This window comes from Vibrio sp. E150_018 (assembly GCF_053544035.1).
The window spans coordinates 1-57,671 of record NZ_JBHGNY010000001.1 but is presented as its reverse complement, the minus strand read 5'-3'; the positions used below and the strand labels follow the sequence as shown (position 1 = coordinate 57,671).

General features: G+C 41.7%; 51 protein-coding genes and 1 pseudogene (1 of these 52 running past the window's edge). 31 read left to right on the top strand and 21 right to left on the bottom strand.

The window, feature by feature from the left end:
• A protein-coding gene (cra, locus tag ACE3G9_RS00260; protein ID WP_417880966.1) for a catabolite repressor/activator crosses the window boundary here: on the bottom strand, window positions 1–815 show its 5' portion. Its footprint begins 181 nt before the window's first position; 815 of the gene's 996 nt are visible here — the first part of the coding sequence; the start codon lies at window positions 813–815; its stop codon lies beyond the left edge, outside the window.
• A gap of 310 nt (window positions 816–1,125) precedes the next feature.
• Here cra and fruB point away from each other — a divergent pair, with 310 nt between their 5' ends.
• From fruB to fruA, 3 genes are read left to right on the top strand one after another with little or no spacing between them, the layout of a single operon-like run.
• Window positions 1,126–2,259 (top strand): fused PTS fructose transporter subunit IIA/HPr protein, encoded by a 1,134-nt coding sequence (fruB, locus tag ACE3G9_RS00255; protein ID WP_449218103.1) that lies wholly within the window; start codon window positions 1,126–1,128, stop codon window positions 2,257–2,259.
• 10 nt (window positions 2,260–2,269) lie between these two features.
• Window positions 2,270–3,253, top strand: coding sequence for a 1-phosphofructokinase (gene pfkB / locus ACE3G9_RS00250; RefSeq protein WP_449218102.1), 984 nt, complete (start codon window positions 2,270–2,272; stop codon window positions 3,251–3,253).
• A gap of 18 nt (window positions 3,254–3,271) precedes the next feature.
• Window positions 3,272–5,002: a PTS fructose transporter subunit IIBC gene (gene fruA / locus ACE3G9_RS00245; protein ID WP_417880969.1), complete on the top strand. Its 1,731-nt coding sequence runs from the start codon at window positions 3,272–3,274 to the stop codon at window positions 5,000–5,002.
• A gap of 172 nt (window positions 5,003–5,174) precedes the next feature.
• Here the strand turns inward: fruA and ACE3G9_RS00240 are convergent.
• Both ACE3G9_RS00240 and ACE3G9_RS00235 read right to left on the bottom strand, forming a co-directional pair.
• Window positions 5,175–5,524: pseudogene (locus ACE3G9_RS00240) on the bottom strand (transposase); the annotation flags it as partial.
• A 48-nt stretch (window positions 5,525–5,572) separates the two neighbouring features.
• Window positions 5,573–6,586, bottom strand: a complete 1,014-nt coding sequence (locus ACE3G9_RS00235; protein ID WP_417880970.1) for an alpha/beta hydrolase family protein — start codon at window positions 6,584–6,586, stop codon at window positions 5,573–5,575.
• Window positions 6,587–7,066: 480 nt separating this feature from the next.
• On the opposite strand from ACE3G9_RS00235, the gene ACE3G9_RS00230 reads away from it, so the two are divergent.
• Window positions 7,067–8,761: a pseudouridine synthase gene (locus ACE3G9_RS00230; protein WP_449218101.1), complete on the top strand. Its 1,695-nt coding sequence runs from the start codon at window positions 7,067–7,069 to the stop codon at window positions 8,759–8,761.
• A gap of 10 nt (window positions 8,762–8,771) precedes the next feature.
• Here ACE3G9_RS00230 and gcvT read toward each other — a convergent pair whose 3' ends face one another.
• The 3 genes from gcvT to ACE3G9_RS00215 form a co-directional block, all read right to left on the bottom strand.
• The gene (gcvT, locus tag ACE3G9_RS00225; protein ID WP_417880972.1) at window positions 8,772–9,905 is read right to left on the bottom strand and encodes a glycine cleavage system aminomethyltransferase GcvT; all 1,134 of its coding nucleotides are present in this window, start codon (window positions 9,903–9,905) and stop codon (window positions 8,772–8,774) included.
• A gap of 40 nt (window positions 9,906–9,945) precedes the next feature.
• Window positions 9,946–11,304 (bottom strand): alanine/glycine:cation symporter family protein, encoded by a 1,359-nt coding sequence (locus ACE3G9_RS00220; RefSeq protein WP_417880973.1) that lies wholly within the window; start codon window positions 11,302–11,304, stop codon window positions 9,946–9,948.
• A gap of 217 nt (window positions 11,305–11,521) precedes the next feature.
• Entirely contained in the window at window positions 11,522–12,112 is a 591-nt protein-coding gene (locus ACE3G9_RS00215; RefSeq protein WP_417881012.1) for a helix-turn-helix domain-containing protein, read from the bottom strand.
• A 447-nt stretch (window positions 12,113–12,559) separates the two neighbouring features.
• On the opposite strand from ACE3G9_RS00215, the gene gcvH reads away from it, so the two are divergent.
• On the top strand, window positions 12,560–12,940 hold the full coding sequence (gene gcvH, locus ACE3G9_RS00210) for a glycine cleavage system protein GcvH (RefSeq protein ID WP_417880974.1): 381 nt from the start codon (window positions 12,560–12,562) through the stop codon (window positions 12,938–12,940).
• 167 nt (window positions 12,941–13,107) lie between these two features.
• Window positions 13,108–15,987 carry an aminomethyl-transferring glycine dehydrogenase gene (gcvP, locus tag ACE3G9_RS00205; RefSeq protein ID WP_449218100.1) on the top strand — a complete coding sequence of 960 codons (2,880 nt, stop codon included), beginning with the start codon at window positions 13,108–13,110 and terminating at the stop codon, window positions 15,985–15,987.
• A 110-nt stretch (window positions 15,988–16,097) separates the two neighbouring features.
• Here the strand turns inward: gcvP and ACE3G9_RS00200 are convergent, their stop codons facing one another.
• From ACE3G9_RS00200 to ACE3G9_RS00190, 3 genes are all read right to left on the bottom strand, one after another.
• Window positions 16,098–17,129 carry a cytosolic protein gene (locus ACE3G9_RS00200; protein WP_449218099.1) on the bottom strand — a complete coding sequence of 344 codons (1,032 nt, stop codon included), beginning with the start codon at window positions 17,127–17,129 and terminating at the stop codon, window positions 16,098–16,100.
• Between the two features lie 72 nt (window positions 17,130–17,201).
• Window positions 17,202–17,975 carry a cytosolic protein gene (locus ACE3G9_RS00195; RefSeq protein WP_449218098.1) on the bottom strand — a complete coding sequence of 258 codons (774 nt, stop codon included), beginning with the start codon at window positions 17,973–17,975 and terminating at the stop codon, window positions 17,202–17,204.
• A gap of 154 nt (window positions 17,976–18,129) precedes the next feature.
• A complete protein-coding gene (locus ACE3G9_RS00190; protein ID WP_417880978.1) occupies window positions 18,130–18,786 on the bottom strand; it encodes an NAD(P)H-dependent oxidoreductase in 657 nt (218 codons plus the stop codon).
• 207 nt (window positions 18,787–18,993) lie between these two features.
• Between ACE3G9_RS00190 and ACE3G9_RS00185 the strand changes: the two genes are divergently transcribed.
• Window positions 18,994–19,791 carry an SDR family NAD(P)-dependent oxidoreductase gene (locus ACE3G9_RS00185; protein WP_449218097.1) on the top strand — a complete coding sequence of 266 codons (798 nt, stop codon included), beginning with the start codon at window positions 18,994–18,996 and terminating at the stop codon, window positions 19,789–19,791.
• Here the strand turns inward: ACE3G9_RS00185 and ACE3G9_RS00180 are convergent.
• Window positions 19,779–20,669, bottom strand: a complete 891-nt coding sequence (locus tag ACE3G9_RS00180; protein WP_449218096.1) for a LysR family transcriptional regulator — start codon at window positions 20,667–20,669, stop codon at window positions 19,779–19,781. The two genes, ACE3G9_RS00185 and ACE3G9_RS00180, sit on opposite strands and share 13 nt — an antisense overlap.
• A gap of 142 nt (window positions 20,670–20,811) precedes the next feature.
• Window positions 20,812–21,621 carry a MetQ/NlpA family ABC transporter substrate-binding protein gene (locus ACE3G9_RS00175; protein ID WP_449218095.1) on the bottom strand — a complete coding sequence of 270 codons (810 nt, stop codon included), beginning with the start codon at window positions 21,619–21,621 and terminating at the stop codon, window positions 20,812–20,814.
• A 192-nt stretch (window positions 21,622–21,813) separates the two neighbouring features.
• On the opposite strand from ACE3G9_RS00175, the gene ACE3G9_RS00170 reads away from it, so the two are divergent.
• The 4 genes from ACE3G9_RS00170 (at window position 21,814) to ACE3G9_RS00155 (ending at window position 25,610) form a co-directional block, all read left to right on the top strand.
• Window positions 21,814–22,089 carry a hypothetical protein gene (locus tag ACE3G9_RS00170; RefSeq protein ID WP_449218094.1) on the top strand — a complete coding sequence of 92 codons (276 nt, stop codon included), beginning with the start codon at window positions 21,814–21,816 and terminating at the stop codon, window positions 22,087–22,089.
• A gap of 531 nt (window positions 22,090–22,620) precedes the next feature.
• A complete protein-coding gene (locus ACE3G9_RS00165) occupies window positions 22,621–23,640 on the top strand; it encodes a TRAP transporter substrate-binding protein (RefSeq protein WP_449218093.1) in 1,020 nt (339 codons plus the stop codon).
• A 95-nt stretch (window positions 23,641–23,735) separates the two neighbouring features.
• Window positions 23,736–24,311 (top strand): TRAP transporter small permease, encoded by a 576-nt coding sequence (locus ACE3G9_RS00160; RefSeq protein ID WP_417880984.1) that lies wholly within the window; start codon window positions 23,736–23,738, stop codon window positions 24,309–24,311.
• Between the two features lie 12 nt (window positions 24,312–24,323).
• A complete protein-coding gene (locus ACE3G9_RS00155; protein WP_417880985.1) occupies window positions 24,324–25,610 on the top strand; it encodes a TRAP transporter large permease in 1,287 nt (428 codons plus the stop codon).
• 115 nt (window positions 25,611–25,725) lie between these two features.
• Here the strand turns inward: ACE3G9_RS00155 and ACE3G9_RS00150 are convergent, their stop codons facing one another.
• The gene (locus tag ACE3G9_RS00150) at window positions 25,726–26,154 is read right to left on the bottom strand and encodes an organic hydroperoxide resistance protein (RefSeq protein WP_417880987.1); all 429 of its coding nucleotides are present in this window, start codon (window positions 26,152–26,154) and stop codon (window positions 25,726–25,728) included.
• Between the two features lie 121 nt (window positions 26,155–26,275).
• Between ACE3G9_RS00150 and ACE3G9_RS00145 the strand changes: the two genes are divergently transcribed.
• The 5 genes from ACE3G9_RS00145 to vctC all read left to right on the top strand — a co-directional run bounded on the left by ACE3G9_RS00145 (window position 26,276) and on the right by vctC (window position 30,541).
• A complete protein-coding gene (locus ACE3G9_RS00145; RefSeq protein ID WP_417880988.1) occupies window positions 26,276–26,707 on the top strand; it encodes a MarR family winged helix-turn-helix transcriptional regulator in 432 nt (143 codons plus the stop codon).
• Between the two features lie 159 nt (window positions 26,708–26,866).
• On the top strand, window positions 26,867–27,808 hold the full coding sequence (locus ACE3G9_RS00140; RefSeq protein ID WP_449218092.1) for a siderophore ABC transporter substrate-binding protein: 942 nt from the start codon (window positions 26,867–26,869) through the stop codon (window positions 27,806–27,808).
• An 18-nt stretch (window positions 27,809–27,826) separates the two neighbouring features.
• Complete coding sequence (vctD, locus tag ACE3G9_RS00135) at window positions 27,827–28,765, top strand: iron chelate uptake ABC transporter permease subunit VctD (protein WP_417880990.1); 939 nt, start codon at window positions 27,827–27,829, stop codon at window positions 28,763–28,765.
• Between the two features lie 49 nt (window positions 28,766–28,814).
• Window positions 28,815–29,777 carry an iron chelate uptake ABC transporter family permease subunit gene (locus tag ACE3G9_RS00130; protein WP_449218399.1) on the top strand — a complete coding sequence of 321 codons (963 nt, stop codon included), beginning with the start codon at window positions 28,815–28,817 and terminating at the stop codon, window positions 29,775–29,777.
• Between the two features lie 5 nt (window positions 29,778–29,782).
• Window positions 29,783–30,541 carry an iron chelate ABC transporter ATP-binding protein VctC gene (vctC, locus tag ACE3G9_RS00125; RefSeq protein WP_449218091.1) on the top strand — a complete coding sequence of 253 codons (759 nt, stop codon included), beginning with the start codon at window positions 29,783–29,785 and terminating at the stop codon, window positions 30,539–30,541.
• Here the strand turns inward: vctC and ACE3G9_RS00120 are convergent.
• On the bottom strand, window positions 30,478–31,482 hold the full coding sequence (locus ACE3G9_RS00120; protein WP_449218090.1) for a LysR family transcriptional regulator: 1,005 nt from the start codon (window positions 31,480–31,482) through the stop codon (window positions 30,478–30,480). The two genes, vctC and ACE3G9_RS00120, sit on opposite strands and share 64 nt — an antisense overlap.
• 123 nt (window positions 31,483–31,605) lie before the next feature.
• Here ACE3G9_RS00120 and ACE3G9_RS00115 point away from each other — a divergent pair, with 123 nt between their 5' ends.
• The 7 genes from ACE3G9_RS00115 to choV all read left to right on the top strand — a co-directional run bounded on the left by ACE3G9_RS00115 (window position 31,606) and on the right by choV (window position 40,797).
• Window positions 31,606–33,546, top strand: a complete 1,941-nt coding sequence (locus ACE3G9_RS00115) for a ligand-gated channel protein (RefSeq protein WP_417880993.1) — start codon at window positions 31,606–31,608, stop codon at window positions 33,544–33,546.
• A 276-nt stretch (window positions 33,547–33,822) separates the two neighbouring features.
• A complete protein-coding gene (betI, locus tag ACE3G9_RS00110; RefSeq protein ID WP_449218089.1) occupies window positions 33,823–34,428 on the top strand; it encodes a transcriptional regulator BetI in 606 nt (201 codons plus the stop codon).
• Window positions 34,429–34,436: 8 nt separating this feature from the next.
• On the top strand, window positions 34,437–35,897 hold the full coding sequence (gene betB / locus ACE3G9_RS00105) for a betaine-aldehyde dehydrogenase (RefSeq protein ID WP_449218088.1): 1,461 nt from the start codon (window positions 34,437–34,439) through the stop codon (window positions 35,895–35,897).
• 85 nt (window positions 35,898–35,982) lie between these two features.
• Window positions 35,983–37,683, top strand: a complete 1,701-nt coding sequence (gene betA / locus ACE3G9_RS00100; protein WP_449218087.1) for a choline dehydrogenase — start codon at window positions 35,983–35,985, stop codon at window positions 37,681–37,683.
• A 33-nt stretch (window positions 37,684–37,716) separates the two neighbouring features.
• Window positions 37,717–38,661 carry a choline ABC transporter substrate-binding protein gene (locus ACE3G9_RS00095; protein WP_417880997.1) on the top strand — a complete coding sequence of 315 codons (945 nt, stop codon included), beginning with the start codon at window positions 37,717–37,719 and terminating at the stop codon, window positions 38,659–38,661.
• A gap of 76 nt (window positions 38,662–38,737) precedes the next feature.
• Window positions 38,738–39,583, top strand: a complete 846-nt coding sequence (choW, locus tag ACE3G9_RS00090) for a choline ABC transporter permease subunit (protein WP_417880998.1) — start codon at window positions 38,738–38,740, stop codon at window positions 39,581–39,583.
• 2 nt (window positions 39,584–39,585) lie between these two features.
• Window positions 39,586–40,797, top strand: a complete 1,212-nt coding sequence (gene choV, locus ACE3G9_RS00085; RefSeq protein ID WP_417880999.1) for a choline ABC transporter ATP-binding protein — start codon at window positions 39,586–39,588, stop codon at window positions 40,795–40,797.
• Window positions 40,798–40,869: 72 nt separating this feature from the next.
• On the opposite strand, the gene ACE3G9_RS00080 is transcribed toward choV, so the two are convergent.
• A complete protein-coding gene (locus ACE3G9_RS00080) occupies window positions 40,870–41,313 on the bottom strand; it encodes a YtoQ family protein (RefSeq protein ID WP_449218086.1) in 444 nt (147 codons plus the stop codon).
• A 26-nt stretch (window positions 41,314–41,339) separates the two neighbouring features.
• Window positions 41,340–41,636, bottom strand: coding sequence for a putative quinol monooxygenase (locus ACE3G9_RS00075; RefSeq protein ID WP_449218085.1), 297 nt, complete (start codon window positions 41,634–41,636; stop codon window positions 41,340–41,342).
• Between the two features lie 73 nt (window positions 41,637–41,709).
• On the opposite strand from ACE3G9_RS00075, the gene ACE3G9_RS00070 reads away from it, so the two are divergent.
• A complete protein-coding gene (locus ACE3G9_RS00070; protein WP_449218084.1) occupies window positions 41,710–42,114 on the top strand; it encodes a VOC family protein in 405 nt (134 codons plus the stop codon).
• A 122-nt stretch (window positions 42,115–42,236) separates the two neighbouring features.
• On the opposite strand, the gene ACE3G9_RS00065 is transcribed toward ACE3G9_RS00070, so the two are convergent.
• Entirely contained in the window at window positions 42,237–43,148 is a 912-nt protein-coding gene (locus tag ACE3G9_RS00065) for a LysR family transcriptional regulator (protein ID WP_449218083.1), read from the bottom strand.
• A 167-nt stretch (window positions 43,149–43,315) separates the two neighbouring features.
• Between ACE3G9_RS00065 and ACE3G9_RS00060 the strand changes: the two genes are divergently transcribed.
• From ACE3G9_RS00060 to ACE3G9_RS00050, 3 genes are all read left to right on the top strand, one after another.
• On the top strand, window positions 43,316–45,097 hold the full coding sequence (locus ACE3G9_RS00060; RefSeq protein WP_449218082.1) for a sodium:solute symporter family transporter: 1,782 nt from the start codon (window positions 43,316–43,318) through the stop codon (window positions 45,095–45,097).
• A gap of 67 nt (window positions 45,098–45,164) precedes the next feature.
• Complete coding sequence (locus ACE3G9_RS00055) at window positions 45,165–45,716, top strand: acyltransferase (RefSeq protein ID WP_449218081.1); 552 nt, start codon at window positions 45,165–45,167, stop codon at window positions 45,714–45,716.
• A 1-nt stretch (window position 45,717) separates the two neighbouring features.
• Window positions 45,718–47,925 (top strand): heparinase II/III domain-containing protein, encoded by a 2,208-nt coding sequence (locus tag ACE3G9_RS00050; RefSeq protein ID WP_449218080.1) that lies wholly within the window; start codon window positions 45,718–45,720, stop codon window positions 47,923–47,925.
• A gap of 89 nt (window positions 47,926–48,014) precedes the next feature.
• Here ACE3G9_RS00050 and ACE3G9_RS00045 read toward each other — a convergent pair whose 3' ends face one another.
• Window positions 48,015–49,634 carry a peptide ABC transporter substrate-binding protein gene (locus ACE3G9_RS00045; RefSeq protein ID WP_449218079.1) on the bottom strand — a complete coding sequence of 540 codons (1,620 nt, stop codon included), beginning with the start codon at window positions 49,632–49,634 and terminating at the stop codon, window positions 48,015–48,017.
• 167 nt (window positions 49,635–49,801) lie between these two features.
• On the opposite strand from ACE3G9_RS00045, the gene mpaA reads away from it, so the two are divergent.
• The gene (gene mpaA / locus ACE3G9_RS00040; protein WP_449218078.1) at window positions 49,802–50,539 is read left to right on the top strand and encodes a murein tripeptide amidase MpaA; all 738 of its coding nucleotides are present in this window, start codon (window positions 49,802–49,804) and stop codon (window positions 50,537–50,539) included.
• Here mpaA and dgcA read toward each other — a convergent pair.
• The 3 genes from dgcA to ACE3G9_RS00025 all read right to left on the bottom strand — a co-directional run bounded on the left by dgcA (window position 50,502) and on the right by ACE3G9_RS00025 (window position 52,467).
• Window positions 50,502–51,476, bottom strand: coding sequence for an N-acetyl-D-Glu racemase DgcA (dgcA, locus tag ACE3G9_RS00035; protein ID WP_417881005.1), 975 nt, complete (start codon window positions 51,474–51,476; stop codon window positions 50,502–50,504). The genes mpaA and dgcA overlap by 38 nt on opposite strands.
• Before the next feature lies 1 nt (window position 51,477).
• Window positions 51,478–52,119 carry a YdcF family protein gene (locus ACE3G9_RS00030; protein ID WP_417881006.1) on the bottom strand — a complete coding sequence of 214 codons (642 nt, stop codon included), beginning with the start codon at window positions 52,117–52,119 and terminating at the stop codon, window positions 51,478–51,480.
• Between the two features lie 123 nt (window positions 52,120–52,242).
• Window positions 52,243–52,467: a hypothetical protein gene (locus ACE3G9_RS00025; protein ID WP_417881007.1), complete on the bottom strand. Its 225-nt coding sequence runs from the start codon at window positions 52,465–52,467 to the stop codon at window positions 52,243–52,245.
• A 456-nt stretch (window positions 52,468–52,923) separates the two neighbouring features.
• Here ACE3G9_RS00025 and gltS point away from each other — a divergent pair, with 456 nt between their 5' ends.
• From gltS to ACE3G9_RS00010, 3 genes are all read left to right on the top strand, one after another.
• Entirely contained in the window at window positions 52,924–54,147 is a 1,224-nt protein-coding gene (gene gltS, locus ACE3G9_RS00020) for a sodium/glutamate symporter (RefSeq protein ID WP_417881008.1), read from the top strand.
• Between the two features lie 180 nt (window positions 54,148–54,327).
• Window positions 54,328–55,686 (top strand): MDR family MFS transporter, encoded by a 1,359-nt coding sequence (locus ACE3G9_RS00015; protein WP_417881014.1) that lies wholly within the window; start codon window positions 54,328–54,330, stop codon window positions 55,684–55,686.
• Window positions 55,687–55,720: 34 nt separating this feature from the next.
• Window positions 55,721–56,623 carry a 1,4-dihydroxy-2-naphthoyl-CoA synthase gene (locus tag ACE3G9_RS00010; protein WP_193000112.1) on the top strand — a complete coding sequence of 301 codons (903 nt, stop codon included), beginning with the start codon at window positions 55,721–55,723 and terminating at the stop codon, window positions 56,621–56,623.
• Window positions 56,624–57,182: 559 nt separating this feature from the next.
• Here ACE3G9_RS00010 and ACE3G9_RS00005 read toward each other — a convergent pair.
• Complete coding sequence (locus ACE3G9_RS00005; RefSeq protein WP_449218077.1) at window positions 57,183–57,479, bottom strand: hypothetical protein; 297 nt, start codon at window positions 57,477–57,479, stop codon at window positions 57,183–57,185.
• Between the last annotated feature and the right edge of the window lie 192 nt (window positions 57,480–57,671).

Here is a 57,671-nt window from a genome sequence, read left to right as displayed (position 1 = left end):
GCAACCTTAACTTTACCCATCAGTTCTGAGTATTCGAATAACACATCAAGCACACCTTCTAACAAAGTGTAAGAAGTGGTAATGATCGCGTCTGGCATCGTGCCTTGATCTAGCCATTTTTGTATCGCTGAACGACCGGATTGAGAATTAAACAACGCGCCATACTCAACGTACGTTTGCAAAGGCTTATTATGTTGACGAACAGCCGCTTCAAAACCTAGTTGACGTTCTTTGGATATATTCAAATCGGGTAATGCACCAATTAACCCCACTGAGGTAACATCATCAAACAATACCGAAGCAGTCAAACTTAAAGCCCCCTCAAAATCTTCGCTGATCACGCAACTAAAGTATTCATCATCTAATGGGCGATCGAGAGCAATCACCGGAATACCACGCGTTTGAATGTTAGTGTAAAACTCATTGGCATCTGGAAGAGAGCTTGCGACAAATAACGCATCGATCCGACGACTGACCAAAGCATTGACCACTAATTTTTCAGTTTCCGGATCGTCATCAGAGCTACCAATCAAAATTTGATAGCCCGCCTGACGAGAATTAAATTCCAATAATTTAGCGAGACGCGCATAACTGCTGTTTTCTAAATCCGGTATCACAAGCCCAAATGAACGGCTTTGCCCGGCGCGTAAAGAAGAAGCTGCATGATCAGGTTGGTACTGATGCTCTTCGACTACAGCCATGACTTTCTGCTGTGTTTTTTGACTAATACGGTACTTGGTCGCTTTACCATTGATGACATAGCTCGCTGTCGTTTTTGATACTCCTGCGAGTTTGGCAATTTCATCAAGCGTCATCGGGTTAACCTCTTTTATTCACGCTTATGTGCACTGGATCAAAAATTTTTTATTTCGATCATTTTCTTATTTGAATTATATGCTGAATCGATTCAGTATGAAAGCTGAAAGGATTCAGCAAATTTTAAGTTTAGTCACATTAACGAAAAAACCTCTTATGTATTACTCAATATATATAAGTAACTTTATCAATACGTGGCAAAGCAATTAACATTTGCTGAATTTTTTCACTTTAAAGCTGAATCGATTCAGCACAATCAAAAATAATTTCGACCGTTAATTATTAATACGGCTAAAAGAGAGACGTATCATGCTAACTATCACCACTCAAGAAGTGACGCTGACACAATCGGCATCAGATAAATCAACGGCAATTAAGAATATTGCCGCGACGTTAACTCAACAAGGTTATGTGGAGTCTGGATATGTCAAAGGCATGCTGACCCGTGAAGAACAATCTTCGACCTTTTTAGGTAACGGTATCGCCATTCCACACGGTACGACTGATACACGTGGCCTAGTACAAAAAACCGGCGTAAGCGTTCACCACTTCCCAGAAGGTGTGGATTGGGGAAATGGTACGGTTTATGTCGCGATTGGTATTGCTGCAAAATCTGACGAGCACTTAGGCATTTTAAAACAGTTAACGAAAGTCCTGTCAGCCGATGGTGTGGAAACGGCACTAAAAAATGCCAAAACGGAGCAAGACATCATCGATATATTAAGTGGCCAAACTCAACTTACTGCAGATTTTGATGCTTCATTAATTCAATTGAAATTTCCAGCCAGCGATATGCTGCAAATGACAGCCGTCGCCGGTGGTCTACTCCGCAATACAGGTTGCACAACTGATGAATATATTTCTGAGATCATCACCAAAGCACCAACTGAATTAGGCAATGGCTTATGGTTAATCAGCGGTGGTGCCGGCGTGCATCGCTCTGCCATGTCATTTGTTTCAACCGCTAATGATTGTGAATTTGAAGGTAAGCCAGTTAAAGGATTAATTGCCTTTGCTGCTTGTAATGCAAGTCATAAACCTCTACTAGATAAATTAACTCAATTGATTTTATCCCAGCGTCAAAATGACATTTTAGATTCAGATATCAATCACTTACTTGAGCTATTCGACCTCACTGAAAAAGCACCAGAAATCAATGAAGATGCGGCCAACACAGCCGTATTTAAAATCAAAAACACTCACGGCTTGCACGCTCGCCCTGGCGCGATGTTAGTAGCCGAAGCTAAGAAGTTTGAATCTACGATTCGCGTTGAAAACTTAGATGGCGAAGGCGGCAGTGTGAATGCTAAAAGCTTAATGAAAGTGATCGCATTAGGGGTAAAACATGGTCACCGTCTGCAATTTACTGCCGATGGTACCGATGCCGAGTTAGCACTCACTTCGATTGGTAAAGCGATTGAATCAGGCCTTGGTGAAGGTTAAGGAAGTTGGTATGTCTATCAAAAAAACGTCATCTAAAAAAGTGGTCACGATTACCTTAAACCCGGCCCTTGATTTAACTGGTCAGTTAACTGATAACCTCAGCGTTGGTAGTGTCAGCCTAGTATCGAGCAGCACATTGCACCCTGCAGGTAAAGGCGTCAATGTCGCGAAAGTACTTTCTGATTTAGGTGCAGATGTGACGGTCACTGGTTTCTTAGGTGCCGATAACCAAGAAGCATTTTGTCAGTTATTCAAAGGAATTAACGCCAACGACCGTTTTATTCGCGTCTCTGGAGCCACTCGTATCAATGTCAAATTGGTCGATCAAGCCAGTGAGGTAAGTGACATTAACTTCCCTGGTGTCGAAGTCGATCAAACCGCTATTGAAGCTTTCGAAGCCACCCTTGATGAGCTTGCCAATGATCATGATTACTTTGTGATGGCGGGTAGCCTACCCCGTGGCATTAGCCCAGAGCTTTGTGCCCAGTGGATTGAATCGCTACATCAAAAAGGCAAAAAAGTGATTTTTGATAGTAGTCGTCAGGCACTAAAAGCAGGTCTGAATTCTCACCCTTGGCTCATTAAGCCCAATGATGAAGAGCTTTCAGATCTAATTGGAAAAGAGCTACATAGCATCGAAGATTGCCAGCAAGCCGCGCAAACTTTGGAATCAAAAGGCATCGACAACATTGTGGTATCCATGGGTTCTAAAGGCGTGATGTGGCTAAACCAAGGTCAATGGCTACAAGCTAAGCCGCCCAAAATGGCAGTAGTGAGCACAGTAGGTGCTGGTGACACTTTGGTTGCTGGACTGATTTGGGGGCACATTAACCAAGATTTGGACAAAGACAATTGGCCACAACAGCAAATTCTAAGCTTTGCTACAGCATTATCAGCATTAGCGGTTACTCAAACAGGCGTTGGCGTAACCGACCTTAATACCGTGAAAAACCTACAACAAAAAATTCGCACTGAAACGAACTCTCGTATATAGAAGAGCTAAGGATATCCTATGAATATTGCCATTATAACTGCATGCCCAAGTGGCGTTGCCAACAGCATTATCGCCGCTGGTGTACTAGAACAAGCAACTAAAGCATTAAACTGGAATTCAATCATTGAATGCCAGTCTTCCCTCATTCCTGGTAGCGAACTAACTCAAGAACAAATTGATCGCGCTGAAGTGATCGTCATTGCAGCCAATACTGCCGTTGATACGACGCGTTTTGTCGGCAAGAAAGTGTACCAAGGTGATATCAACTCTAGCTTGAATGATGCACAAGCTTGGCTTGAAAATGCCGTTAAGCAAGCAAGCGTATTAGAGCAATGCTCCACACCTACTGAGCAACCACAAACTAACAGTCAAGCTAAGATCGTCGCGATTACCGCTTGCCCTACGGGTGTCGCTCACACCTTCATGGCAGCGGAAGCGCTAGAAGAAACCGGTGCGAAACTTGGTCACAAAATTAAAGTAGAAACTCGTGGTTCAGTTGGTGCAAAAAATCAACTGACCGATCAAGATATTGCCGAGGCTGATCTCGTCATAATTGCAGCAGATATCGAAGTACCATTGGACAGATTTGTAGGTAAAAAGTTATACAAAACCAGCACAGGTTTGGCTTTAAAGAAAACCGAACAAGAATTTGCCAAAGCTTTTGAGCAAGCTACACCACATCAAGCCGGTCAACAATCAAGTTCTTCTAGTGCATCTTCAGAAGAAAAAGCTGGCGTCTACAAGCACTTAATGACCGGTGTTTCTCACATGCTGCCATTAGTGGTTGCCGGTGGTTTGGCAATTGCTCTCTCATTCGTTTTCGGTATCGAAGCCTTTAAAGAAGAAGGGACGCTAGCGGCAGCCTTAATGACAATTGGTGGAGGTTCAGCCTTTGCATTAATGATCCCGGTTCTGGCGGGGTTCATTGCATTCTCCATTGCCGATCGCCCGGGTTTAGCTCCTGGTTTAATTGGCGGTATGCTTGCTAGCTCAACAGGTGCAGGCTTCATCGGCGGTATCATTGCCGGTTTCCTAGCCGGTTACGCAGCTAAATTTATTGCTGAGAAAGTGAAGCTACCGCAATCAATGGAAGCGTTAAAACCAATTCTGATCATTCCATTATTAGCGAGCTTATTTACGGGTCTTGTGATGATCTACATTGTCGGTGGCCCGGTTTCAGGCATTATGACCGCAATGACTGAATTCCTAAACAATATGGGTTCAGCTAACGCAGTACTACTTGGTATTATCCTAGGCTGTATGATGTGTTTCGACTTAGGTGGCCCAATCAACAAAGCCGCTTACACATTTGGGGTTGGTCTATTAGCATCGCAAACTTACGCACCAATGGCAGCGGTAATGGCCGCAGGTATGGTTCCAGCGCTAGGTATGGGCCTAGCGACATTCTTAGCCAAAGATAAATTTGCTCAATCTGAACGTGAAGCTGGTAAAGCATCTTTTGTTCTGGGTCTGTGCTTTATCACAGAAGGTGCGATTCCATTTGCTGCGAAAGATCCAATGCGCGTAATCCCAAGCTGTATGGCGGGCGGCGCATTAACCGGCGCACTTTCTATGCTATTTGGTGCAAAACTAATGGCACCACACGGCGGCTTGTTTGTATTATTAATTCCAAATGCAATTAGTCCGGTGCTTTTATACCTTGTGGCAATTATTGCCGGTACGGTAGTAACCGGCGTGACTTATGCCTTCTTAAAAAACAAGGCTGAAGCTCAGGCAGTTACGGCTTAATTAATTAGTTGCTTAACTTAAATTCTAGCCATCACTTTACAGTGTAAACCGCGAGTCATATTGCATGGCTCGCGGTTTTTTTTGTTTTCAAATAAATATACCCATCAGATCCATAAAGATCTCAAAATTTAATCTATCTCTCTTTATATTTTTGCAAAGTATGTGTTTAACCTCAGATCTGCATAAGAAATTGCTTTTCTAGCCGAGTCACTTTAATACTCGGCTTTTTTCTTGAAAAGTATAAACAATTAATCCTGCGACTAAATTCACCATGAAGCTAATACAGTTTCTGTGTCTAGTATGCTCTATCTGGGAGATGTTTTTTAATTGGTCAAACACAGCTTCGGTAATAAACCTCTTCCGTAACATTAACTTACCCTATAACTTCATAGCCTTAGGTTTCATATTTTTCCTAGAACCAGTGATAAAGTTACTCTCTTTTTGAGCGAATTCATCATGTAATATTTCTGATACGTAGCCCTTATCTCCGTAGAGATTTCCCCATAAATCTCTACACATATCACTGGTTCAAGCAGACAATGCGTAAGAAGCTCCGCATTGTTGCTATTCTTATGACTTTGTTAACCCAGCCAAAATCACATCCAAAATGTATTGGTGATTATCCTTTCTGGACACCTCGTCACGTTCATAGCAAAGTGCTTCTTCTCCTTCTGATGCAAGAATTTTAATGCCACGTTCAGTACATTCTGCGAACGCACTAAACTGAGTTGCACTGGGGATTTCTTGATGTGTCACATTGGGAAGAGCAACGAGTGATTTAGCAGGTGTCAGTGCGGGATGTTGCGAGGCAGAAAGTGTCATTACGGTGATGGTATTGTTCATCAAGGCCAGAGTTTTGGAGGCAAAGGTTTTCGTTAACTCAGGGTTGATAACGACGACCGATTTCAGTTTGTTTTCAGACTGAAACCGGGGGAATTTTTGATCCGGGGTGTTGGTAATATCAACGTTATTTTCACGTAACCAATGACAGTCTACATTGGTGGCGTTGTGACACGATGTTCGGTATTTTTCGGGGCTTATCTGTGCACCGGAGAGCATCAGCATAGATGTGCCGCCCAGAAAAAAGCCGACCCCCTGCACTTCATCAGTATCTACACCTCCGGACAATATCTCGACCGAACTTAATTCATTCAGCCCAAGCACCAAATCACTAGTCCTGAATGTGATTTCATCAACAGCCATTTCTGCATTGATTTCGTTCGGTGCAGGAGGCTTTGGTACAACAACGACATAACCTTGTTGCGCCAGGCTCGAGGCTATCCAACCACTGTGGGAAAATGCTGACCGTATTCCACCCTGCGACAAAAGCACAACGGGAAATTTTCCACTTGCTAACGGGGCATCTAACTGCGTTTCGACTGATTTAAAAATGTTCCCCCTGCCAAACGTGAAATTGTTTTTTTCGTTCGTTGTAGGATACCAGTAATAGACTTCTACATATTTGTCTCTGTCTTCGCTGAATACCGTTTTGACTGTTAGCCCAGAATGGTATTTTGGCTGCTTCGCACTAACACTGACACACAAGGTACTGAGTAGAAACAACATTATTATATTGGCTTTCATTTTTCCTTCCCTCAACCTATCAAGATATTACTCAGTACGACATATGGGAAATAATGTGCAGGAAATTATTCATATATTTTTGCCAAACATAGCAATAAAGTTACTCGGAGTCGAGTAACCCAAAGCAAGTGTTTGCTATGGACTGCTCCAACACACTCTTAGACGTAAATAAGTCACATCCGCCCTCCCTTGGCTGTAAATCTTGATGCCAAGTATTTTTCATTGGTAAAGGGAGGGCGTTCTTTGTGCTTCCTTTCTGTTTAGTCAAATGCATCGAAGGGAAGCTGGATGGGTTAGTTACGCTAAATTACTTTGGGAAAAACTTGTAGAACAAAAGGTAAGTTGCTACAACAGCGACAAAACATTTTGAACTTTATTGTCATTTGTAAGCTTTAATATCCTCCAACACCAAGGGTATAAATTGGTATTCCAATATGAAATCAGTACAATTGCTCCGTTTATTTAATTCGAGTCGCTGCTATGTCTTGTTTCACCGCTTTTACTACTGACGTTTCTGATATCGACTTACCAGAAAAGTTCACCTTTCCATTTTGCTATGATCCACATCCATTAAGCCAAATTGCCGCCAAACAACTACAGCAGTATTTAGAGTCTCAAGCGGATTGGCAACATGACTTTGGTTTTGAAGAAAGCCGCAAGGAAGCCGGTAAAATGTTTGGGGTACTAGTGGTAAAAAACGCTCAAGAAGAACTTGGTTTTTTATCGGCATTTTCTGGCAAACTGGCTGAGAAGAATCACCTTCCTCATTTTGTACCACCAGTTTTTGACATGCTTACCGAAGGCAGCTTTTTCCTTGAAGGCACTGCGCCGATTAATAAAATAAACCATAGAATTAAACAGCTTGAATCAGAGCCTGAACTTGCTTTATTACAACAAACTATCCGTGATTTTAACCAGCAAGCACAACAAGAAATAGAAGCATTACGCCTTTCGATAGTAGAAAGCCGTAAGCAAAGAAAAGCATTACGTAAACAAGCCGAAAACCAACATCAAAATAACCAGATTGACGATCAAGACTTACAAGCTATCTTTGCGGATTTAGGCAAACAAAGCGTGGCAGAAAAAGCACAGCAAAAGCACTTAAAAGCGCATTGGCAACAGCAAATAGAAGAAGCGGAACAACAGCTACAGCAAAAAGTGGCAGTGATCGAACGATTAAAACAAGATCGCAAACAACAATCTGCCAAACTACAACGAGAATTATTTGCTCAGTACCAATTTCTCAATCAAGACCAACAATCCAAATCGCTACTGGATATTTTCGAGACTACCGCCAATCCAACGCCACCAGCAGGCTCAGGAGAATGTGCTGCGCCTAAGCTTCTACAATATGCTTTCGCGCATGGCTTTACGCCTATTTGTTTGGCTGAATTTTGGTGGGGAGCCTCACCGAAGTCGGAAATTCGCCAACATAAGAAATACTACCCTGCTTGCCAAAGTAAATGTCATCCTATTCTTTCTCACATGCTAGAAGGTATTGAACTCGACGAAAATCCTCTGCTTAAGAATCACGCTGAAGGCCAAGACATCGACATTATTTATCAAGATGAAGCGATAGTAGTCGTCAACAAACCCGCAGAGTTCTTATCGGTACCCGGTGTGAATGTAAAAGATTCAGTCTACACTCGCTTGCAAGCACTCTACCCTGATGTAGAAGGTCCATTTGTACTGCACCGCTTGGATATGTCGACGTCTGGTTTACTGGTTTTTGCACTGACCAAACGTGCCAATAAAGGCCTACAAAAACAATTTATTACCCGTGGTGTCGAAAAAAAATATGTCGCACTACTGGATGGGAAATTATCAGAAACCAGTGGTGATATTGATTTACCGTTGTGCGGCGATTTAGAAGACAGACCAAGACAAATGGTGTGTTTTGAGTACGGAAAACCAGCGCAAACCCATTGGCAATTAGTCGAAACACTAACCATTAATGGTTTAGAAAAAAGTAAGGTGTATCTCTACCCGAAAACTGGCCGAACTCATCAGTTAAGGGTCCATTGTGCCCATCAAAATGGTTTAAACATGCCTATCACAGGTGATGACCTATATGGAGAAAAAGCCAACCGTCTGCATTTACATGCGCAACAATTGGCTTTTGATCATCCCTATACCAAAGAGAGAATGGTATTTGAGGTAAAAACTGGGTTTTAATTAACAACAATTAACCGCGATAATATCTCTGAGGCACAAACGGCATTTTTTCGACTGTCATTGGTAGTTTTTTACCACGTACATCCGCAAAAATCTCAGTGCCAATGACTGCAAACTCAGTAGCAACATAGGCCATTGAAACCGGTTTTCCAGCAGTTGGACCTGCAGTACCACTCGTCACAATACCTATTTCATTATCATCAGCATCAAACAGTTTACAGCCTTCTCGCACCGGCGCTTTGGTTTGTCCAACCAAGCCAACACGTTTACGTCTGACCGCTTTTGTAGCAATTTGCTCAAGAATGATATCAGCGCCAGGAAAACCACCAGCACGTTCACCATCAGCACGACGCGGTTTGCTAATGCCCCATAATAGGCTTGCTTCAACTGGTGTAGTAGTCGTATCAAGATCATGACCATATAAGCACAAACCACATTCTAAACGCAATGAATCACGTGCACCTAAGCCAATCCATTCCACTTCTTCACAAGCAGTCAGCTTATTCGCCAATTCCGCCGCTTTATCACTAGGAACCGAAATTTCGTAGCCATCTTCACCTGTGTAACCTGAACGGCTAATAATGCATTCTACGCCATCGATATCGATCACTTGCACATCCATAAACAGCATCTCAACCACTTGTGGTTGAAAACGTGCTAACACCTCTGCCGCTTTCGGACCTTGCAAAGCTAATAATGCACGATCTTCAATCACTTCAAGTTCCACACCTTGCGGTAGGTTCGTTTGCAAATGAGCAATGTCTTGCTCTTTACACGCCGCATTGACTACCACAAAAAGATGATCTCCAAGGTTTGCCACCATAAGATCATCCATAATACCACCTTGATCATTAGTAAAGAACGCATAGCGCTGTTTACCTGATGGAAGATCGATAATATCAACTGGTACAAGTGCTTCTAACGCCGCAGCTGCACCTTCTCCTCTCAAACGTAATTGCCCCATATGAGAAACATCAAAAAGACCGGCTGCATCACGAGTATGCAAATGCTCTTTTTTAACCCCAAGTGGATACTGCACTGGCATTTCATAGCCCGCAAATGGCACCATTTTTGCCCCAGCCTCTACATGTACATCATACAAAGGTGTTTTTAGACATACGTCTGAAGTATGTTGATCTGTCATTTATCCTCCATCAGGCTCACGCCATTGATAACAGCCGAAACTATTTCGTTTCTTTAATTGTGACGTCTTTCCCTGAGAAATAGTCACGAGTTAATTTAAATACCACTGGGCTTAGTAACACCAAGGCAATTAAGTTTGGAATCGCCATCATAGCGTTCATGGTATCGGCCAGTAGCCAAATAAAGTTTAATGAGCTCATCGCACCAACTGGCACGGCAAGTACCCATACAATACGAAACGGTTTAATCGCTTTGGTACCAAATAAGAATTGGACACATTTCTCACAATAGAAGCTCCAACCCAAAATAGTCGTGAAAGCAAAAATAGCCAACGCGATAGCCACAATCACATTACCAAACGAGAAAGTACTACCAAACGCACTTGACGTTAACGATGCGCCTGTTTCGCCCGACATCCATTCGCCAGACAAAATGATCGCAAAACCGGTAATTGAACATACGATGATGGTATCAATGAAAGTACCGAGCATCGCAACCAAACCTTGTTTCACTGGGTTCTTGGTTTTTGCGGCTGCGTGAGCAATCGGCGCAGAACCTAAACCGGCTTCATTGGAGAACACACCACGAGCCACACCAAAACGAATAGCAGCCCAAACCGCTGCACCAGCAAAGCCACCTTGTGCCGCTACTGGGCTAAAGGCACTTTCGATGATCAAAGCAAATGCGGCTGGAATATCTGAAATATGGGCAATCATTACCCCTAGACCGGCAACGATATAAAACAACGCCATTAGAGGAACCAGCTTACCCGCCACTTCAGAAATACGTTTGATACCACCGATAAGAACCAGACCAACCAACAACATTAACACAACGCCAGTGATCACAGGAGAGACACCAAAATTACTATCTAATGCATCTGCAACCGAGTTAGCTTGTACACCATTCCCAATACCAAAACCGGCAATTGCACCAAAAATGGCGAATAGCGTTCCTAGCCATGTCCATTTTTTCGATAAACCGTTTTTGATGTAATACATCGGGCCACCGACATAATTCCCATATTCATCTTTTTCACGGTACGTCACCGCACATACCGCTTCTGAATATTTAGTTGCCATACCGACTAACGCAGTACACCACATCCAAAACAATGCACCTGGACCACCGAGTGCAATGGCGGTTGCCACACCAGCAATATTACCGGTACCAATAGTGGCAGAAAGCGAAGTCATTAAGGCGTTAAATGGCGTAATGTCCCCTTCCGATGAACTGGTGCGTCCATTCCATAACAACTTAAAACCTTGCGGTAGTTTTAAGATTGGCATAAATCTTAGACCGAGCATTAAAAATAACCCGACACCTAAAATAATAACCAGCATTGGGACGCCCCAGACAACCCCATTAATAGCAGAAATAAAATTGGTTAACGCTTCCATATGAAGTCCTTTCTCTTATGATTATTCACTTATGCCCGCTTATATCCACATGACTTGGGTATATAAGAACACAAATCGAACCAGAGCCATGCAAAAACCACTCCATAGAGCATACTCTGAATGATTTCATAATAAGCATGAAAAACGATCGTACCTAGTAAGAATCATAAAATTGTGAAAAAACACTCATTTTTGTAACAAATAAACAACATTATGCTTATTTAGCGGTAACCCACAGTATTAATGCATCGTCATCACTGACAGAAATCAAGGTATGCCCCATACTGGCATCGTAGTACACGCTATCGCCTTGTTTTAATTCAACAGGTTCATAAAATTCACTATAAAAGCGCACCTCCCCTTCCAGCACGAGCAAGAACTCTTCACCATCGTGGCGAATCCATTCTTGATAATCATCGAAGTTGCGTGAGCGAATTCGGCTTTTAAACGGCACCATTTTCTTATTGGAAAGTTGAGTCGCCAATAATTCGTGCTCATAAGTTGTCGTTGGATGAGGTTTACCTTCACCTGCTAAAGTCACGTCACGTCGACCAATAGCACTGGCTTGTTTTGGTGGCTCAAAAATTTGTGGGATCGGCATATCCAATCCAGTCGCCAATTTTTGCAAAGCCTGAAAAGTCGGAGAAATTTGCTCGTTTTCGATTTTAGATAATGTCGAACGCGCCAAGCCTGTGCGCTTACTCGCTTCTTCTAGCGTTAGCCCCATCTGTAAACGGATATCTTTCAAACGCTGCCCTAAATTCAATGGCGTTAAGGTTTGATCAGGATCGTCTGACTGAAACGTCATCTGTTTATTTACTAATTCACTTTTTACACTCACCGATGTCCCCTATCGTGCTATCCCTTTTTCATTGCTTTAAAATCTAGGATTTCACTAGATATACCCAAATCACTTAGGATTAAAGCAAACGATTGCCTAAACAGTCTACCGATTCAAAATATCAGATTAAAGGGAAACTATTTCCTAAAAGGTGCGTTAGGTAACAAAAATGGAAATCTTGTTTCTTATAGGAAACTTTTGGTTGAATAATCGACTTGTGAAAAGTATGTTATGGGTAATCGCATGCAAGAATGGTAAGGCTTGAAAGGAAATATTTCTCGCCAACTTCCGTTCTTTTTAAATACACATTCAATGACTACACTAATTAACACGATCGTTTTGCCGACCCAAAAGCAAACGATTGCGCGATAAATCATTGATTAGAAAAACTTTCTATTTTTAGGAGCAAATAAAATGGACATGACTCTAAAATTTACCGAAAGCCACGAATGGGTTCGTGATAATGGTGATGGTACAGTAACCATCGGTATTTCTGAACACGCTCAAGAAATGCTAGGCGATGTGGTTTTTGTTGATCTACCGGAAGTCGGTGACACCATCGATGCCGGTGATAGCTTTTCTTTAGTGGAGTCGGTAAAAGCGGCGTCGGATATTTATGCTCCTGTGACAGGTGAAATTGTTGAAATCAACGAAGAGCTAGAAGACAGCCCTGAACTTATCAACAGCGAATCTTATGAAGGCGGCTGGATTGTTAAAGTGAAGTTAGATGACGCCTCTGAATTAGATAACTTGCAAGGTGCGGAAGATTATCTGGCGAGCATTGAAGAAGAGTAATTACGTTTCTCGTAACTAGGACGCTGCGCTGCTCGGGGCTTGGAAAAGAAGGCTGTGGTTAAACGCTTCGAGACACGAGTAACGAGAAGCGCAGCGCTCGAAAATCGAATCTACATTCAAAAAGTCAGCCTTTATTCGCTGGCTTTTACTTTCATTCAGGTAACACCATGACTAATCTAATCAATGATTTATGTAACAGCCAAGAGTTTATTGGTCGCCACAATGGGCCGAACTCTAACGATCAACAAGCCATGCTCGATATCATTAACTCACTCAGTGATAGCAAGGCAGATTCACTTGATCAATTAATCGAACAAACCGTTCCGGCTAACATTCGCTTGCAAGCGCCTATGAACTTAGACGCACCAATGAGCGAAGCAGATATGCTGACAAAAATAAAAGGCATTGCACAACTTAACAAGGTGCAACGTACTTTTATTGGTCAAGGTTACTACAACACTTTCACGCCAAACGTTATCCTGCGTAATGTGCTTGAAAACCCAGGTTGGTACACCGCTTATACACCTTATCAACCAGAAATCTCTCAAGGTCGTTTAGAGTCTCTACTTAACTACCAACAAATGGTGATCGACCTAACCGGCATGGATATCGCCAATGCTTCTCTTCTTGATGAAGCCACCGCTGCCGGTGAAGCGTTGACTTTATGTAAACGTGCTGGCAAAAGCAAAAGTAACGTGTTCTTTGTGGCTGATGATGTGCATCCTCAAACCATCGAAGTCGTAAAAACCCGCGCTGAATTCATTGGCTTTGAAGTGATGATTGGCAATGTCGATAGCCTACCTCAACAAGATGTTTTTGGTGCGCTACTTCAATACCCAAACACTACAGGTGAAGTTCGCGATTTAACCGATGTAATCACAGCGGCTCAAGCCAATAAAACACTGGTGACGGTTGCCACTGATCTACTGGCCTCTACTCTATTAAAACCAGCGGGCGAAATGGGTGCTGATGTCGTGATTGGTAGCGCACAACGCTTCGGCGTACCCGTTGGCTACGGCGGACCACACGCAGCCTTTATGGCAACCCGTGAAAAACACAAACGTACCATGCCAGGCCGTGTGATCGGTGTGTCTATCGATAGTAAAGGCAAACAAGCACTACGCATGGCAATGCAAACTCGTGAACAACATATTCGCCGTGAAAAAGCGACCTCAAACATTTGTACTGCTCAAGCTCTACTTGCCAACATGGCTTCTTTCTATGCGGTCTATCATGGCGCTGAAGGTTTACGTACCATCGCGCGCCGCACTCACCACTTTACCGCGATCCTTGCAGCTGGCTTACAATCAGCTGGTCATAAGTTAGTACACCATACTTTCTTCGACACCATCACGATCGACAGCCAAGAACAAACCGAGCGTTTATACCAAGCGGCGCAACATGCGGGTATTAACCTACGTAAGCTACCATCTCAAATTGGTATCAGCCTGGATGAAACAACTAAAGTAGAAGATATCGAAGCGCTATTTGCTGTGTTCTCGGTAGAAGGCAAAGTGGAAGATTTCTCCAGCAAAATTGCCGCCGATGAATTTTCAGCCATTCCAGCCGATTGTCAGCGTACCTCTGAGTTCTTAACTCACCCAGTATTCAACACCCATCGTAGCGAAACCCAAATGATGCGTTACTTGAAGAAACTGGAAAACAAAGATTTCTCCTTAACACACGGCATGATCCCATTGGGTAGCTGTACTATGAAACTCAACGCAGCCGCTGAGATGCTCCCGATCACTTGGCCAGAGTTTGGTGCAATCCACCCATTCGCGCCATTAGAGCAAGCCACTGGCTACACAGCCCTTGCTGATTCTCTGAAAAAACAACTGTGTGAAATCACCGGCTACGATGAGTTTTCTCTCCAGCCTAATTCCGGTGCTTCTGGTGAATATACAGGCTTAATCGCGATTCAACGCTACCACCAAAGCCGCGGTGAAGGTCATCGTAATGTTTGTCTAATTCCAAGTTCTGCACACGGCACCAACCCTGCTACTGCTTCTATGGTATCCATGAAAGTGGTGGTGGTAATGTGTGATGAGTACGGCAACATCGATATGCAAGATCTTGCTGCGAAAATCGATAAACACCGCAACGAGCTTTCAAGCATTATGATCACCTACCCATCGACTCACGGTGTGTACGAAGAACAAGTGCAAAAAGTCTGTGACATGGTACATGCCGCTGGCGGTCAGGTTTACCTGGATGGTGCCAACATGAACGCACAGGTTGGCTTAACGAACCCGGGCGTGATTGGTGGTGACGTTTCACACTTGAACCTACACAAAACCTTCTGCATTCCACACGGTGGGGGTGGTCCAGGTATGGGACCTATTGGTGTTAAATCTCACCTTGCTCCATTCTTACCAGGTCACATTGAAAATGGCGTTGAAGGCAAAGACTACGCGGTTTCAGCAGCAGATCTAGGTAGTGCTTCTATTCTACCGATTTCATGGGCTTACATCACCATGATGGGCGGCACAGGCTTAACCGAAGCCACTAAGATCGCCATTTTAAATGCTAACTACATCATGGAGCGTCTACGCCCACACTACCCCGTGCTTTACCGTGGTCACAATGGCCGTGTCGCGCATGAATGTATTATTGATATTCGTCCGCTTAAAGACGCAACCGGCATCAGCGAAGAAGACATTGCTAAACGCTTAATGGACTACGGCTTCCACGCACCTACCATGTCATTCCCTGTAGCGGGAACCTTAATGGTTGAGCCAACGGAATCGGAAGACAAAGCCGAGCTAGATCGCTTCTGTGACGCCATGATCGCCATCCGTCAAGAAATGGACAAAGTACAACAAGGTGAATGGCCGCTCGACAACAACCCGTTAGTCAATGCGCCACACACTCAAGCGGACTTAATGAGCGATACTTGGGATCGCCCATACACTCGCGAAGAAGCTTGCTTCCCATCGGCTCAAGCCAAAGATGCCAAATACTGGCCAACCGTCAACCGTGTCGATAACGTCTACGGTGACCGTAACTTGATTTGCTCATGCCCGAGCATTGAGAGTTATCAGTAAGGGTTTATAAAAAGCTAAAATGATACAAGCGAGTACTGAGAAGTGCTCGCTTTTTTGTTGGGGTTTGTATTGTAAATTGCTCTAGAGAAGGGACGCTCCATATAGCCAATTTAAGACAACTGCTGCAATTTATGCTCAACCAACAAATCATCTGGTGCGATCTTCTTAGCGACTTCTAAAAGCTTTAACGCATCTTGCGGGTTATCTTGCTGGTGCTTGGTCGCAATCTCTACCAGTGGTTGAATATCAATGGTCTTCTTATGTTCTTTGACGTGGGCTCTTTTCTCATCAATTAACACGTTATGTGCGGTGCTCAATAAACCTAAACGATGGGCAGAGTTTACATTCGCTTTATTGAGGCTATCGTAGTATTCCTCTTTTAAGCGCAACGTTTTGGTTTGATGGCGAAACTGAGCAATATCGATCTGTTGGTGACAAATAAAATCCACCGCAACTTGTTTATAAAAACCAAACTTATTGAGATAGGTGGCGTGGGTACCGTGGCCCATGCCGAACACTCTTAAATGGGTCAGTTGTGGATAGCGTTTGGCATGTAGACGGTCGATTTCATTGGTTGGATCATAAATAATATAACCCTGAGCATCACCAAGATCTAAATCGTGGTAATCCCCTTGCCAATCAAATTGTTGGGCGAGCTCAGTACTGCTTCTGTCATCCCAAGGTACAAGATCTTTATTTTTGGTACTGACAGGATGAAACAACAATACTTGATCCAATTGCAGCAATTTTGCGAATGCCCCGATGGCAAAACCACCGCGGCTTAGCCCGTAACCTAAGCGAGACTCAAACGGTGCTAATAAGGTAGATAGTTGCTCTAGGAAGAAAATTAAATTACGGCTACGAAACCAATTACTTTTGCCTAGATGCTGGAAAGAGAGGATATTCACATTTTGCTTTTGAGCAAGACTGTAACCCCAAGGTGCAAAGTCTGAGTGTAAATCTTGTTGCTGTAGATTGGTGCCGGCAGGCGAAAAGGTAAACAACAATGGTTTGTTTAAATCGACAAACTCATATTTAACAAAAACATCGTCTAGTAAGTCTTCTCCTGTTATTGGTAGCCTCGCTTGTTGCTCTTGTTTATCAAGCGCAGACCATTCATCTAACCAATACAGTAGCTTCATTTATCCTCCATCTAAACTGCCGTAAGCAATTGTTTTAAAATTATTTGTGTCGTATTTCCCATATAAGGGCGTTCAGTCCTCTTTTAAAAACTGGATTTTGACTTGTTCATTAAATTGAGAAATATCTATTATTTGATGATGGATAAATTGCTCGACCATCTGATTATAAAAATCTCGCCTGTCTAAATTATTCGGGTGAACGCCATGCCCCATTCCCACCACAGTAAAATGGATCAGTTCTGGGTAACGTTCAGCATGAAGCTTATCGATGTCATTGGTTGGGTCATAAATAATATAACCCTGAGCATTACCTAGGTCACGATCATGATAATCACCTTGCCAATCAAACTGTTGAGCGAGCTGGGTACTAGGACGATCATCCCATGGCACCAGTGATTGATTTTTGGTACTGACTGGGTAGAACAACAACACATGATCCAGTTTAAGCAAGTTAGCGAAAGCCCCTATCGCAAAGCCGCCACGGCTTAAGCCATAACCTAATCGAAGCTTGAAAGGCGTTAGCAACATCGAAAGTTGCTCAAGGAAATAAATCAAATTCGGGCTGCGGAACCAATTACTGATCTCAAGGTGCTGAAAAGCAATCACATTCACTTGATGTTGTTGGGCAAGTTCATAGCCCCAGGGAAAGAAGTTGTCATGCAGATCTCGCTCTTTCACATCCGTGCCAGAAGGAGAGAAAGTAAACAATAGTGGCTTGTTTAAATCCACCAGCTGATAGCGGACAAACACATCATCAAGTTGACTACTTCCAGAGAAAGGAAGACGGGATTGCTGTTCGTTTTCGGGAAGGGATACCCATTCATCCAACTTATACAGTAATTTCATTTATCCCTCTCACAAATTTGATGCGCGCGCACCTTAACAAAAAAAAGGGGGAGATGTAAAACGATGTGGGAAATTGAGCAGGAGTTATGAAGATAAAAAACGAGTACTTCATCTGAAATACTCGTTATATGTAATGGCTACCTTATCTTAATCTTTACAACGTCGTAATCACATCATCGAGAGCCAATCGAGCTTTCGGTAAGCCGTGATTATAATCTTCGCCATCTTTGTGGTAACCAATCGCGATGGCGACTTCACAAATATGACCATCTAACTCCGACTTGAATGACTCTCCGATTAAGGTTGAATCAACGCCTTCCATTGGAGTGGAATCAATACCTAAGCGAGCCAAAGTATGCAATAGGTTACCTAGTGCAAGATACATTTGAGCTTTAGACCAGTGACCATTAAAACCTGATTCATCGGTATTGGCATCAACGAAGGCATAAGCACCCATAAATTGATCGTACATCTCTGCTGGTAAATGGCCTGATGTCACTTCAGCATCAACCCGTTTGGCAAACTTTTCTTTGGTAAATTTTGGATCGTACGCCAAAAGAATCGTATGTGAGGCCGCTTTCGCATGTGGTTGGTTAAACTGGTGCATATTGGCAAACGTATCGTGAAAACGAAGTTTTGCTTCATCCGTTTCCAAAACAAGGAATTTCCAAGGCTGAGAATTAATCGATGATGCCGATAAACGAATCGCTTCTTTAATGATAGCCATATCTTCTTGAGAGATACGCTTTTCTTCATCATATTTTTTTGCAGTGTAACGGTTGTTTAGATCTGTGATGATTGGATGAGACATCTTGATACCTTATTTCAATACAATGTAGATTACAGCGCTAAGGGAAAAATCAACCAATGCGCTAACGTTGAAAGCAATCATACGTGAAAGTTTAAAATTGATAATAGAGTGATTTGTTGAATTACTTTATAGATTTTATTGAAAATGATTGGGGTATGATGTTTACAACTTACAATATCCATATACCCCCCATAGAGAATCTGACCTATGAAAAAAATTATCTTAATCACTGGCGCAACAGATGGCATTGGCTTAGAAACAGCAAAATCATTAGTGCAACAAAGCCATCATGTGATTTTACATGGTCGAAATTCAGAAAAATTAAATTTACTGCAACAAACACTGAAGCAAACCGCTCAAAATAAAGTTGAAACGATCACAGCTGATTTATCAGACATCGCTATGGTTAAAGCCATGGTGATCGAAGTGGCTGAGCGCTTTGGAAAATTAGATATCATCATCAATAATGCCGGGGTTTTCACCACTTCCACTCCTAAGACGCAAGATAATTTAGATATTCGATTTGTGGTCAATACCCTCGCTCCTTACATCTTAACCAAAGAGTTATTACCGCTATTCGATAAAACTGGTCGCGTAGTAAATCTTTCATCAGCAGCACAAACGAGTGTCGATTTAAATGCACTTATCGGGAAAACCGATCTCAACGACAATGCCGCTTATGCCCAAAGCAAGTTAGCACTTACGATGTGGTCTCGGCACTTGGGTTTAGCCTATAAAGAGACAGGTCCTATGATCGTATCGGTGAATCCCAAGTCTTTTCTGGGAAGTAAAATGGTGAAAGAGGCTTATGGTGTTGCCGGTGGCGATATTCAACTTGGCGCCGATATTTTAGTAAAAGCGGCGCTATCAGACGAATTTGCTCAAGCACATGGTGCCTATTTTGATAACGATATTGAAGCTTTTGCTATGCCTCACTCGGATGCTTTAGATTCAGCGAAGGTAAACGATGTTATAAAAACTTTAGATAGTCTTTATTCCCAATAGGTTTGCTGACTAAAGTACTCAATAAAGTAATCAATAAATGCTCGAACTTTTAACGGGGTTAAACGAGAACTTGGATAGACGGCCCAAATACTGGCATTCATATCCAGTGGATAATCTTGTAATATTTCCACCAACTCCCCATTTTCAAGATGCTGATGAACACTCCATAATGAGTTGATCGAAATACCAACACCATGAATAGAGGCATCACGCATCGCATCCCCATTATCCGTTCGAAAACGTCCTGAAGTATGCACATTCACTAGGCCATTTTCAGTTTTGAAAGCCCAGTTATCCATTCCCATTAAGTTGATACAATCATGATCCACCAGCTCTTGTGGCGTATTGGGTTCACCATTCTGTTTTAGATAATCTGGAGAGGCCACCACGATACGACGATCAGGAGCAAGCTTACGAGCAATTAACGTTGAGTCTTTGAGTTCAGCCACGCGGATCGCCACGTCAAATCCACCTTCCACCATATCGATAATCGAATCAGAAAAACGAAAATCGACGGTGATATCAGGGTATTTAGCCATAAACGCGTTTAATCCAGGGATCAAATGCATACGCCCAAATGAGGCTGGTGCAGTCACTCGTAAAGTCCCAGTTGGATTATTATTCCCAGCGCCTACCGCACCTCTGGCAGCTTCAACAGAGGCCAATACTTCCTCCGCATACGGCAAAAAAGCGAGCCCTTCTTCAGTCAACGAAACTTTGCGCGTGGTTCTGTGTACCAATCGAACCCCTAAGCCTTCTTCTAGCTTATTAATATGTGAGCTGGCGACCGCCGGAGATAAGCCTAACTCATGACCTGCCATGCTAATACTCTGGCTTGAGGCTAAACGAACAAGTAATTTTAGGTGTTCTATGTTCATAGTAAATTCAATGCCGTCCATTCAGGGCTAATCATGGTTTTATTCTATCGTAAATGTTGAAACTTGTAGCGTATGGACACTATAAACAAAAACGAACACTACCATCTAAAGTGCTCGTTTTTGTTTTATTTTAAATGGTCAATTAAAACGCTGGCTCAATCGTGCCTTTAAAGGTGGTTTGGATAAAGTCACGAATCGGTTGTGACTGATAAATCTCAACGAACTTTTTATACGTTTCGTTATCTTTATCCGCTTCTCGTGAGGCAATGATCATAACGGCTAATTCCGCATCTTTTGCTTCAAAGTAGATACCTTGTGTTTTTGGATCTAAACCAGCAGACATTACGTAATTCATTGTGATCACAGACGCATCAGCATCGGTTAACGTTCTTGGTAATTGTGCGGCGTCCATTTCGATAAAATCAAACTGCTTTGGGTTCTCAACAATATCAAACACTGTCGCTTTCGAGCCTACGCCCGGTTTTAACGTAATAAGCTTAGCTTCTGCTAGTAACAATAAAGCACGGCCACTATTGGTTGGATCATTTGGAATAGTAATGGTGGCGTTTTGCGGTAAATCAGCCAAATTTTGATACTTATCGGAATACACGCCCATGCGCATCAAAATAGATCGGCCAATAGAAACTAAGTGCGCTTTCTTATTGTTATCATTAAAATTATTCAAAAAAGGTTGGTGCTGATAACTGTTTAAATCAATACTGCCATCGACTAGCGCGGCATCCGGTGTGATGTAATCAGAAAAGGTCACCACCTCCACTTTCAACCCATGTTTAGCCGCTTCCTCTGCAACCGCTTCAACCACTTGAGCGTGAGGCCCAACCGTCGCGCCCACTTTGATGACTTCCGTTTTGTCTTCTTGTCCGCAAGCGGTTAACCCTAATGCCAAAGGAAAAAGTAGTGCAAGCTTGGTAATGCTTTTCTTCATTGTCATAAATATCCCTTTTAAATAAAAATAGCCGTATAGACTTCCATAATGAGATTACCTTAACTGAAGCAGAAAGCATAATGATTTAAGTACGCTAGGTATATTTCACATTCTGCAACGCTCAATCTACCTCCAAAGTTCAATTTATTTTTAAAGTTTAAAATTTTATTATAACCCTAGTAACCAAGAGGATATAGCATGAACAGAAAACCGACACGTACAGAAGCCATGCAAATCATCATTAATGAAGTAAAGGAGACTTTTCCTTTATATGAAGAAGATACCTTTGTTTGCGGTACGGAAGGGAATTGTATTGGCTGCCCTAAAAAGTTAATGGAACTGGTTGATTCAGAACTGTCATATTGGGAAAGTGCCCTAAGGCGTGGTGTCACTCCACAATTTGATGAAATCCGCCGTTTTGGCAAACTATGTAAAAACGTTAAACGCGGTTTAGTGCGTAACAATATTTTATAATCCTCTCCTCCTTCTTTCTGATGCTAGCCAATAGCCTTATATACTTGAATTTTATCTATAGTGTTCTAAGTTTTAGTTAAGAGAAACTTTTGAATTATTATTAAATTTAGTGACTAAATAGCTGATATTGGCTAATTTATTTTAATTATTCACAAAATAAATGTGTAGTGTACTTAACATTTTTCAGCCAAAAACAGTAAAAACCTAAGCAAATTGAATGTTTAAATTTGTTAGATCACTCAACATATTGGAATAAAACCACACCAAAATCGTGACAATGATCACACCAACAAAAAGTCCGCATTCTTCCCATGTGTTTAGTCCAAAATGTTTATGAAAAGATGATTAAGTAAAACCTTAGATATACCCAAATTAATTGGAGTTACAGTGAGGCGACAAGTGAATGAGACCCCATGAGCATAGCTCGTCTTATTCGGTTGGTGCAAATGAGCGCTATCAACAAAGCTGCAGCTCCAAATACGAAGGGTATAAACATCGTTATGAACGACATCACCAAGGAAAGGAGAGCAAATGTTTACTCGAAATAGCTTAAAAAAGCTTGCTACCGTATCTTGCATTACCGCAAGTATTGGATTTTCAAGTTTTGCTAGTGCCGACACATGGCGTTATGCCCATGAAGAATATGAAAATGATGTTCAAGATATTTATGCTCAACAATTCAAAAAGTACATCGAGGATAATTCTGATCACACTCTAAAAGTTTATCGTTTTGGTGAGCTTGGTGAATCGGATGACATTATGGAGCAAACTCAAAGTGGTATTTTGCAGTTTGTTAACCAATCACCTGGCTTCACGGGTTCATTAATTCCAGAGGCGCAAATTTTCTTTATTCCTTATCTAATGCCTACGGATATTCAAGCGGTTATTAAATTCTTTGGTAGCAGTAAAGCCATCAATGAAGACTTCCCTAAACTGTATGCAGAGCAAGGCTTAGAGCTACTAAAAATGTATCCAGAAGGTGAAATGGTTTTAACTACCGATGAACCAATCACTTCTCCTGATGAGCTAAAAGGTAAAAAAATACGTGTCATGACAAACCCTCTATTGTCATCAACTTATGAAGCCTTTGGGGCAACACCGACCCCACTCCCTTGGGGTGAAGTTTACGGCGCACTACAAACGAATATGATTCAAGGCCAAGAAAACCCAATCTTCTGGATTGAATCAGGCGGTTTATATGAAGTGTCACCAAATCTAATTTTCACTCATCACGGCTGGTTTACTACCGCTTCAATGGCGAATAAGAAGTTCTATGATGGCTTATCAGATGAAGATAAAACATTGATCCAAAAAGCTTCAGATTTCGCTTATGACGGAACCATTAAGCACATTACGGGTTTAGCGGAAAAATCACTTAAACAAATCCAGTCTAAGAGCGATAAAGTCACCGTCACTCGTTTGACGGATGAGCAACTTGCTAAATTTAAAGCAAGAGCTCCTCAAGTTGAAGAAACGTTTATTGAAATGACAGGCGAAGGTGGCCAAGCCTTACTTGATCAATTCAAGGCTGATTTAAAAGCTTCACAATAATAATTAGCTTTAACTAAGGTTAATTACAGTAGGACTGAGCACCGAGTCACTTTATCGCATGAGAGTATTCGGTGCTCTTTATTGAAGGAAGCACTATGCCTAATTCAGATAGGTTAGATTACCACTCCGAACTGCCCGGTTTTTTGGGCACCCTCGATAACTTTCTAAGCAAAATAGAAGCGGTGATGCTCGCGACAGGCGTATTGCTCATGGCTTTAAATACTTGCATCAATGTCGCAGCGAGATTTGCCTTTGGTGAAGGCTTGTTCTTTGCTGGAGAAATTAATCGAATATTGATCATTCTTATTACGTTTGCCGGAATCGGCTTTGCTGCTCGTCTTGGGCGTCATATTCGCATGTCAGCGTTTTTCGATATGTTGCCTGATAGTGGCCGAAAATTTTTGATGATCCTCATTTCACTTATCACTGCCGTCATTATGTTCGCCTTAGCTTACTTTGCTTTTCAATACGTGGTAAGCGTTTATGAGCGAGGTCGAATCTTACCGGCACTAGGGTTCGAAATTTGGTGGATTTATATTTGGGTACCAATGGGTTTTGCTATTACCGGTATTCAATACTTACTCACTGTATTTAAAAACCTCACTAGTCAAAAAGTTTACTTATCAAGTGGTGTCGTTGATGGCTACACCGATCATGAACAAGACCTCTAAAGGCACTATTTTATGGCACTGACTTTAATGCTCATCATGTTGGTACTGCTATTAATTGGCTTTCCAATGATGATCCCTCTCACCGCGGCCGCTCTAACGGGCTTTTATATGATGTTTGGTGGAATGAGCCAAATGGATACCTTTATTCAACAAGTACTTGGAGGTATTCGCCCTGCTTCCCTGATCGCGGTTCCTATGTTCATTCTTGCCGCCGATATTATGACACGCGGACAATCAGCACATCGATTAATCAATATGGTGATGACCTTTATTGGCCACATCAAAGGTGGGCTAGCGATTAGTACTGCGGCTTCATGTACTTTATTCGGTGCGGTTTCTGGATCTACCCAAGCAACCGTAGTCGCCGTCGGTTCAGCGTTACGCCCCAAATTACTTAAAGCAGGTTACAGTGATTCTTTTTCATTAGCCCTTATTATTAATGCTAGTGATATCGCATTTTTAATTCCACCAAGTATCGGCATGATTATTTATGGCGTGATCTCGGAGACTTCAATTGCAGAACTATTTATTGCCGGCATTGGCCCTGGCTTAATGATCTTGTTGTTCTTCTCTATTTACAGTTACATCTACGCGACCGTCAAAAAAGTGCCAACCGAAGAAAAAGCAAGTTGGAGCGAGAGAGCAACCGCCTCCAAGCGAGCAATTTGGCCATTAATGTTCCCTGTGATTATCGTCGGTGGTATTTACGGTGGTGTATTTAGCCCAACAGAAGCTGCAGCGGTGTGTGTTCTATATGCCATCATCTTAGAGTTTGTTATTTTCCGCTCGCTTAATACACAAGATATTTATGTGATAGCCAAATCTACCGGGCTAATTACCGCAGTGGTATTTATACTCGTTGGAGTAGGAAATGGCTTCTCATGGATCATTTCTTTTGCTCAAGTACCACAAACCATTTTAGATGCGATTGGCATTGATCAAATGGGGCCACTTGGCGTATTAGCAGCTATTTCAATCGCCTTTTTCGTGGCTTGTATGTTTGTTGACCCTATCGTCGTGATCTTGGTACTAACCCCCATATTTGCGCCCGCGGTTGCGGCAACGGGACTCGATCCGGTTCATGTCGGCATCATCATTACCTTGCAAGTTGCGATTGGTTCTGCGACCCCACCGTTTGGCTGTGACATATTTACCGCGATTGCCATCTTTAAGCGCCCTTATTGGGAAGTAATTCGTGGCACTGGGCCATTTATTTTTATCTTATTATTATCAGCCGCTTTACTCATTTTCTTCCCAAGCATTGCACTCTTTTTAAGAGATATCACCTTTGCAGACTAGTCAATTCGACTGATTTAACATTGAGATACCAAAAACAAAAAGACCTCACGCTATATCAATAACGTGAGGCCTTTGTTTTATTTGAACGCTTTATCTAAACGTGAGCCTAAATGACTTAAGCAACGGATAGTTCAATCGCGATATTACCGCGAGTCGCGTTTGAGTACGGGCAAACTTCATGTGCTTTGTTTACTAGATCTTGAGCGATCGCTTTATCAAGGTCGCCAACATTCACTTCTAATTTCACAGCAATACCAAATCCGCCTTCAATTGGGCCAATTGATACTTCAGAGTTAATGTGCGTGTCTTGTGGTAGTGCTACTTTAGCCTGACCTGCTACCAATTTCAGTGCGCCAATAAAGCATGCTGCGTAACCTGCGGCAAAAAGTTGCTCAGGGTTTGTGCCTTGACCGTCATCACCACCTAAGCCTTTTGGTGTAGAAAGAGCCACATCCAAGCGACCATCATCTGATTTTGCTGAACCTTCACGTCCACCTGTTGCAATCGCTTTAGCGGTGTAGGCAACACTTTGTAGTTCTTTCATGTTTTATTCCTTTTGGGTTGACGAAAATACTTTGCATACAAAATACTAGATCGTAAAAACGTTAATTGCAAATATTTTGTGTGCAAACTAAAATGGCGATAAGCACAAAATGAGAATAGACATGAAACATCCCCAACTCAAACTCGACAACCAAATCTGCCACCGTTTATATATGGCCTCTAATGGACTTACTCGTACCTACCGAGATTCATTAGCCGAGCTCAATTTAACCTACCCTCAATATGTTGTGATGATGGCACTGTGGGAAAAAGATGGCATCAGCATTACCACTTTACTTGAGAAAACCGCAATTGATGGTAGCGCTATGACGCAAATTCTCAAAAAAATGGAAGATAAACAGTTATTGAGCATAGTGAAAGATCAGCACGACAAGCGTAAACGTGTCGTTAAATTGAGTGACTCGGGAGAGAATTTACAATCAAAAGCAGCAAAAATACCTGAACATATTCGATGCCAATTTCCAAGTTTACATGATGGAGAAGCTCAGTTATTAATTCAACTTCTTGATAAAATTATCAAAGATGTAGACTAAAACTTACTCTCTGAAATGATAAGAATTTAACTTTCGCTATCACCGCACAAAATAAAAAATCAATTTAACTAAATTTACACTATTCGCTCTTGATTTCTTACGTTTGCCCTATATAGTAATCGAAATGATAATAGTTATCGATTACGTAAAGGATAAGAAATGAAATGTTTCAATAAATCTAGTTTGATAGCCTCCGCTTTCATCTCAATTGCAACGTTATGCTCAGTTTCAGTGAATGCTAAATCTATCACGGTTGATCATATTATGGGTTCAACCACACTGGAATCATCACCACAGCGTGTGGTGGTCATTGGTACAGGCGTACTTGATGCCGTTGATGCACTTAAAATAAAGCCTGTTGCAGTGTCAAAAGGGACCCCCCTACCTGATTATCTTGATCAATATAACGCTGATAACATCGCTTCTTCTGGCACCATTTTTGAACCTGATTTTGAAACCATTTACACCCAGAAGCCTGATCTTATTATTGTTGGACCACGCAGCTCTAAACATTTCAAAGAATTGTCGAAAATCGCTCCTACTTTTGTCTTTGCGGTGGAAAATGGCTCTGATTACTGGCAGAACACCCAATCTCTCTGGAATGATTTAGGCTTAATTTTTGATAAACAAGAATTGGTTAATCAGAAAATTGATGGTTTAAACCAACGCTTTGCAGCGATTAAATCTTATAACCAAAGCCATGACATAGATGCATTAATGCTGATGAGTTCTGGTGGTAATGTGACATCATTTGGTGAAGGTTCGCGTTTTTCCGTTCTATATAAAGATTTCGGTTTCAAACCAACCATCGCAGTCAAAGATAAAAAATCTGAAAAAACAGGTGGTCATGGTCAATTAGTGTCTTACGAACTGGTTAGTCAAGAAAACCCATCTACATTATTGATTTTAGATCGCGATAAATTAGTCAACAAAGGTAAAAGCACGACTCGCCAAGACTTTGATAATGAGTTAGTTAAGTCAACAAATGCCTATAAAAACAACCGTATGATCTACCTAGATATCCCCGCTTGGTATGTGGCAAGCTCTGGCATTACGGCAACAGAGACTATGGTTACCGATATTGAGTCATTAACCAAATAATAAAAACCTGAGGTTGTTGTGGCTAAATTGCTGTTAATTTTAGTCTGCCTAAGTCTATCTTCATTATTTGTTGGGGTGGGTAACGTTTCGTTAACCCACCTTATTTCAGGTAATGCGAATGCTTGGCAATTATTTCTCACCAGTCGTGTACCACGCTTACTAGCCATTTTATTAGCTGGGAGCGGTTTAAGCATTGCTGGCCTTATTATGCAGCAAATCAGCCAAAACCGATTTGCAGCGCCTTCCACATCCGGCACTATAGAATGTGCCATGCTGGGTTTCGTTTTAAGCTTAGTGATTTTTGGTAATGGCGATCAACTCTGGCTGATTTTTGCCACTTCAATGATTGGCACCCTCTTTTTTGTTCAATTGATTCAACGTATTCAATTTAAAAATGCCGTTTTTGTGCCGCTTATCGGTATCATTTTCGGCAACATTGTTTCTTCAATGGCCACGTTCATTGCCTATAAGTACGATGCACTACAAAACCTATCTGGTTGGGCGGTAGCTAATTTTGCCAACATTTTGGCAGGTAACTTCGAGCTACTCTATATCGCTATTCCAGTCGCTATTTTTAGTTACCTTTACGCAACTCGAATCTCGGCAGTTGGCATGGGTAAAGATTTTGCGATTAACCTAGGATTAAATTATCAGCAAGTAATGACTATTGGTGTCGCTCTGGTTTCGATCATGTCTGCCTCTGTGGTGATGATCGTCGGTCAGCTTCCCTTTCTTGGTTTAATTGTGCCTAACTTAGTGAACCGTTTTTATGGCGATAATCTACGTAAGAACATTCCTCGCACCGCAATATTGGGCGCGATTTTGGTACTGGCTTGTGATGTGGTTGGGCGCATTATTATCTTCCCTTACGAGATCCCAATTTCTATGGTGATTAGTTTATTAGGTGGCAGCGTGTTTATTTTCTTAGTGTTAAAAGGTATGAAACATGAGCGCTAAATTATTAAATAAACCGATGCTTAAAAACAAAAGGCATGTCTTTACCCGTATGCCTTCATGGTCAGGTGATAAACAAAAAATCATCGCTTTGTTACTGTTAAGCCTAGTCATGGCAACTCTGTTTATTGGCTATGGTTTAACCGCAGATAACTATCAATACTTCTTATCACGTCGAGTACCTAAAGTACTCGCCATGGTGATTGCCGGATTTGCAATTGGCATTGCGTCGTTTTGTTTTCAAACCATCACAAACAACCGCATATTAACGCCTAGTATTATGGGATTTGATTCACTGTATCTATTGATTCAAGTGCTAGTAGTCACCTTGTTTGGTGGCTTAAGCGTGATGATGACTAACCATGTGATCAACTTTTCAATTTCCGTAGTCATGATGATGGGTTTCTCATTAGTATTATTTCTATTGTATTTCCGCTATTCCGCCAGCAATATTATTTCACTACTACTATTAGGAGTGATTTTCGGTCAGCTCTTCCAAAGCGGATCTTCCTTTTTAACCATGCTGATGGACCCTGATGAGTTTTCCAATCTTCAAGCCAGTATGTTTGCCAGCTTCAATAATATTGATACTGAACTGGTTTACTGGACCATCCCGATATTAGCCATCGTATCCATCTGGTTGTTTAAGCTACATCGCACGCTTGATGTGTATTTACTCGACGAAGATAACGCCACCAGCCTAGGCGTTGATATCAAGCGCACTACACGCACCGTGCTCATTTTATCCTCCGTGTTAATTGCAATTTCAACGGCTTTAATTGGGCCGATTATGTTCTTCGGTCTATTAATTACCAACCTAACACGTGAATGGCTAAACACTTACCAACATAAGTACTTACTTACTGCCTGTGGCTTGATGTCTGTAGCGACCTTGCTGACAGGACAATGGATTATTGAAAAAGCATTCGGATTTGAAACCACCTTAAGCGTGGTAATTAATTTTGTTGGCGGGATCTATTTCTTATTCCTGCTATTACGCAATAAAGTGATGTAACCCTGATGATTGAATTAAAACAACTAACCAAACGCTTTGGCGAACATCCTGTAGTACAAAATGCTAGTGCAGAATTTGCCAAAGGGAAAGTCACTGCGATTATTGGCCCTAATGGTGCAGGGAAAAGTACCCTACTTTCGATGGCAGGAAGACTACTGAAACGTGATGAAGGTGAAGTATGGATTGATGGTAAAGAACTGGTGGAATGGGATACTAAAGCCCTCGCCAAACGCTTATCAGTACTACGCCAAGCCAATAGCTTTAATTTACGTTTTACCGTACGAGAACTAATTTCTTTTGGACGATTCCCTTATTGCCAAGGCAACTTAAAAGATATCGATCATCAAGCGATTGATAAGGCAATTGACTACCTTGACCTTACTTTAATTCAAGATAAATATCTCGATGAACTCAGTGGTGGCCAGCGACAATTGGCTTTTATTGCCATGGTTATCGCACAAGATACTGACTATATCTTTTTAGATGAACCGCTGAATAATCTTGATATCAAACATTCACTGCAAATCATGGCGACCATTCGTCGGCTCGCCCATGAACTCAATAAAGCAGTAGTGATTGTCATCCATGATATCAACTTTGCTTCTTGCTATTCCGATACCATTATCGCTCTGAAAAAAGGCGAAATTGTGGCAAAAGGAAACGTCAATCAAGTCATCGAGGCCTCTGTGTTATCTGAAATCTACGAAACACCATTTAATGTTATTGAAGTCGACGGTAATCGCATGTGTTTATATTTCTCATGATCAGATGTTGTATTGTTAACACTACTTTTAACACTTCTAGGCTCTAGCCATTCTTTCGGAGTATTGTCATTAAGCGCTTTAATCAACGTTTGAACTCTTAATGGCAAGACTCCTGCGGCAAAATAACACACCACCGGGCGAGCTGCGCTATACCAATCTGGCATGCACAACTCTATATTTCCCGGATGTGCTTTTGAATAATTATCAGCAACCCAAGTTGGTAACAAGCCAATGCCATATCCCGATGCAATAGAATCTATCTGTAGCAATAAGTTATCACTAGTTAAACGACTTATTGGTGGCATAGCCATACAATGTTCTTGGCCATTTGATAAATAAATTGTACTACTGTTATCACACTCAAATGGTAACCATTGATGATGACTGAGCTGATTGGGATGGGTTGGTGCTCCCTTCTGAGAGATATAACTAGGCGACGCGTATAATCCAAATTGCCAATAACCTAAGGTTTTCTTACGCCATGTGCCAGGCAAGTCTTGTTCACCAATTGACAACACAATATCCGGTTCATTTTGAAAATATTCATCGCGAGCTTCAGTAAATAAACGAATGTTAACTTGTGAGTGATCATCGAGGAATTGATGACATTGTGCGCGCAACCAGCCACGAATCAAACAAGGTGGAGCAATCATGGTTACTTCGCCACTGATGCTTTGCTTTAATGATTGTAAAGCGTTCTGTGACTCCTCTGCCATGGTAAGTAAGCGCTCACAATATTCCGCAAACACTTCACCGGCACGCGTCAACATTAAACGAGAACCTTGTTTGATAAATAAAGCTTGCCCTAGCTCGGTCTCTAATTGTGCCAAGCGACGGCTAATGGTTGATTTTGGTTGATTTAATGCTTTGGCCGCAGCCGTCACACTGTGATAACGACTTAATGCAGCAAAAGCTCGAATTCCTTGTAGTTCAGTTTTCATCGCTCTCTAACCCATATCCCATATTTGGAACTGTCTGTTCCATACATTGATCTATTCAATAGCTGCCAAGATGATAATAATCGCAAATGAATTTAATAATCATTATCATTTAAAGGAATAATAATGTCTAGTTATCGTTTACCGCTTTCCACTTTAGCGGGATCAATTTTATTGGCCACTCAAGCACACGCTGCTCAACCTACAAAAACCGAAACTATGGTCGTCACTGCCTCTGGTTATGAACAAGCTGAAATGACCGCTCCGGCGAGTATCAGTGTGATCACTCGTGATGAATTAGAAAATAAGTATTATCGCGATGTGACTGATGCACTGAAAACCGTTCCTGGTGTCACCATTACCGGTGGTGGCGATAACAAAGACATTAGTATTCGTGGCATGGGCTCAGCCTATACCTTGATTCTGGTTGATGGTAAGCGTCAATCTTCTCGTCAAACTCGTCCTAATAGTGATGGTCCTGGTATCGAACAAGGCTGGCTGCCACCTTTAGAAGCGATTGAACGTATCGAAGTGATCCGTGGCCCTATGTCGACGCTTTATGGCTCTGATGCGATTGGCGGTGTTATCAACGTGATCACCCGTAAAGATGCTCAGCAATGGCATGGTAATGTTCAGCTTGGTACCACGATTCAAGAAAACCGTGATTCAGGTGATGAGCGTAGTGCTAACTTTTACTTAACAGGCCCACTGACTGACAACTTGACCGCTCAGTTTAATGGCCAAACCACCGTCCGTGATGAAGATGACATTACCAATGGTTATGAAGATAAAGATTTAAATAGCTTTAACTCTAAACTCATTTATCAATTAAATGACGATCATGACTTTTCTCTTGAAGCGGGTATTAGTAAGCAATCTCGTGCCGGCACAGTAGGAAAATCGGTACCAACAACCGGATGTCGAGGTACTTGTGCAGATTCTTTAGATGAATATAAGCGTACTAATTACGCGATCACCCATAATGGTAATTGGGGTGCGGTTGGACAATCCAATACTTACCTACAATACGAAGACTCGGAAAATAAAAGCCGAGAAATGGAAAGCATGAATACGGTGTTTAAAACCAGCCTTGTCACACCCATTTATTCTCATACTTTGACATCTGGCTTTGAATACACTTATGAAAAACTTGAAGATTACACTTCAAATAGCGCATCTGATTTAACCGAATTAGATAGTTATCGTTATGCGTTCTTTTTAGAAGATGAATGGGCGATTGTCGACTCATTCAGCTTAACTGTTGGTGCACGTTTGGACGACGATAAAAATTATGGCACTCATGTCAGCCCACGTGCTTACGGCGTGTGGAGCATTACATCAAACTGGGTTCTAAAAGGCGGAGTATCAACTGGTTACCGCGCACCAACACTAAGAGAAACATCGGCTGATTGGGCGCAAGGTAGCCGAGGCGGTGATATTTATGGTGACCCGGATCTAAAACCAGAAACGTCAATTAACCAAGAAATCAGTCTAAACTACCAAGCTGATTTTGGCTTAACCTCGTCGGTCACTCTGTTCCATAATGACTTCAAAGATAAAATTACTCGCGTTGCTTGCCCAAGCTGCGGACCAATCAATAGCAGTGGTAGTGTAGCGACTAAACGCACAAACGTAGATAAAGCAGAAACACAAGGGGTCGAATTTGCTCTAGGCACTCCGCTCGGTGAAAGTGTCTTCTGGAACGCAAGCTACACCTTAAATGATTCAGAGCAAAAATCAGGAGCTTACAAAGGCCAACCTTTAGTTCAACTGCCAAAACACTTATTTAGTACCGATCTTTCTTGGCAAGCCACGTCTGATTTAGAAGCTTGGACTCAAGTGACATATCACGGCGAAGAAATGGAGCCGATCACTGGTCCATCATCAAGAAGCATCGAGGCGCCATCTTATACTTTCTGGGATATGGGTGTTAGCTATCACTTAACCAGCAATGTATCAGTGAATGCGGCGGTTTATAACCTACTTGATCAAGAAGTCACTTATGATGAATATGGTTATGTAGAAGACGGACGTCGTTACTGGGTAGGAATGAATGTAGGATTCTAATCCACCAGAGATCCATGCTTTACTAATAACCAATATGCCAACCTACTTTTTAAATAGGTTGGCATTTTTTTTCCCAAAAACTCATTACATCCATAATCAAAATCTCTACTTGTTAATTTTATTAACAATATATAACATCATGATAATTAAATAAATACCTTCACACTCCATCTGGAAAACCCTGTAAAACCAAAAATATTAATTTGAGGTCTAAACATTTTGCGTGTAGCATTATTGTTAATTAACCGTTCAATAAAAAATAAATGGGTTCGAAATATGCCAAAAGTTGGAATGCCTGATATTAGAAAACCGCAGCTAGTAAAAGCCACGATGGCGGTCATTGAAAGAGTAGGTTTGCACGGCGCAAGCATTTCTCTCATCAGTAAAGAAGCGGGCGTATCCACTGGTATCATTAACCATTATTTCGGCGGTAAACACGGACTACTAGAAGAGACCATGCGAGCCATTTTAAGAGCGCTCTCAGACACGGTAAAAATCAAACTCAATGGTTTACCAAGCGATGCTCACCAACAACGCATTATTGGCATTGTGAACGCTAACTTTGAAGGCTTTCAGGCTGAAAATAAAGTTGCCAAAACATGGTTGGCATTCTGGTCTTACTCGATGCATGACGCACAATTAAAAAGGCTTCAACGCGTCAATGAACAGCGTTTGCTTTCACATTTAAGAATTGAATTAAAAGCGCTACTCCCTGATGAACAAGCCAACTTAGTGGCACATGGCATTGCATCTCTAATCGATGGTATTTGGCTGCGTGGCACCTTAAACCCGGAGGGTATTGATGCCGAAAAAGCACGAGAAATCATCAATGACTACCTCGATAAACAACTCGCTTTTTACAATCAACCTTCACATCATTAGGCTTTTATATGACCACAGAAACTCTATACATCCACGGCCAATTGACTGCTGCAACATCTGGTGAGACCTTCAACAGTATTAACCCTGCCAATGGTGAAGTGATCGCTGAAATCGGCCAAACCTCACAGGATGATCTCAACAAAGCGATAGCATCAGCGAAACAAGGCTTTCAAGTATGGTCCCAAATGAGCGCCGTGGAACGCAGTCGTATTTTATTAAAAGCGGTTGAAATCCTTAGATCACGAAACGATGAACTGGCGACTTTAGAAGTAGTCGATACCGGCAAGCCACTGCAAGAAGCACTAGAAGTCGATATTATCACCGGTGCTGACGTAATTGAATATTACGCCAACCTCGTTCCAAGCCTACAAGGTGAACAACAACCCCTTAGTGATGAACAGTTTTTCTATACCCGCCGTGAACCTTTAGGCATTTGTGCTGGCATTGGTGCTTGGAACTATCCAATTCAAATCGCCATGTGGAAATCAGCTCCAGCCCTCGCTGCAGGTAACGCGATGATTTTCAAACCTTCAGAAGAAACGCCGCTGTCCGCTCTCAAACTGGCTGAAATATTTACCCAAGCAGGTGTGCCGGATGGCGTATTTAATGTTATCCAAGGCGATTACCGCGCAGGTCAAATGCTAACGGCTCACCCTGATATCGCGAAAGTTTCCTTCACAGGTGAATCAGGCACAGGGAAAGCCGTTATGGGTGACAGTGCTAAGACTTTGAAATCGGTCACTATGGAGTTAGGTGGTAAATCACCTTTAATTGTTTTTGACGATGCCAAACTTGATCAAGCGGTATCTGCCGCCATGGTGGCGAACTTTTATACTCAAGGTGAAGTGTGTACCAATGGTACTCGAGTCTTTGTACATCAAGCTATCTACCAAGATTTCATTAAACAATTAAAACTTCGCACCGAAAAAATGACTATTGGTGATCCTATGGACATTAATACTCAAGTCGGTGCGTTGATCTCTAAACAGCATTTAGACAAAGTACTGGGCGCAATTGAAACCGCCAAACACAGCGGCGCTAAATTGCTCACTGGCGGCTACCAAGTAACCGAAAATGGATTAGATAAAGGTAACTTTGTTGCCCCAACGGTTTTTATCGATTGTGAAGACGACATGGCGCATGTTCAACAAGAGATCTTCGGCCCTGTTATGTCCGTTCTCCCTTTTAGGGATGAAGACGAAGTAATCACTCGCGCTAATGCAACCGACTACGGACTTGCCGCCGGTGTGTTCACGCAAAACCTATCACGCGCTCATCGCGTTATTCATCAACTAGAAGCCGGTATTTGTTGGATAAATACCTGGGGAGATTCCCCTGCAGAAATGCCTGTCGGTGGTTATAAGCATTCCGGCATTGGTCGCGAAAATGGTACTGAAACCCTACGTCACTATACGCAAACCAAAAGTGTGTTTGTCCATCTTGGTGACTTCGAAAGCCCTTATGAATAAAAGCGAGTGATTTATCTATCGTTGAGCAGTCACTCACGAGTCTTTAAACCGATACGTTCTTAAACGGAAGCGGAGAATCAATCTTATGCAACAACACTACGATTATATTATCGTCGGTGCGGGTTCGGCCGGCTGCGTATTAGCCGACCGACTTAGCGAATCTGGTGAACATAACGTTTTACTATTAGAAGCTGGTGGCAGTGATAAAAGTATTTTCATTCAAATGCCCACCGCACTTTCTTATCCGATGAACAGTGATAAGTACGCTTGGCAATTTGAAACCAAAGCAGAGTCTGGTCTTGATGGCCGTCAATTACACTGCCCTCGCGGAAAAGTACTTGGTGGTAGTTCCTCGATTAACGGTATGGTTTATGTACGTGGCCATGCTTGTGATTTTGATCAATGGGAAGAATCTGGCGCACAAGGCTGGAATTATCAAAACTGTTTACCTTACTTTCGTAAAGCGGAAAGCTGGTTCGAAGGCGCTAATGATTATCGTGGTGGCAACGGCCCTGTTGGTACCTGTAACGGTAATAACATGGATCGTAACCCTTTATACCAAGCTTTTATTGATGCTGGAAAAGAAGCGGGTTATCCAGAAACCCAAGACTACAACGCCTATCAGCAAGAAGGCTTTGGCCCGATGCACATGACGGTTGATGGTGGCGTGCGTGCTTCCACTTCCAACGCTTATCTACGCCGAGCACTTAAACGTCCTAATCTAACGTTATTAACGGGTATCGTCGCTCATAAAATCTTACTCGAAGGCAAAACCGCACGTGGGATTGAATTCGAAAAATCTGGAAAAATCGTTCAGGTTTATGCGGATCAAGACGTGATTTCAAGTGCCGGTTCTATTGGTTCGGTGCAACTGCTTCAACTATCAGGCATCGGCGATTGCGAAACATTAAAACAAGCTGGCGTAGAGTTAAAGCACGAATTACCTGGTGTGGGTGAAAACCTACAAGACCACTTAGAAGTTTACTTTCAATATGAGTGTAAACAACCCATCACGTTAAATAGCAAACTCGGTTTAGTTAGCAAAGGCTTAATTGGCGCTGAATGGATCTTAAAACGCACTGGGTTAGGTGCTACCAACCACTTTGAATCTTGCGCTTTTATCCGCTCACGTAAAGGCTTGAAATGGCCGAATATTCAATACCATTTCTTACCAGCCGCCATGCGTTATGATGGTCAAGCCGCATTTGATGGTCATGGCTTTCAAGTTCATGTTGGTCCGAATAAACCAGAAAGTCGTGGTCGCGTCGCGATTGAATCCAGTAACCCTCATGCAAAGCCAAGCATCGAATTTAATTACATTTCAACCGATCAAGACCGTCAAGACTGGCGAGACTGTATTCGCCTTACTCGTGAAATTTTAGCTCAACCTGCTATGGATAATTTCCGAGGCACAGAGATCCAACCCGGTATTGAGGTTGAATCCGATCAGGCGATTGATCAATGGGTAAAAGAAAACGTAGAAAGTGCCTATCACCCATCTTGTACCTGCAAAATGGGTGCAGAGAATGATCCTATGGCAGTAGTTGATGAGCAGTGCCGAGTCCTAGGCATTAAAAATCTACGAATCGTCGACTCCTCTGTTTTTCCAGTTATCCCTAATGGCAACTTAAATGCGCCAACCATTATGGTTGCTGAACGTGCCGCCGATATGATCTTAGGTCGACCATTACTGACTCCCGATAATGTTGCGGTTTGGATTGACCCCAATTGGCAACATACCCAACGCATCCAACAGCCAGTACGCGCTTTACCACTGGCCGAATAATTAATAGCAAGTCACTGATTACAAGGAATGATTATGCCACTAAAAAAAACAGCACTATTTACGTTAGGACTTACCAGCCTAGCCACTTTTAACGCCTACGCAAATCAATGTGAAACGGTACGTTTTTCGGATGTTGGTTGGACCGATATCACCGCAACCACCGCCGTTACAAGCCAACTATTAAAAGGCATGGGCTACCAAACCGAAACAGAATTACTTTCGGTTCCCGTGACTTACTCTTCTATGGCCAATGGCGATATTGATGTCTTTCTTGGTAACTGGATGCCAACCATGGAAAACGATATCAAAAAATACCGCGAATCAGGCAAAGTAGAGACCGTGCGTGCCAACCTAGAAGACGCTAAATACACATTGGCAGTGCCTAAGTATGTTTACGATGCTGGGGTAAAAACTTTTGCAGATATCGCTAAAAATGCCGATAAATTTAATGACCGAATTTACGGTATCGAACCAGGTAACGATGGTAATCGCCTATTGCAAAGCATGATTGATCAAGATGCTTTTGGCCTAAAGGACTTCCGCTTAGTCGAATCTAGTGAAGCTGGCATGGTTTCTCAAGTCACCCGCGCAGTACGTCGTAATCAATGGATCGTTTACCTAGGTTGGGCTCCACACCCGATGAACAGCAAAGTTGAAATGAAGTACCTTGCCGGTGGCGATGACTTCTTTGGCCCTAACTATGGTGGAGCAAGCGTACACACCAACGTACGCCAAGATTACTTAACCCAGTGTCCAAATGTCGGCAACTTATTAACCAATCTTAAATTCAGTCTGGAAATGGAAAACCAGATCATGAATTCAATCTTAAACCAAAATAAGAAGCCTGCTATTGCTGCTCGTGAATGGTTAAGCCAACACCCTGAACAAATCCAAACTTGGCTCAAAAATGTCAAAACTCTGGATGGTCAAGCTGCCGCACCAGCAGTCATTACTTATCTCAAGCAATCCATGAAGTAATTAGCAAACGCAACACTCTTTTTTTAATATTTTCAATTGAGCTGGTGGGTGTAAACTCGCCAGATAAGGCAGTACTGTGAATTTTATTACCGATCATAAAATCCCACTTGGGCATTGGATGGAAATTGTTGTCGATTGGCTCACCATCAATGCAGCAACACTTTTCGATGCAATTTCTATCTTTCTTGAAACCATCATAATGAGCCTAGTCAGTGTTTTTCAATGGCTGCCACCTGCAGTCCCTATCGTAGTTACCGCCGCACTGGCTTGGTATTTACACCGTAAATTATCTTTAGTGATGTTCATCATTGCCTCACTACTACTAATTTTAAATATGGGCTATTGGCAAGAAATGCTGGAAACCTTTGTTCTCGTCTTCGCGGCGACAACGATTTCCGTATTAATTGGCGTCCCACTAGGCATCATGGCAGCGCATCGCCCTTGGTTGTATACCTTAATGCGCCCTATTTTAGATTTAATGCAAACCGTACCAACCTTTGTTTACTTAATCCCAACCTTGGTATTGTTTGGATTGGGGATCGTACCGGGACTGATTTCAACCATAATTTTTGCTATCGCCGCCCCAATCCGTTTGACCTATCTCGGCATTATTAAAGTGCCAGAAGAGCTAGTGGAAGCCGGTAAAGCATTTGGAGCCAGCCGAATGAAGTTATTGTTTAAAGTCGAGTTACCTGCGGCGCTACCAAGCATTATGGCAGGTGTCACACAGTGCATTATGTTATCGCTTTCTATGGTTGTCGTTGCGGCACTCGTTGGGGCGGATGGCTTAGGCAAACCAGTGATCCGAGCATTAAACACCGTCAATATTTCTCAAGGGTTTGAAGCGGGACTCGCGATTGTTCTGGTCGCCATCATTCTTGATCGTTTATGTAAAACACCAAACCAAGCTAAAGAGGGATAATTATGGACGCAATTACAATTAACAACCTTGATGTGGTATTTGGTGATAACCCAGACAAAGCGATAGAACTACTCGACAAAGGTAAATCTCGCCAAAATATTATTGACCAGACCGGCCAAGTCGTCGGGGTCGATGGCGTCAATATCAAGGTCAAAGAAGGCGAAATTTGTGTATTAATGGGGTTATCTGGTTCAGGTAAATCAAGCCTACTACGCGCGGTCAATGGCCTGAATACCATTTCTCGAGGTTCATTAGAAATCAAAGATGGTGATAACCTTGTTGATCTTGCGAACTGCGATAGCACAACTTTACGTCATTTGCGAACTCATCGAGTATCCATGGTATTCCAAAAGTTTGCCTTAATGCCTTGGTTGACGGTACTTGATAACGTTGCCTTTGGTTTAGAAATGAAGGGAATGAGCAAATCCGATCGCCGTAAAAAAGCACTCGAGCAATTGGAAATGGTGAGCCTAGCAGAATGGGCAGATAAACACCCACACGAGTTATCTGGTGGCATGCAGCAACGTGTCGGTCTTGCACGTGCTTTCGCTATGGATACCGATATCCTACTGATGGATGAACCCTTTTCAGCGCTCGATCCATTAATCCGCGCTCAACTGCAAGATGAGCTACTCGAACTGCAAAAAAAATTAAACAAGACTATTTTGTTTGTCAGCCATGATTTAGATGAAGCGCTTAAAATCGGCAACAACATTGCGATTATGGAGTCAGGTCGTTTAATTCAACACGGCACACCAGAAGAAATCGTCCTCGCGCCTAAAACTCAATACGTTAAAGATTTTGTGGCACACACAAACCCACTCAACGTGCTAAAAGGTCGCTCTTTAATGCAGCCGACTCACGATCTTAGATCAGATGATCATCGCATTCAGTTATGCGCGAATACCGGGATCTGGATAGAAAAACCGACCTCAACATCGAGTTTAGAGAATCTAACCATCAACAGTACTGAGTCTTTAACACTAGTAGAATGGGAAAAAATTCAAGATTTAACAGCGATTGAGCCCAACATGCTGGTCATGGCAAGCCCTGAAATTAGTATGCGTGATGCCATTGAACTCAAAAATCGCACCGCTCATCCCGTTTTAATGGTTGAACATGGCAAGCTAGTTGGAGTATTGAACGACAGCGAGTTTTATAATGCTTTATTGGGTAATTATCAAAGCTTCGAGCAAAGCTCAAATGCAGCCTAACCCACAGATAAAACAAGCTACCTAAATAAAAAACTCTCGTATCGGCGAGAGTTTTTTCATTTAAACAACAATTTACTTCTGCAATAACAAATACGACAAAATATCCACGACTTGTTGAGGGTTAATCGCCCAGGCTTGTGCGCTGGCATCAACTTCTTTTAGTGGGTGGATAATATCTTCACTGTGCAAGGTAATATAAGGCTTATCCAACGCAGCACAATAACCCGCATCAAAAGCAGCGTTCCACTGTTTGTACTTATCGCCAAAGCGGATAATCGCTAGATCGCATTGCTTAATTTGCTTTTGAATTCGAATCGCGTTCACTTTGGCTGATTTATGATCGCGCCAAAAAGCATTAGACTCCTCGCCTAGCCCATCGCCAGCCGCATCACTACTTTCATGATCTGTCACAGCTGAACTAAATGTGATATCCAACCCTTTCTCTTCACAACCTTGAATAATTTGGTTTCGCCAATCTGTATGTATTTCACCTGACAAGTAGACATTCCAACTCATATATTTACTCCTTTCTATTCTCAATACTATTGATTTCGCTGAACTACATCACAACGAATGACTGAGACATTTTCAACAATATCTGCCAGATATTTTCGACTTTCTAAATAATGCTCGGTCTTTTTATGCTCCGCTAACGCGCTTTCATCTTGATAGATTTCATATAAATAAAAATGATGGTCATTGATTTGATCCACCAGCACATCGAAAGCATGGCAGCCTGATTCGTTTAAAACTGAGGCTTTTGCATTCTCTTGCATGATCGATAAATACTGCTCACGACATCCATTCTTCACTTCATTTTTCACAATGATACAAAACATATTTTCCTCCATGCTTAGCAAAATCACCACAATTGTATACAATAAATAATACAAAGTCATTTAAGGAGGATATATGCAAAGACCAAAACCATTTAATGGATTAAGACATTTAGCTTTACAGGTCTACGCTTTTGAGGAATGTGTCCATTTTTATCATGAGATTATGGGAATGGCGATACTTCGTCGTGCGAATGACAACCTAGTCTACCTAAGTTGTGGCAACGATAACTTATCACTGTCTCGCTCCCATTCAGAGCAAGAAAGCGGTCACCATAACCTTGATCACTTTGGCTTTGTGGTAGATAGCAAACAAGAGTTGCAGCAATGGTATGAATTTTTACAATCCCAAGGAGTTCCGTTGATCGATACCCCTCACGATCATAGTGATGGTGCACGTAGTTTTCACTGTACCGATCCGGCAGGCAATGTTGTTCAACCAATTTATCATCCGGCTATTTCTGGGCAAATATTCGAATAAGGGGCTATACCCAAATAACCTCAAGATCTGAATGACATTATCTTGAGGTCATACCCATCGTACTTAAAGCTGCAGTTTTGTTGATGGTATTCATTTGATCCAATTACTTTAGATATATCGATTTAATTATTGATCGTTTGTTGAATGCTGTCTGATTGCTTTAAACAACAGTCAACTAAGCTTTCAATATTATTATTAATTTGCCTCCTTCGATAATAAATATAAATAGGCCATAGAAGTTGCGATTCTTTTATTGGGATACACACGCAATCCGATTTTGAGATAAATTTAATGCACCTAGGGACAATCGAGATCCCTAAACCAGAAGATACCGATGTTACTAGGTGTCGCATGTTTTCAGGATGGAACGCCACATTGGGTGAAAACTCATAACTCTGACACAACATATGTATATGATCGTACATCTCAAGCCAATTCGACTTTTTGAATAAAATAAATTTCTCATTTCTCAATTGAGACATAGAGATTTCGGTGCATTTAGATAAAGGATGACTCAGCGGCAGAATCACAACTGGTTCATCTTGATATAATTCTTTTACTACAAATTCACTACCATCAATATCGGATAAGCGGCGTGTAAAACCAATATCAATTTTATTTTCAATTAATGCTATTCGTTGTTCTTCAACAGACATCTCATACAATTGAGTATTTATATTTTCATGATCGATTAAATATTCACCTATTAATTTAGGTAAGAAAAATGAGCAAGCGGTCGCAAGGTAACCAATACGAATCGATTGTTCAGCAGGCCTATCTGCCTCAACAACTAATTGTTTTACCTTTTTATCATTTTCAATAATTTTTATCGCTTCAGGCAAAAGAACCTTTCCTGCTGGGGTCAATTCCACAAGATGAGTCGTTCTGTTGAACAGTTTAACTCCTATCTCCCCTTCTAAATCTGATATATGTCTAGAAACCGTAGGTTGAACACTATTCAGCTCTTTTGCAGCTAATGAAAAATTTTTAATTCTGGCAACCGTTAAGAAGGTTCTTAATGTCTTAATATCCATTTTTTGCTCATTCGATAAACGCATTATTGTTATACAATAATATCATTTCCATGAATTGATAAGCCCTCTTATAGTGGAATGAGCTTCAAGTCCCATACTTGTTGCCAGCGATATAAATTAAATAATAAAAGCTTATCGCTTACCTTACATCAACAGGAATAATAATTATGGATATCAATATTTTTATAGTACTTGTGTACTTTGCTTTCCTCATAGGATTAGGCTGGGTTTTCAGAAACGCAACCAGTAATACCAGTGACTACTTCAGGGGGGGCGGTCATGTTTTATGGTGGATGGTTGGTTCAAGTGCATTCATGATGGCTTTAAGTGCAATGACATTTACAGGCTTAATGGGTAAAGCACTAACCAGCGGTATGTCTGTTGCTATTGTCTTTTTTGCCAATGCGTTAGGTTATTTCGTTAATTACTTATTTTTTGCAGCTAAAGCTCGCCAAATGCGTGTAATCAGTCCTCTTCAAGGTGCAAGAATGCGATTAGGTAAAACCAATGAACAAGTATTCACATGGGCGAATGTCCCATTAAGTGTGCTACAAGCTGCAATTTGGTTAAATGGCTTGGCCGTTTTCACCAGTGCGGTAATCGACATCCCTTTAGAAGAAACCATTATTGGTGCAGGTTTAGTCGTACTGTTCATGTCGCTGGTTGGAGGAAGCTGGGCCGTTATTGCCTCTGACTTTATGCAAATGCTCATCATTACTGTGATGACATTTATTGCAGCATTGGTAGCAGTATGGAAATCTGGTGGTGTCACTAATCTTTTAGAGGTTGGCTTACCAACTCAGCAACTCGTTGGTGAAGGTTATAGTCATACTTATTTATTTGTCGGTTGGTTTATTTGTATTTTTGTGAAGCAATTCTTCAGTACAAATAACATGGTCGATTCTTACCGTTTCATTGCTTCAAAAGACACCAGAAATGCTCGTAAAGCCGCTTTGTTAGCTTGCTCGCTTATGATCATTGGTCCTTTGATGTGGTTCCTTCCTGCTTGGTTTGTTGCTGGACATTACCCAGATACAAGTACTTGGGGATTAGAGGCACTTGGAAAAAATACGGCTGATGCAACCTATTATATGTTTGTGCATAGAGAAATGCCCTTAGGTATGGTTGGCTTAATGTTAGCGGCCATGTTTGCAGCAACCATGTCTTCAATGGATTCAGCGCTAAACCGTAACGCAGGCATTATCTTAAAAAGTGTTTATGAACCTTACTTCTGTAAAGATTCTAGTGAACAAAACCTAATGAGAGTAAGTAAATTACTCACGGCTGTTTTTGGCATCATCATTATTATTTCAGCACTATTTTTATCTTCATTGAAAGAGTTTGGTCTATTCGACTTAATGATGTTAGTCGGGACACTTGTAGGCTTCCCGCTATTGATTCCATCAATTATGTGTTTCTTTGTTCGAAAAACACCAGACTGGGCAGGATGGGGAACAATTGTTGTCGGTATGTGTGTATCAGCTTTCATTGCTTTTGTTATCACACCAGAAATGATCCAGCACTTATTAGGCTTAAACGAACCACTTAGTGCTCGAGAGTTTGCCGAAATGAAGTCTGTTACATTAGGGGTTATTGGACACATGTCTATTACATTACCTTTCTTTGTACTATCTAAACTCTTCTATAAAGAACCATCAGCAGAACGTGCTAAAGAAATAGAACAATTCTTTACCAATATTGATACTGAAGTTGTTGTAGAAGATACGCTTGAAAGCATCAAAGCGGATAATAAGCAGCATGAAATTCTTGGTAAAATGTTGATTTCTGCAGGTATATTCTTAGCTCTTCTGATGTTTATTCCAAATCCACTATGGGGAAGAGCGCTCTTTGTATTACTCGCAATATTGATTGCTGGTATAGGCGTGTTACTACTAAAAACACGAAGAAGTGAATCTGGCACTGAAATGAAAAAACCTCAAACGGTCTAATTTATTGTCAATCAAATTTAACAACTAAAAAGGTAGGAATAACATTCCTACCTTCCGTGGAGAAACTATGTCGGTTCAAAAAAAGTATGGTGGTGAACTTACAAGCGACGAATTTAGAAAATTCACGTTGTATACCACTCAAAGCAATAATCAAAAAGACGATAATACTCGAGCGAAAATTTTAGGGTTTACCAATGAAAATGTTCGTTTAGCCCCTGGTGCAATCGTACGTATTGGTGAAAACCAAATCGGTGATCATTCTTATGTAGGACTTTACAGTTATATCAATGGCGATGTGACGATTGGTCAACATGTTTTAGTCGGCCCTCATGTCTCTATTGTGGCATCTAATCACTTATACGATCCAACCACCGATTATTTCAGCGCTCGCTCTGATGAAGTTAAAGGTAAAGTCACGGTTGAAGATGGTGTGTGGCTAACGACAGGTGTTGTGATCACTCCCGGTGTGACAGTTGGACGTTGCTCTTTAATATGTGCAAATTCAGTGGTTACAAGTAACGTACCTCCCTATGCCATCATGGCCGGTTCTCCTGCCAAACAAATTGGTGAAATTTGTAAAGAAACGGGCAAATACAATTGGTTTAATAAGGAGAATTAAGATGTTAATGTTAAATCGCACTCATGACTTTCAAGTCTTTACTACTCCGAAAAATCAATCTGTTAGCCCAACAAACCCTCCTCGATTTAACTGGCCACAAACTCATTTTGAAGAGGTCTTTACTGTTGAATTATATTCAATCACTCAAGACCAAACATGGCGATGGAAAGAGATTCAATCACCATTTCAATTACCTTTAATTTTATTAAATGGTGAATATCAATGGCGATTAATTAATAAGAATGATTCTCCTACAGAATGGATGACATTTGAGATCACTGAACACTCAACGAGTTATCTTCCTCCTAGTGCAAAGCAACTGTTTAATTTATGCCAAGATAAACAACAGTGGTTAATGTATTTTGATGAAGATATTGAAACTTTACGCATTTCGTCTTGGTCTGCACATGACAAATTAAAAAAGACCGCTGAACAAGCAGATGTTGATGCTATTACTTACCCAACTCATTATCGTCGAGGTGAAGAAGAGGGTAAGCGTACTGCGATAACAAATGTTAGGAAGTGGATAGATAGAGATCTTATTTCACTCACTCTACTCTATAAAGTTTGGAAGGATCAGGATTCAGGAAAAAAAGCGGCTGAAATTTTATGCCGCATTGCGGAATGGAGCCCAGAAGGGCCTGCATCATTATTGCGCCCATGCCCTTGGGGAGATGAAGTCGGTTTATCTTTATCTCGCAATTTATACCTTGCTTATCATTGGTTATCGCCATTACTAACTGAAGATGAAAAAGACTTTATCAGACCAATGCTAATTCGCATTGCGCATCAAATGGAAATACGTTTAGAACAAGATAAATTTAAGCAATTTCCTGGTCATTCACATACATCAAGACTACCAGGTTACCTTGGTGTAGCTGCATTAACATTGTTCAAAGAATACGATGAAACTATTTGTGAACGTTGGTTAGACTATTCATTAATGATCTACCAATGTGTATTACCTTTTTATGGTGGTGAAGATGGTAGTTGGGCTGAAGGGCCATTTTATTCATCATCATATACCAAATGGCAGCACCCATTTTTCTTATCGGTAGAACGAATTAGTGATTTCTCATTTTATGAGCATCCGTTTTATAAAAACTACCACCAATTCGCACAAGATTTTGTCGTTCCTAATCATACGATCCATCCATTTGGTGACGGATTTTGGTGCCAAAGAACCGGACAAGAATGGCCAGGATTCTTTGCACAAAACCCATTACGTATTTATGCAGAACGTTTTGGTGATCAAAGATCTCGAGAACAATCGAACAAGCTAGAAGACAATATTGAAACGTATTTTTTACATTTATTAGATATCATTCCAACCATTAAACAATATCAATTCTTAACTAAAACAGCTGTTAAAGCCCCCGTTAAACAACAGAGTTTTTATCATCACTATTATGAATTTTCGGGGCTGGGAAAAGCAGCAAAAAATGATTTAAATCTCTATTTCAGAGCAAGCCAATTTGGCAATAGTTCCCACCGTCACGCCGATCAGGGCAATATTGCTTTTATATATAAAGAAGATAATGTTTTGGTACCAAGTGGTAGTTATGGATACCGTTTTGGTAGTCAACATCACGCGCAATGGACAAGAACGACCAAAGCCCACAACTTGCCATTAATTGAACATCAAGGACAAAAACTTGATACGGAAGATGCTATCGCTCGTGTCATAAAACAAGAAGCAGGAAAGAATTGGTATAGCGTTCAAATCGATCTAACGAAAGCATACTCTTCGTTAAAGCAATTTATTCGAACCTTAATCGTTATAGATAGCTATGGAGTTGTCACTTTAGATCATATTCATTGTGATCAAGAGCAATCATTACAATGGCGATTACACACAGAATGCCAACCACTACCAAATGAAAGCCATACGGTTTTACGAGGAAAACATAAGGATTATCAATTAACTCTGCATAATCAAGAAAATGTAGTTCCAAACATCACACATGGCTATCAACAGGAAACAAGTAAAAATGTTGTGATATCAGATGCAACTCAAGATGTTTATCATTTAGAGTGGGAGTTAGAGCGTAAGAAAGAGCACTTCATTGCAGCAAGCTGTTTGCTCCGACCTTTATCTTTGCAGCAAGAAACTGAGCAACTAATAATCTCTACTTTAGATAATACGTTCTTATTTGATACCAAAAATTTAATCTTATCAGTCAAGGACGATGCTTTAGAAAGTGTTTAATCCTTTCCGCTAAAGTACTCACTAAGGTTGGCAATCTCTCGCCAACCTTATTATTTTTTTAACGAGATATTTCAAGAACACATTTCTTATTACTTATCGATAAAATACAAATCCTTCGAGTAAATACGCCCTTCCGCATTGTGCATTGGGTAACCCCCTAGTTTTGGATCGACTAAGCGTGATTGCATAAAGTAGTAAATTGGTGCGATCGGCATATCTTGCGCCAACATTTGTTCTGCCTGATTGTAATATTGATTACGCTCTTTTAAATCAACGGCGGATTGAGCTTTAGCTAAGGCTTCATCGTATTTAGGGTTAACATAAGATGGGAAGTTTTTATCGTTATCAGAGCCTAATAAGGTTAAGAACGTTGAGGCTTCATTGTAATCCCCACACCACGAAGCGCGCATGATGTCGAAGTTACGTTCTTGACGCGCGGCTAGGTAAGACTTCCACTCTTGGTTATCGAGCGTCACTTCCATACCTAAATTCTTTTTCAACATAGAGGCAATCGCCACCGCTATCGCTTTATGGTTTTCACTGGTGTTGTAAAGTAAGTCGGCTTTTAGCGGATTATTGTGGTCATACCCTGCTTCTTTTAATAACTTAGCCGCTTCTTGATCACGCTGTTGTTGTGTCCACTGGCTGTATTCCGGCTGTGTCGCTTTGAAATTCGCAACATCTTGGTGAGCAAAAGTATAAGCGGGCACATTGCCTTTGGTCACGCCGTTAGCAATTACATCACGCATAATAGTGTATGAAATCGCTTTACGTACTCTAGGATCATCAAACGGCTTACGCTTGGTGTTTAAAGCGTAGTAGTAAGTACACAACAGCGGTGTGATTTTATAAGCATCTGGGTGTTCTTGTTTTAACTTGTCTACCATCGCGACCGGTACATCAGATGTAATATCCACTTCTCCCGTCATATAACGGTTCATCGCCGCAGTTTGGCTTTCAAATGGAATGTAAGTCACTTTGTTAATCACGGTATCTTTGTTATCCCAGTAATTAGGATTTCGTTCCATTTCCAAGCGCTCATTGATCACCCAATTGGTTAGCTTATACGCACCATTGGAAACCATATTTTCAGGCTTAGTCCAATTATCACCATGCTTTTCAACCGACTTTTGATGAATCGGCATCATCACTGTATGCGCCGTCATAGCCACAAAATATGGGACAGGCTTATCTAATTGAAATTGTAACGTATGTTCATCTAGCGCTTTAACACCAAGCTTTTTAACAGGCTGTTTACCATCAATGATCGCTTCTGCATTGTTAATGCCGGTCAGTTTTAAATACCAAGCGTTGGGTGATGCGAATTTTGGATCGACCGCAGTATGTAGGCTATAAACAAAGTCCTGTGCGGTAACAGGTTCACCATTCGACCATTTAGCATTTTGGCGCAAGTGGAAAGTATATGTTTGGTTATCTTTAGTTTCCCAGCTTTCTGCCACACCCGGAACCACACTACCATCTTGGTTTTGAATCACTAGTCCTTCAAACAAGTCACGCAGAATATGCATCTCAGGAATACCTTCCGCTTTTAATGGATTTAACGTCGCCGCCTCTGCATCGTTACCACGCACCAACTCTTGTTTTTTGGCTAGTGTCACACCATCAGGTACTTGAGCCGCAAAACTTGAAGTAGGTAAAAGAAGGGCAGAAAGGGTTAACGCTAAAACTGAAGGTTTAAAAGAGAGCATGAGGCTTCCTTGTAAATGAAGAAGTAATGGTCGAAAAGATAATAATAACTATAACGTTAACTATCGTTTTAACCCATATTTTTATTACGATTTTATACTTTCTATGTGAGCCTAATTCGGTAATACTGCTTAATAATGGATTTACAAATCTAGATTAGGAAGATCGTATGGCTGTCATTCTTCGACCTCGTGAGCAACGCGCTCAATTTCAATTCAAACCCACTACCTATGGTCATTCTGTACTCGGTGCGCCACTAGTCTATTTCCCTGCGCAAATTCAAGATGAAAATACCGGGCTGATTATCGCCGGTACTCACGGTGACGAAACTGCTTCAATCGTGAATCTTTCTTGCGCGTTGCGCTCAATAGAAACTGGCCAACTTCGTCACCATGTTGTGCTCAGTATGAACCCTGATGGTAATCAATTAGGGACTCGCACTAATGCCAATGGAGTAGATTTAAACCGCAACTTTGCGAGTCAAAATTGGCAAGCAGGCGGCACGGTATATCGTTGGAGTACTCAAGAGCCAGAGCGCGATGTTGCAGTAGGAACCGGTGAGACAGGCAATTCAGAGCCAGAAACCGCAGCATTATGTCATCTAATTGAAGAGATCAATCCAGCATGGGTAACCTCATTTCATGAACCTTTAGCCTGCATTGACGATCCTAGCTTTTCACCTTTAGCTCATTGGTTATCTCAGAAAATGAACTTGCCGATGGTGAAAGATGTTGGCTACGACACGCCGGGATCATTTGGTTCTTGGTGTGCCGAGCGTGATTTATTGTGCGTAACAGTAGAATTACCGCCAGTTTCTGCAGATTATGCCTGTGAGCACTATTTGGATATGTTGGTGGAGTTGCTGACCTCTACCCCCACAACTCTGGGCTCATCACCTTCATTGTAGAGATATCAAATTCAAAACCTTGCAGATGATCTTGGGCTAATAAAAGTGGGCCATCAAGATCAACGATTTGTGCGCCTTGAGCAACTACAAAAGCTGGAGCCATGCCAAGTGATGAGCCGACCATGCAACCGACCATAACTTGCATACCTTGTTCGATAGCGGCTTGTTTCAGTTTAAGCGCTTCGGTTAATCCACCGGTTTTATCAAGCTTAATATTGACCATATCATAGCGCCCCACCAGCTTAGCTAGGCTTGAAACTCCATGACATGACTCATCGGCACACAAGGTGATTGGACGCGTTAATCCATCAAGCCAATGGTCTTTATCCGCAGGAAACGGTTGTTCGATCATCGCCACGTTCAATGCTTTGAGTTGAGGGATCATCGCATTATACAATTCCACATTCCAACCTTCATTGGCATCAACAATAATCTTCGCATTAGGTGAATGGCGTCTGACTGCTGCAACTCGCTCAATATCACCTTCTCCGGCTAATTTTAATTTCAGCACTGGGCGAGTTTGATTGGCTTTGGCATCCTCACCCATTTTTTCAGGGCTGGCTAACGATAAAGTAAACGCCGTAGTAAGATCGTGAGGCTCTATTTCAAGCAACTGCCAAATGGTCTTTTGTTGCTGTTTACAGTGTAAATCCCACCAAGCGCAATCTAAGGCATTACGTGCTGCGCCTGCGGGTAGTAACTGTTGAATATCTTGCGCTGAATCGACTTGAGATAACTGCTCCGAAATAGTTTCTAAATCCGCCATCACTTGTTCAATCGACTCGCCATAGCGAGCATAAGGCACACACTCCCCTCGCCCTACATGTCCTTGTTGAGCTAAAGTGACGACCACTACATCAGCATGAGTTTTCGAACCGCGAGAAATAGTAAACGCACCATTGATTGGCCATGATTGAGTCGAGATCGTCATTTTCATATTACACATCCACGTGCTCGTCATAACCAATATTGCATAAAACAGAAAATGCTTGTTCAACCGATTCAGGAATATCTTGAGCAGCAAAGAAACCTTGGTTTGGATAGGTTTTAAGGCGTTGAATTTCACCGACCATCAGGTTTATCACTTCAGAAGAAGGATGCAGCGCACTGCAATAATCGAGGAATTCAAATTGAGGAGAACTGACTTGAGCTTGAACTTGTGGCCATAGTTGCTGACAAGTCGCCAACGCACGACGCTCCATATAAGGCTTCTGTACTAAAGTCACACTACTGAGAGTAAGCCCTTTAGATTGCAATAATTGTTGCGTGAAACGAAAGTTCTCACCAGTATTAGTTGATTGAGCCTCAAGTAAAATAGCATGATTAGGGATACCGCAATCCATGGCGATTTTAGCAAAAGTTTCCGCTTCAGAATGTTCAAACAACTCATCGGTCATTCGGCCTTTGCCACCTGAAATAATCAATAACGGGGCAATACCTTGATGATAAAGCTCAGCGGCTCGCTCACCAACACGTAAATCAGAACTGCCTAGAAGTAATAAAGCATCCGTTTTTTGAAGAGGTTGATCGAATTTTAAATACTTCCAGAGAGATAAAGCATGATCATAATAACGCGTCATTGTGCACTTCCATGTTAGATATAGAGTGATAATGACTTACTGTACTTGAGTTTTTAGCTGGTAGTAAGAGCAGACAAAAGAAAAGTATTGGTATATAAAAAATCGTCTAGATAAATAAAGTCCTCAATGAGCAGAATCTAATGAATATACGGCATTTTGATGATTACAATAACGACATAAACACACACGGTCCATTTTGTGGTAAGGTACGCCGCTGAAAAGGTGATTGATCAACTCATTGAATTTTTGGAACTTGTTTTTTAATGACATATCATCTTCCGCTCGCTTACGTAATATCGCTTTATGTTGAGTATCGCGGCAGCATGATTGGCAAAATAAAACAGGCATAAAATCTCCAGTAATCGGGCTCTAGAACAAAATACGAAACTATTATTTAACATACTAAATCCTACTTTGATTCTGACGTCATAAAATTGAAAACTCCATGTCAATAATTCAATCAAGATCAAACTTTACTAACCACTAGAGCCACTAATGATGCAACTTTTTGTTACTTCAAAACATAAGTAGCGAACGGTGTGATCATCTGTCCTAATTGCTCTCAATGATATCTATACCCAAGTGACTTCAAGATGCAGAATTCAGAGCTATCATCCAATCCTTTAGGCAAGGAAGATTGGCGAAGGATGTAAGCACCTTTCAAACTAATCTGACGCAGCCTATCTCTTATAAAAAGAAGAGATTTGAATGAAGCTCCCGAAGGTCAAGTTAAAACAAGCTTTATGCTCAATAACGGCGGTCTACATTTTCACTCTTTAAGTTTTACTTTTTTAGAGGCAGTATATGAATACAGTTTATCCTGTGAATTCTATCGAGTCTTTTTTGCTCGCGATCTTCGTGTTGCTACTCGGTCATTCTATTAATTCCAAAGTACCATTTTTATCTAAATATAAAATCCCAGAGCCAATTGTCGGTGGCTTAATTGTGGCGATTATTAGCACAATCTTACATTTCCAAAACATCACACTTGAATTTAATTTACCGCTAGAACATACCTTAATGCTGCTCTTCTTTACTACGGTTGGCCTATCCGCAAGCTACACTCAGTTACTAAAAGGTGGTAAAAAAGTCTTTATTTTCCTTGGTGTTGCATCTATCTATATCATTATTCAAAATGCGGTAGGTGTTGGCTTAGCAGAAGCACTGAAGATCAACCCACTACTTGGTTTAGTGGCAGGTTCTATCACGCTATCTGGTGGACACGGTACTGGTGCAGCTTGGGCAAGCACTTTCCAAAATACCTATGGCATTAATACTCTTGAATTTGCCATGGCGGCAGCCACCTTCGGCTTAATTGTTGGTGGTATCATTGGCGGACCAGTGGCACAACGACGCATTCAAAAGCACACCCTAGTGTCAAAATATGGCACCGGTGACAAGCACCACGATAATTTCCCAAATGTCATAACTTACAACGACCGTGAAGAAGATAAAGTCTCAGCTTATCGCGTGATTGAAACGTTATTTATGATGCTGATTTGCGTAGTGGGTGCGGTTTATGTTGAGCAATGGGTAAATACCGTTGAAATCCGTTGGCTAAAGATCCCAGACTTTGTATATGCCCTATTCTTAGGTGTGATTATCACTAATATTTTGGAAGTTTCAGGCAAGTACAAACTCAATACCGATACCGTTGATATTCTCGGAACCATATCCTTATCTCTATTCTTAGCGATGGCCTTGATGAGTTTACAATTATGGGAAATCTTTTCACTCGCGATTCCCCTGCTGATCATTTTATGTGTACAAACCATTATTTTAGCGGTGTTTGCTTACAATGTGACTTTCCGTGTGATGGGCTCAAACTATGACGCAGCGGTAATCACTGGTGGTCACTGTGGTTTTGGTTTGGGCGCTACACCAACCGCGGTAATGAACATGGGTTCAATTGTGACGCATTACGGGCCTTCGCCACAAGCCTTTATGGTCGTGCCAATTGTCGGTGCCTTTTTCATCGATATTGTGAACTTAATTATCATCCAAGGTTACTTATCGTTTATTGGTTAATGACTAAAGAGTGAATCAATCAGTCTAAACTGCGGATAACAGACTAAACTCTCAATACCGTGGTTCAGATTCATTAAGCACTAGGCTAATATCCATTTTGAACAAGAATAGCTTTGATAAACGTTGTGTTGAGGAAAAATAGTGACTGAACAAAAAGCGGTTTCACCACAAAAAATATTCATGAGTGTCGCACTCGTTATCGCGCTCGGATCGCTAGAAAAGAGCATCGTCACCACCCCGCTGCCTATCATTGGTGAGCAACTCAATGCAGGCAATGCACTCACTTGGGTCGTCACTGCCTATCTATTAGCGGCGACTGCGGTATTACCGGTTTATGGTAAACTCAGTGACATTCTAGGCCGAGTAAAAATGCTGTATATCGGCATTACGCTCTTTGTGCTAGGCTCGGCAGCATGTGGCTTCGCGCAAGATTTACCAACCTTAATCATTGCTCGTGTCATTCAAGGCATCGGTGGTGGTGGCTTAATTGCCCTCGCCTTTACTGTCATTGCCGACTGTATTCCGGCGCGTGAAGTAGGTAAATACCAAGGCTTCATCTCAATGGTCTATGCGGTTTCCAGTATCGCTGGCCCATTGCTTGGCGGCTATTTTGCTGAACACTTATCCTGGCGCTGGGTATTTTGGATTAATATCCCACTCGGTTTACTGGCAGTATTTTTGATTCGTCGTAACCTTTCACATTTAAATAAAAAGCGTAATTCGAAATTTGATTGGCTAGGCGCGATGATGCTGATGATCGGCTCCACCAGCTTACTGCTTTTACTCTCTCCCGAAGCCGAACTTCCTATGGGCTGGACGGGGGGTGCGTTTATTGCCTCAATCTTAATATTAGTTTTGGTTGAGCGACGCGTTTCCGATCCTATGCTGCCTGCTCGCTTAGCTAAACTACCCAACTACTTGGTTTGCATCTTACTGATTTTATGCTCACAGTTATTAATGTTTGCCATTTTGGTGTACCTACCAATGCAAATGCAGTGGCAGCGTGGTTTATCCGCTTCAGCCAGCGGCGAAATCATGGTGATCTTCATGTTTAGCATCACTATTGGCGCTTACTGCGGTGGCAAGCTAGTCAATAAATCAGGTGAAACCAAACGCTATGCATTGTTTGGGTTTTTACTGGCGGCAATTAGCTTTGCGATGATCCAACAACATTTTTATCCAGCGGTAGCTCTTGGTTTAGCAGGTCTAGGCATCGGCTTTACCCTGCCAGCGATTGGCGTAATGGTGCAAAACGTATTGCCAGCAAAAGACCGCGGTATTGGCATGTCATTATTTAACTTTGGTCGTGAATTAGGCGGAGCTATCGGCGTTGCTGCTTGTTCAACCGTATTCCAATTGAGCCTAAATCATGAAGGTGTTACCAAACAAAATAGCCTTGCGGAATATAGCCATGAAACCTTGGCAGCAGGCTTCAATGCGATTTACTTATTAATGGCGATCATGGCTGTGGTTTCTATGATAATCACACTGGTCGCGTTAAAAAAACAAACATTAGCTACCGAAATAAAACAAGATTAATACATCGAACTAAACCAAATAAAGGTCTGTCAGCATGAATAAAGTTTCAGATATTTTTAACCCTGAAGATTGGCAAGAAGTTGAAGGTTTTTCATTTGAAGATATTACCTACCACCGCGCAGTAGATGCCGGAGTAGTCCGTATCGCCTTTAACCGTCCAGAATGTCGCAACGCATTTCGACCTAAAACCGTCGATGAGCTTTTTTGCGCGCTTGAACATGCACGTATGTGGAGCGATGTAGGCTGCGTTTTGCTGACCGGTAACGGACCTAGTGCCCGCGATGGCGGCTGGGCATTTTGTTCTGGTGGCGATCAACGTATTCGTGGCAAAGATGGCTACAAATACGAAGGTATGCCACAAGACCAAATCGACCCTGCAAAATTAGGCAGACTACACATTCTAGAAGTACAACGTTTGATCCGCTTTATGCCAAAAGCCGTGATCGCAGTCGTACCGGGTTGGGCTGCTGGTGGTGGTCACTCATTGCATGTTGTGTGTGATATGACAATTGCCTCAGAAGAACACGCAGTATTTAAACAAACCGATCTCGATGTGGCGAGCTTTGACTCAGGCTACGGTTCAGCTTATCTAGCGAAAATGGTTGGCCAAAAGAAAGCGCGTGAAATCTTCTTCCTAGGTTTAGACTACAGCGCACAAGATGCTTTTGAAATGGGCATGGTTAACAAAGTGGTTCCACATGCTGACCTTGAAAAAGAAGCGCTTGAGTGGGGTAAGATCATTTGCCAAAAATCACCAACTGCACTACGCATGATGAAGTTTGGCTTAAACATGACTGACGATGGCATGGTTGGACAACAACTCTTCGCCGGTGAAGCCACTCGCCTCGCCTACGGCACTGATGAAGCGCGCGAAGGCCGTGATTCATTCTTAGAAAAACGTCCAAAAGACTTCTCTAAGTTTCCATATCACTATTAATGGTTAGCTGGTAAATCCGCATATGAAACAACGCCTTGAGCTTTTAAGTTCAGGGCGTTTTTGTATTGGTGGTGATACACAAATATAAACTGTTTTTGTAAATAGAAATGAATCACTCCGGCCTTGTCATCCCGCACATGAGCCTAAGCGAAGAAGATGCAGGATCTCGCTTTCACGTAAGTTTCCTTGGTGTGAGAGATTCCGGATAATTCGTTCCTCATTTCCGGAATGACGCGCTTGAGGGTAGCGACAGCTTTCAAACATAGTAGTTCAGGGCGTTTTTGTGTTGATTGTATTGGTTGTGATACACAAATATAAACTGTTTTTTAAATAGAAATGAATCGCTCCAGCCTTGTTATCCCGCACATGAGCCTAAGCGAAGAAGATGCGGGATCTCGCTTTCACGTAAGTTTCATTGGTGTGAGAGATTCCGGATAATTCGTTCCTCATTTCCGGAATGACGCGATTGAGGGTAGCTACAGCTTTCAAACATAGCTTGAGCTAATGAGGTGGCTAGCTCGATATTGGACAGATTAAAGTGCTTGTTAGCACTATTTTATTAAAACACCATTGCATGATCTACAAGATACCGACCATCTTCGTGTACTAAAACCATTTCAGCTACAAACTCACCAGGAACCTTTGTAAACTTTTGATTCCAAATAATAACAGCAGAATCCGGTCGTCTATATACCCCGATAAGAGAGCGCTCTGCGAAGAATCCTTTCTCTGTTTGGTATTTCACACAAACTTGCTGTAAATGATCTCTAGTGACAATTTTCAACATTCTTTTATTAAAATCACGAACATGTTTTTCATAATCAATGTTCGTTGAAGCTTGCATCAAGTTATCCATGATGGGAGTAGCTATCTACAATATTTCTTCCTTTGATAACTCTTCGAAATTCATACAATACCCTATAATGCTAGACATAATGACTCCCACGAAGGTGCTAGCCTCCAGTTTCGTGGGTTAGCGAAGCCAGAGCCATAATTAGTTTACTAAAGAACTAAATTAGGAGGCTAGCATGAATAACGATACCACTCT

Bases quoted from the DNA above. Each gene is read 5' to 3' on its own strand.
- ACE3G9_RS00195 (WP_449218098.1), bottom strand. From the start codon at position 17,975: ATGAAATTACTGTATAAGTTGGATGAATGGGTATCCCTTCCCGAAAAC.
- ACE3G9_RS00160 (WP_417880984.1), top strand. From the start codon at position 23,736: ATGCCTAATTCAGATAGGTTAGATTACCACTCCGAACTGCCCGGTTTT.
- ACE3G9_RS00030 (WP_417881006.1), bottom strand. From the start codon at position 52,119: ATGACGCGTTATTATGATCATGCTTTATCTCTCTGGAAGTATTTAAAA.
- ACE3G9_RS00215 (WP_417881012.1), bottom strand. From the start codon at position 12,112: ATGACGTTTCAGTCAGACGATCCTGATCAAACCTTAACGCCATTGAAT.
- ACE3G9_RS00165 (WP_449218093.1), top strand. From the start codon at position 22,621: ATGTTTACTCGAAATAGCTTAAAAAAGCTTGCTACCGTATCTTGCATT.
- ACE3G9_RS00200 (WP_449218099.1), bottom strand. From the start codon at position 17,129: ATGAAGCTACTGTATTGGTTAGATGAATGGTCTGCGCTTGATAAACAA.
- ACE3G9_RS00155 (WP_417880985.1), top strand. From the start codon at position 24,324: ATGGCACTGACTTTAATGCTCATCATGTTGGTACTGCTATTAATTGGC.
- ACE3G9_RS00185 (WP_449218097.1), top strand. From the start codon at position 18,994: ATGAAAAAAATTATCTTAATCACTGGCGCAACAGATGGCATTGGCTTA.
- ACE3G9_RS00235 (WP_417880970.1), bottom strand. From the start codon at position 6,586: ATGAAAGCCAATATAATAATGTTGTTTCTACTCAGTACCTTGTGTGTC.
- ACE3G9_RS00070 (WP_449218084.1), top strand. From the start codon at position 41,710: ATGCAAAGACCAAAACCATTTAATGGATTAAGACATTTAGCTTTACAG.
- betB (WP_449218088.1), top strand. From the start codon at position 34,437: ATGACCACAGAAACTCTATACATCCACGGCCAATTGACTGCTGCAACA.
- mpaA (WP_449218078.1), top strand. From the start codon at position 49,802: ATGGCTGTCATTCTTCGACCTCGTGAGCAACGCGCTCAATTTCAATTC.
- betI (WP_449218089.1), top strand. From the start codon at position 33,823: ATGCCAAAAGTTGGAATGCCTGATATTAGAAAACCGCAGCTAGTAAAA.
- ACE3G9_RS00080 (WP_449218086.1), bottom strand. From the start codon at position 41,313: ATGAGTTGGAATGTCTACTTGTCAGGTGAAATACATACAGATTGGCGA.
- ACE3G9_RS00050 (WP_449218080.1), top strand. From the start codon at position 45,718: ATGTTAATGTTAAATCGCACTCATGACTTTCAAGTCTTTACTACTCCG.
- choV (WP_417880999.1), top strand. From the start codon at position 39,586: ATGGACGCAATTACAATTAACAACCTTGATGTGGTATTTGGTGATAAC.
- ACE3G9_RS00150 (WP_417880987.1), bottom strand. From the start codon at position 26,154: ATGAAAGAACTACAAAGTGTTGCCTACACCGCTAAAGCGATTGCAACA.
- gcvH (WP_417880974.1), top strand. From the start codon at position 12,560: ATGGACATGACTCTAAAATTTACCGAAAGCCACGAATGGGTTCGTGAT.
- dgcA (WP_417881005.1), bottom strand. From the start codon at position 51,476: ATGAAAATGACGATCTCGACTCAATCATGGCCAATCAATGGTGCGTTT.
- ACE3G9_RS00130 (WP_449218399.1), top strand. From the start codon at position 28,815: ATGCCTTCATGGTCAGGTGATAAACAAAAAATCATCGCTTTGTTACTG.
- ACE3G9_RS00055 (WP_449218081.1), top strand. From the start codon at position 45,165: ATGTCGGTTCAAAAAAAGTATGGTGGTGAACTTACAAGCGACGAATTT.
- fruB (WP_449218103.1), top strand. From the start codon at position 1,126: ATGCTAACTATCACCACTCAAGAAGTGACGCTGACACAATCGGCATCA.
- ACE3G9_RS00045 (WP_449218079.1), bottom strand. From the start codon at position 49,634: ATGCTCTCTTTTAAACCTTCAGTTTTAGCGTTAACCCTTTCTGCCCTT.
- ACE3G9_RS00095 (WP_417880997.1), top strand. From the start codon at position 37,717: ATGCCACTAAAAAAAACAGCACTATTTACGTTAGGACTTACCAGCCTA.
- gltS (WP_417881008.1), top strand. From the start codon at position 52,924: ATGAATACAGTTTATCCTGTGAATTCTATCGAGTCTTTTTTGCTCGCG.
- ACE3G9_RS00175 (WP_449218095.1), bottom strand. From the start codon at position 21,621: ATGACAATGAAGAAAAGCATTACCAAGCTTGCACTACTTTTTCCTTTG.
- ACE3G9_RS00170 (WP_449218094.1), top strand. From the start codon at position 21,814: ATGAACAGAAAACCGACACGTACAGAAGCCATGCAAATCATCATTAAT.
- ACE3G9_RS00220 (WP_417880973.1), bottom strand. From the start codon at position 11,304: ATGGAAGCGTTAACCAATTTTATTTCTGCTATTAATGGGGTTGTCTGG.
- gcvT (WP_417880972.1), bottom strand. From the start codon at position 9,905: ATGACAGATCAACATACTTCAGACGTATGTCTAAAAACACCTTTGTAT.
- ACE3G9_RS00005 (WP_449218077.1), bottom strand. From the start codon at position 57,479: ATGGATAACTTGATGCAAGCTTCAACGAACATTGATTATGAAAAACAT.
- ACE3G9_RS00190 (WP_417880978.1), bottom strand. From the start codon at position 18,786: ATGTCTCATCCAATCATCACAGATCTAAACAACCGTTACACTGCAAAA.
- ACE3G9_RS00025 (WP_417881007.1), bottom strand. From the start codon at position 52,467: ATGCCTGTTTTATTTTGCCAATCATGCTGCCGCGATACTCAACATAAA.
- betA (WP_449218087.1), top strand. From the start codon at position 35,983: ATGCAACAACACTACGATTATATTATCGTCGGTGCGGGTTCGGCCGGC.
- ACE3G9_RS00180 (WP_449218096.1), bottom strand. From the start codon at position 20,669: ATGAACATAGAACACCTAAAATTACTTGTTCGTTTAGCCTCAAGCCAG.
- ACE3G9_RS00230 (WP_449218101.1), top strand. From the start codon at position 7,067: ATGTCTTGTTTCACCGCTTTTACTACTGACGTTTCTGATATCGACTTA.
- ACE3G9_RS00115 (WP_417880993.1), top strand. From the start codon at position 31,606: ATGTCTAGTTATCGTTTACCGCTTTCCACTTTAGCGGGATCAATTTTA.
- ACE3G9_RS00015 (WP_417881014.1), top strand. From the start codon at position 54,328: ATGAGTGTCGCACTCGTTATCGCGCTCGGATCGCTAGAAAAGAGCATC.
- ACE3G9_RS00065 (WP_449218083.1), bottom strand. From the start codon at position 43,148: ATGGATATTAAGACATTAAGAACCTTCTTAACGGTTGCCAGAATTAAA.
- gcvP (WP_449218100.1), top strand. From the start codon at position 13,108: ATGACTAATCTAATCAATGATTTATGTAACAGCCAAGAGTTTATTGGT.
- ACE3G9_RS00140 (WP_449218092.1), top strand. From the start codon at position 26,867: ATGAAATGTTTCAATAAATCTAGTTTGATAGCCTCCGCTTTCATCTCA.
- pfkB (WP_449218102.1), top strand. From the start codon at position 2,270: ATGTCTATCAAAAAAACGTCATCTAAAAAAGTGGTCACGATTACCTTA.
- ACE3G9_RS00120 (WP_449218090.1), bottom strand. From the start codon at position 31,482: ATGAAAACTGAACTACAAGGAATTCGAGCTTTTGCTGCATTAAGTCGT.
- ACE3G9_RS00060 (WP_449218082.1), top strand. From the start codon at position 43,316: ATGGATATCAATATTTTTATAGTACTTGTGTACTTTGCTTTCCTCATA.
- vctC (WP_449218091.1), top strand. From the start codon at position 29,783: ATGATTGAATTAAAACAACTAACCAAACGCTTTGGCGAACATCCTGTA.
- ACE3G9_RS00145 (WP_417880988.1), top strand. From the start codon at position 26,276: ATGAAACATCCCCAACTCAAACTCGACAACCAAATCTGCCACCGTTTA.
- fruA (WP_417880969.1), top strand. From the start codon at position 3,272: ATGAATATTGCCATTATAACTGCATGCCCAAGTGGCGTTGCCAACAGC.
- ACE3G9_RS00075 (WP_449218085.1), bottom strand. From the start codon at position 41,636: ATGTTTTGTATCATTGTGAAAAATGAAGTGAAGAATGGATGTCGTGAG.
- ACE3G9_RS00010 (WP_193000112.1), top strand. From the start codon at position 55,721: ATGAATAAAGTTTCAGATATTTTTAACCCTGAAGATTGGCAAGAAGTT.